At 71.5% G+C, this 42,562-nt stretch carries 40 protein-coding genes and 1 riboswitch; of the genes, 29 read left to right on the top strand and 11 right to left on the bottom strand.

All coding sequences use genetic code 11. From position 1 onward, the window contains the following. The 3 genes from AC4IJH_RS34580 to AC4IJH_RS34570 all read left to right on the top strand — a co-directional run. The coding region (locus AC4IJH_RS34580) for a cytochrome c oxidase subunit I (protein ID WP_490855913.1) at positions 1-933 on the top strand (933 nt) is incomplete at its 5' end. Continuing rightward, complete coding sequence (locus AC4IJH_RS34575; protein ID WP_490855912.1) at positions 930-1,328, top strand: cytochrome c oxidase subunit 4; 399 nt, start codon at positions 930-932, stop codon at positions 1,326-1,328. The genes AC4IJH_RS34580 and AC4IJH_RS34575, both read left to right, overlap by 4 nt. Before the next feature lie 109 nt (positions 1,329-1,437). Beyond that, a complete protein-coding gene (locus AC4IJH_RS34570) occupies positions 1,438-2,721 on the top strand; it encodes a L,D-transpeptidase (protein ID WP_490855911.1) in 1,284 nt (427 codons plus the stop codon). Between the two features lie 31 nt (positions 2,722-2,752). On the opposite strand, the gene AC4IJH_RS34565 is transcribed toward AC4IJH_RS34570, so the two are convergent. Continuing rightward, the gene (locus AC4IJH_RS34565; RefSeq protein ID WP_490855917.1) at positions 2,753-3,154 is read right to left on the bottom strand and encodes a hypothetical protein; all 402 of its coding nucleotides are present in this window, start codon (positions 3,152-3,154) and stop codon (positions 2,753-2,755) included. A 271-nt stretch (positions 3,155-3,425) separates the two neighbouring features. Between AC4IJH_RS34565 and ctaE the strand changes: the two genes are divergently transcribed. The 6 genes from ctaE to AC4IJH_RS34535 all read left to right on the top strand — a co-directional run bounded on the left by ctaE (position 3,426) and on the right by AC4IJH_RS34535 (position 9,549). Beyond that, entirely contained in the window at positions 3,426-4,046 is a 621-nt protein-coding gene (gene ctaE, locus AC4IJH_RS34560; protein WP_490855910.1) for an aa3-type cytochrome oxidase subunit III, read from the top strand. Positions 4,047-4,125: 79 nt separating this feature from the next. Then, positions 4,126-4,935, top strand: coding sequence for a cytochrome bc1 complex diheme cytochrome c subunit (gene qcrC, locus AC4IJH_RS34555; RefSeq protein ID WP_490855909.1), 810 nt, complete (start codon positions 4,126-4,128; stop codon positions 4,933-4,935). Continuing rightward, the gene (gene qcrA, locus AC4IJH_RS34550; RefSeq protein WP_490855908.1) at positions 4,932-5,999 is read left to right on the top strand and encodes a cytochrome bc1 complex Rieske iron-sulfur subunit; all 1,068 of its coding nucleotides are present in this window, start codon (positions 4,932-4,934) and stop codon (positions 5,997-5,999) included. Before qcrC ends, qcrA begins: the two co-directional genes overlap by 4 nt. Continuing rightward, positions 5,996-7,633: a cytochrome bc1 complex cytochrome b subunit gene (gene qcrB / locus AC4IJH_RS34545; protein WP_490855907.1), complete on the top strand. Its 1,638-nt coding sequence runs from the start codon at positions 5,996-5,998 to the stop codon at positions 7,631-7,633. The genes qcrA and qcrB overlap by 4 nt, the downstream gene beginning before the upstream one ends. 149 nt (positions 7,634-7,782) lie before the next feature. Next, on the top strand, positions 7,783-8,847 hold the full coding sequence (trpD, locus tag AC4IJH_RS34540; protein WP_490855906.1) for an anthranilate phosphoribosyltransferase: 1,065 nt from the start codon (positions 7,783-7,785) through the stop codon (positions 8,845-8,847). Positions 8,848-8,925: 78 nt separating this feature from the next. Then, a complete protein-coding gene (locus AC4IJH_RS34535; RefSeq protein WP_490855905.1) occupies positions 8,926-9,549 on the top strand; it encodes a TetR/AcrR family transcriptional regulator in 624 nt (207 codons plus the stop codon). A 30-nt stretch (positions 9,550-9,579) separates the two neighbouring features. On the opposite strand, the gene AC4IJH_RS34530 is transcribed toward AC4IJH_RS34535, so the two are convergent. Continuing rightward, entirely contained in the window at positions 9,580-10,806 is a 1,227-nt protein-coding gene (locus tag AC4IJH_RS34530) for an FAD-dependent oxidoreductase (RefSeq protein WP_490855904.1), read from the bottom strand. A 157-nt stretch (positions 10,807-10,963) separates the two neighbouring features. Beyond that, positions 10,964-11,081: riboswitch (SAM riboswitch) on the top strand. Between the two features lie 157 nt (positions 11,082-11,238). Between AC4IJH_RS34530 and AC4IJH_RS34525 the strand changes: the two genes are divergently transcribed. Next, a complete protein-coding gene (locus tag AC4IJH_RS34525) occupies positions 11,239-12,624 on the top strand; it encodes an aminotransferase class V-fold PLP-dependent enzyme (protein WP_490855903.1) in 1,386 nt (461 codons plus the stop codon). A 93-nt stretch (positions 12,625-12,717) separates the two neighbouring features. On the opposite strand, the gene AC4IJH_RS34520 is transcribed toward AC4IJH_RS34525, so the two are convergent. Both AC4IJH_RS34520 and AC4IJH_RS34515 read right to left on the bottom strand, forming a co-directional pair. Further along, positions 12,718-12,999 (bottom strand): Lrp/AsnC family transcriptional regulator, encoded by a 282-nt coding sequence (locus AC4IJH_RS34520; RefSeq protein WP_490855902.1) that lies wholly within the window; start codon positions 12,997-12,999, stop codon positions 12,718-12,720. Continuing rightward, entirely contained in the window at positions 12,996-13,775 is a 780-nt protein-coding gene (locus AC4IJH_RS34515) for a rhomboid family intramembrane serine protease (protein ID WP_490855901.1), read from the bottom strand. The genes AC4IJH_RS34520 and AC4IJH_RS34515 overlap by 4 nt, the downstream gene beginning before the upstream one ends. 206 nt (positions 13,776-13,981) lie before the next feature. On the opposite strand from AC4IJH_RS34515, the gene AC4IJH_RS34510 reads away from it, so the two are divergent. The 5 genes from AC4IJH_RS34510 to AC4IJH_RS34490 all read left to right on the top strand — a co-directional run bounded on the left by AC4IJH_RS34510 (position 13,982) and on the right by AC4IJH_RS34490 (position 19,636). Beyond that, the gene (locus AC4IJH_RS34510) at positions 13,982-14,221 is read left to right on the top strand and encodes a hypothetical protein (RefSeq protein ID WP_490855900.1); all 240 of its coding nucleotides are present in this window, start codon (positions 13,982-13,984) and stop codon (positions 14,219-14,221) included. An 18-nt stretch (positions 14,222-14,239) separates the two neighbouring features. Next, a complete protein-coding gene (locus AC4IJH_RS34505; RefSeq protein WP_490855899.1) occupies positions 14,240-15,610 on the top strand; it encodes an NYN domain-containing protein in 1,371 nt (456 codons plus the stop codon). A 352-nt stretch (positions 15,611-15,962) separates the two neighbouring features. Then, positions 15,963-16,994, top strand: coding sequence for a C40 family peptidase (locus AC4IJH_RS34500; RefSeq protein WP_490855898.1), 1,032 nt, complete (start codon positions 15,963-15,965; stop codon positions 16,992-16,994). Between the two features lie 291 nt (positions 16,995-17,285). Continuing rightward, positions 17,286-18,320 (top strand): C40 family peptidase, encoded by a 1,035-nt coding sequence (locus tag AC4IJH_RS34495; protein ID WP_490855897.1) that lies wholly within the window; start codon positions 17,286-17,288, stop codon positions 18,318-18,320. A gap of 41 nt (positions 18,321-18,361) precedes the next feature. After that, positions 18,362-19,636: a hypothetical protein gene (locus AC4IJH_RS34490; RefSeq protein ID WP_490855896.1), complete on the top strand. Its 1,275-nt coding sequence runs from the start codon at positions 18,362-18,364 to the stop codon at positions 19,634-19,636. A gap of 66 nt (positions 19,637-19,702) precedes the next feature. Here the strand turns inward: AC4IJH_RS34490 and AC4IJH_RS34485 are convergent, their stop codons facing one another. Beyond that, entirely contained in the window at positions 19,703-20,995 is a 1,293-nt protein-coding gene (locus AC4IJH_RS34485) for a glycosyltransferase 87 family protein (protein WP_490855895.1), read from the bottom strand. Between the two features lie 137 nt (positions 20,996-21,132). Here AC4IJH_RS34485 and AC4IJH_RS34480 point away from each other — a divergent pair, with 137 nt between their 5' ends. After that, a complete protein-coding gene (locus AC4IJH_RS34480) occupies positions 21,133-22,275 on the top strand; it encodes a glycosyltransferase family 4 protein (RefSeq protein WP_490855894.1) in 1,143 nt (380 codons plus the stop codon). A gap of 190 nt (positions 22,276-22,465) precedes the next feature. Here the strand turns inward: AC4IJH_RS34480 and AC4IJH_RS34475 are convergent, their stop codons facing one another. Continuing rightward, positions 22,466-24,262 carry an AMP-dependent synthetase/ligase gene (locus AC4IJH_RS34475; protein ID WP_490855893.1) on the bottom strand — a complete coding sequence of 599 codons (1,797 nt, stop codon included), beginning with the start codon at positions 24,260-24,262 and terminating at the stop codon, positions 22,466-22,468. 283 nt (positions 24,263-24,545) lie between these two features. Between AC4IJH_RS34475 and AC4IJH_RS34470 the strand changes: the two genes are divergently transcribed. The 6 genes from AC4IJH_RS34470 to AC4IJH_RS34445 all read left to right on the top strand — a co-directional run bounded on the left by AC4IJH_RS34470 (position 24,546) and on the right by AC4IJH_RS34445 (position 29,813). Then, entirely contained in the window at positions 24,546-25,307 is a 762-nt protein-coding gene (locus AC4IJH_RS34470; RefSeq protein ID WP_490855892.1) for a metallophosphoesterase family protein, read from the top strand. A 323-nt stretch (positions 25,308-25,630) separates the two neighbouring features. Next, on the top strand, positions 25,631-26,080 hold the full coding sequence (locus tag AC4IJH_RS34465) for an SRPBCC family protein (protein ID WP_490855891.1): 450 nt from the start codon (positions 25,631-25,633) through the stop codon (positions 26,078-26,080). A 2-nt stretch (positions 26,081-26,082) separates the two neighbouring features. Next, positions 26,083-27,279, top strand: a complete 1,197-nt coding sequence (locus AC4IJH_RS34460; protein ID WP_490855890.1) for an ArsA family ATPase — start codon at positions 26,083-26,085, stop codon at positions 27,277-27,279. 140 nt (positions 27,280-27,419) lie between these two features. After that, positions 27,420-27,953 carry a DUF5304 domain-containing protein gene (locus tag AC4IJH_RS34455; protein WP_490855889.1) on the top strand — a complete coding sequence of 178 codons (534 nt, stop codon included), beginning with the start codon at positions 27,420-27,422 and terminating at the stop codon, positions 27,951-27,953. Between the two features lie 137 nt (positions 27,954-28,090). Beyond that, on the top strand, positions 28,091-29,032 hold the full coding sequence (locus AC4IJH_RS34450) for an ROK family glucokinase (protein ID WP_490855888.1): 942 nt from the start codon (positions 28,091-28,093) through the stop codon (positions 29,030-29,032). A gap of 28 nt (positions 29,033-29,060) precedes the next feature. Further along, positions 29,061-29,813, top strand: coding sequence for an endonuclease/exonuclease/phosphatase family protein (locus AC4IJH_RS34445; RefSeq protein WP_490855887.1), 753 nt, complete (start codon positions 29,061-29,063; stop codon positions 29,811-29,813). A 58-nt stretch (positions 29,814-29,871) separates the two neighbouring features. Here AC4IJH_RS34445 and AC4IJH_RS34440 read toward each other — a convergent pair whose 3' ends face one another. Both AC4IJH_RS34440 and AC4IJH_RS34435 read right to left on the bottom strand, forming a co-directional pair. Then, a complete protein-coding gene (locus AC4IJH_RS34440; RefSeq protein WP_490855886.1) occupies positions 29,872-30,465 on the bottom strand; it encodes a hypothetical protein in 594 nt (197 codons plus the stop codon). Next, positions 30,452-31,237, bottom strand: a complete 786-nt coding sequence (locus AC4IJH_RS34435; protein ID WP_490855885.1) for an alpha/beta hydrolase — start codon at positions 31,235-31,237, stop codon at positions 30,452-30,454. Before AC4IJH_RS34435 ends, AC4IJH_RS34440 begins: the two co-directional genes overlap by 14 nt. Before the next feature lie 208 nt (positions 31,238-31,445). Here AC4IJH_RS34435 and AC4IJH_RS34430 point away from each other — a divergent pair, with 208 nt between their 5' ends. The 5 genes from AC4IJH_RS34430 to AC4IJH_RS34410 all read left to right on the top strand — a co-directional run bounded on the left by AC4IJH_RS34430 (position 31,446) and on the right by AC4IJH_RS34410 (position 36,627). Continuing rightward, on the top strand, positions 31,446-32,204 hold the full coding sequence (locus AC4IJH_RS34430) for a lysophospholipid acyltransferase family protein (protein ID WP_490855884.1): 759 nt from the start codon (positions 31,446-31,448) through the stop codon (positions 32,202-32,204). Between the two features lie 120 nt (positions 32,205-32,324). Continuing rightward, positions 32,325-33,629 (top strand): MacS family sensor histidine kinase, encoded by a 1,305-nt coding sequence (macS, locus tag AC4IJH_RS34425; RefSeq protein ID WP_490855916.1) that lies wholly within the window; start codon positions 32,325-32,327, stop codon positions 33,627-33,629. Between the two features lie 38 nt (positions 33,630-33,667). After that, the gene (locus tag AC4IJH_RS34420; RefSeq protein WP_490855915.1) at positions 33,668-34,312 is read left to right on the top strand and encodes a response regulator; all 645 of its coding nucleotides are present in this window, start codon (positions 33,668-33,670) and stop codon (positions 34,310-34,312) included. 151 nt (positions 34,313-34,463) lie between these two features. After that, positions 34,464-35,492 (top strand): 6-phosphofructokinase, encoded by a 1,029-nt coding sequence (locus tag AC4IJH_RS34415; protein ID WP_490855883.1) that lies wholly within the window; start codon positions 34,464-34,466, stop codon positions 35,490-35,492. Between the two features lie 118 nt (positions 35,493-35,610). Next, on the top strand, positions 35,611-36,627 hold the full coding sequence (locus AC4IJH_RS34410) for a 2-hydroxyacid dehydrogenase (protein WP_490855882.1): 1,017 nt from the start codon (positions 35,611-35,613) through the stop codon (positions 36,625-36,627). On the opposite strand, the gene AC4IJH_RS34405 is transcribed toward AC4IJH_RS34410, so the two are convergent. From AC4IJH_RS34405 to AC4IJH_RS34395, 3 genes are all read right to left on the bottom strand, one after another. Beyond that, positions 36,593-38,527 (bottom strand): anthranilate synthase family protein, encoded by a 1,935-nt coding sequence (locus tag AC4IJH_RS34405; RefSeq protein WP_490855881.1) that lies wholly within the window; start codon positions 38,525-38,527, stop codon positions 36,593-36,595. The two genes, AC4IJH_RS34410 and AC4IJH_RS34405, sit on opposite strands and share 35 nt — an antisense overlap. 92 nt (positions 38,528-38,619) lie before the next feature. Then, entirely contained in the window at positions 38,620-38,676 is a 57-nt protein-coding gene (locus AC4IJH_RS34400; protein ID WP_490855914.1) for a trp operon leader peptide, read from the bottom strand. Between the two features lie 10 nt (positions 38,677-38,686). Further along, positions 38,687-39,493 (bottom strand): alpha/beta fold hydrolase, encoded by an 807-nt coding sequence (locus tag AC4IJH_RS34395; RefSeq protein WP_490855880.1) that lies wholly within the window; start codon positions 39,491-39,493, stop codon positions 38,687-38,689. Positions 39,494-39,589: 96 nt separating this feature from the next. On the opposite strand from AC4IJH_RS34395, the gene AC4IJH_RS34390 reads away from it, so the two are divergent. Both AC4IJH_RS34390 and AC4IJH_RS34385 read left to right on the top strand, forming a co-directional pair. After that, complete coding sequence (locus tag AC4IJH_RS34390; RefSeq protein WP_490855879.1) at positions 39,590-40,987, top strand: aminotransferase-like domain-containing protein; 1,398 nt, start codon at positions 39,590-39,592, stop codon at positions 40,985-40,987. Positions 40,988-41,141: 154 nt separating this feature from the next. Further along, the gene (locus tag AC4IJH_RS34385; RefSeq protein WP_490855878.1) at positions 41,142-42,491 is read left to right on the top strand and encodes a class II 3-deoxy-7-phosphoheptulonate synthase; all 1,350 of its coding nucleotides are present in this window, start codon (positions 41,142-41,144) and stop codon (positions 42,489-42,491) included. Positions 42,492-42,562 lie beyond the last annotated feature (71 nt).

The following is a 42,562-nucleotide window of genomic DNA, read 5'->3' as shown; positions in this document are numbered from 1 at the left end:
GTCTACATCATCGCGCTGCCGTTCTTCGGCATCATTTCCGAGGTCATTCCGGTCTTCTCCCGGAAGCCGATGTTCGGATACATGGGCCTGATCGCGGCGACGATCTCGATCGCGGGTCTGTCGGTGACGGTGTGGGCGCACCACATGTACGTCACCGGCGGCGTGCTGTTGCCGTTCTTCTCGTTCATGACGTTCCTCATCGCGGTCCCCACCGGTGTGAAGTTCTTCAACTGGCTGGGCACGATGTGGAAGGGCTCGCTGTCCTTCGAGACACCGATGCTCTGGGCGGTCGGCTTCCTGATCACCTTCACCTTCGGTGGTCTGACCGGCGTCATCCTGGCCTCGCCGCCGATCGACTTCCACGTCTCGGACTCGTACTTCGTGGTGGCGCACTTCCACTACGTCATCTTCGGCACGGTCGTCTTCGCGATGTTCTCCGGCTTCCACTTCTGGTGGCCGAAGTTCACCGGCAAGATGCTGGACGAGCGGCTCGGCAAGATCACGTTCTGGACGCTGTTCGTGGGCTTCCACGGCACGTTCCTGGTGCAGCACTGGCTCGGCGCCGAAGGCATGCCGCGCCGGTACGCGGACTACCTGAACGCGGACGGCTTCACCACGCTGAACACCATCTCGACCATCGCGTCCTTCCTGCTGGGCCTGTCGATCCTGCCGTTCTTCTACAACGTCTGGAAGACCGCCAAGTACGGCAAGAAGGTCGAGGTCGACGACCCGTGGGGCTATGGCCGCTCGCTGGAGTGGGCGACCTCCTGCCCGCCGCCGCGGCACAACTTCACCACGCTGCCGCGTATCCGTTCCGAATCCCCGGCGTTCGACCTGCACCACCCCGAGATCGCCGCGCTCGACGCACTCGAGAACGGCCACGGCTCGGCGGATGACAAGGCCCTCGCCGGTGGCAAGGAGGCTGGCAAGTGAAGATCCAGGGCAAGATGTTCATCTGGCTCTCCGTCTTCGTCCTCGCCATGGCGATCGTCTATGGCGTCTGGTCGAAGGAGCCGGCGGGCACCACCGCGCTGTTCCTCGCCTTCGGTCTGTGCATCATGATCGGCTACTACCTGGCCTTCACGGCCCGGCGAGTGGACGCCGGAGCACAGGACCGCAAGGACGCCGAGGTCTCCGACGACGCCGGTGAGCTGGGCTTCTTCAGCCCGCACAGCTGGCAGCCGCTCTCCCTGGCCGTCGGTGGCGCGCTGGCCTTCAGCGCCGTCGTCTTCGGCTGGTGGCTGCTGTACTTCTCGGCTCCGGTGATCTTCGTAGGCCTGTTCGGCTGGGTCTTCGAGTACTACCGCGGCGAGAACCGCACGCAGTAAGCGCCGTACGCACACGGGGCGGGCCCGGACACCACATCAGGTGTCCGGGCCCGCCCCGTTTGCAGTCCTTCAGCGCGCCCCTTCTGACGATTCTTCATATTTTTGGGGCATGAGTCACAGACCACGGTCCCGGACGGTGCTGAACTGCGCCCTCCTGCTGGTGCCCCTGGTGGTGGGTGCCACCGCCTGCGCGGGCTCGTCGGCCGACCCGCTCTCCGCCAAGCCCTATGACGCCGCCGACCAGATCGCGGCCAATGCCCCGTCCGGCAAGCGGAAGGCGGACCCGGAGAAGCCGCTGGAGATCTCCGCCAAGGGTGACCAGGCGCGGATCACCGACGTCACCGCCACCGACGCCGCGGGCCGCTACATCCGCGGTGAGCTGACCGCGGACGGCAAGCGGTGGCGCACCACGGTGCCGCTGGCCGCCGGCACGCGCTACACGGTGCGGGTCAGCACCGAGGACCAGGACGGCGCGCCGGGCCGCAGGACCGTGGTGGTGGACACCGCGGACTCCGACAACCGACTGCGCGTCACCTTCGGGCCGCAGAGTGGCACCTACGGGGTGGGGCAGCCGGTCACCGCCGAGCTGAGCAAGCCGGTCAAGGACCCGTCGGCCCGAGCGATCGTCGAGGGCGCCTTGAAGGTGGAGACCACGCCCCGCGTGGAGGGCTCCTGGCACTGGGTCGACGACAAGATCCTGCATTACCGCCCGCGCGAGTACTGGCCCGCACACGCCGCCATCGACGTCCGCAGCAACCTGGAGGGCCTGAAGGTCTCCGAGGGGCTGTACGGGGGCCCTGCGGCGCCTGTGAAGCTGCGTACGGGCGACCGCATCGAGGCCATCACGGACGCCTCGTCGCACTACATGACGGTCAAGCGCAACGGCGAGGAGATCAACACCATCCCCGTCACCACCGGCAAGCCCGGCTACTCCACCCGCAACGGCGTCAAGGTCATCCTGGGCAAGGAGGGCTTCGTACGGATGCGGGGCACCAGCATCGGCATCCCGCGGGGCAGTTCGGACTCCTACGACCTGCCGGTCTACTGGGCGACCCGGGTCACCTGGAGCGGCGAGTACGTGCACGCCGCGCCCTGGTCGGTGGGGTCGCAGGGCGCGGCCAACGTCAGCCACGGGTGCACCGGCATGTCCACCGGCAACGCCCGCTGGTTCTTCAACACCGTCAACGTCGGCGACATCGTCAAGGTCGTGGGCAGCTACGGCGACACCATGACGCCCTTCGACAACGGCTTCGGCGACTGGAACATGTCCTGGAAGGACTGGCGCGCGGGCAGCGCACTGAAGGGCGGCCGGGCCCCGGCCGGACACGGCGCCCAGGACGAGCGGCAGCGGCCCGCACCCGCCGATGCGGCCCGGCTGCGCCCGCAGGTCTGAGGGCCCCTCGCACAGGCCCTCAGACAGCCGCTCAGGCCTGCGTGAGAAGCCTCTGGCGCAGCAGGGCGGCAAGGGAGTCCGCGAACGCCACCGGGTCGACGGGGTGCGTCACGGCGGCGTCCGCGCGGCTCCAGGTGGCGAGCCAGGCGTCCTGCGGGCGGCCGATGATCAGCAGCACCGGCGGGCAGCGGAAGATCTCGTCCTTGATCTGCCGGCACACGCCCATGCCGCCGGCCGGCGCCGTCTCGCCGTCCAGCACGCACACATCGATCCCGCCCTGGTCCAGGGCCTCCAGCACGGCGGGCAGGGTCGCGCACTCCAGGATCTCCACCGGTGGCACATCGGCGGCGGGCCGGCGGCCCACCGCGAGCCGGACCTGCTCGCGGGTGTTGGCGTCGTCGCTGTAGACCAGCACCGTCGCGGTCGGCTGCATCATTCCTCCATGCGTCTGGCGAGCACACTTACGGGCGGGACCGTTGCGCGGATGCTACTCCGCGACCCTGGCCGCGCAGGAGGGTTCGGACGGATCCAAGATCTGCCCGACAGGCCGTCAGGACTGGTCGGACCGGCGGCGTCAGGCGCGTGCGCGCGGCTCGCTTCCCTCCTTCGAGCGACCGTCGGAGTGGGCCGTTGGAGCAGGGCATACGGCCTTGACACACCGAACGGCACCCCCCGTAGTGAGCGCCAGATAAGCGACCGACATAATGTCGGTCGTGGCGACAGCAACAGCAGTAGAAACCGGGCACGCGCACCCGTCGGTCAACCGGCCGAACCTCACCAGCGTCGGAACCATCATCTGGCTGAGTTCCGAGCTGATGTTCTTCGCGGCCCTCTTCGCGATGTACTTCACCCTCCGATCGGTGACCGGAGCCGAGTATTGGAAGGAATCCGCCGATGCGCTGAATCTTCCGTTCTCCGCGACGAACACGACGATTCTGGTGCTCAGCTCTGTGACGTGCCAGCTCGGTGTCTTCGCGGCCGAGCGTGGCGACGTCAAGAAGCTGCGGGCCTGGTTCGTGGTGACCTTCGTGATGGGTGCGATCTTCATCGGCGGTCAGGTCTTCGAGTACACGGAGCTGGTCAAGCACGAGGGCCTCTCGCTCTCGTCCAGCCCCTACGGCTCGGTGTTCTACCTGACCACCGGCTTCCACGGACTGCATGTGACGGGCGGTCTGATCGCCTTCCTGCTGGTCCTGGGCAGGACGTACGCGGCCAAGAGGTTCACCCACGAACAGGCCACCGCAGCCATCGTCGTGTCCTACTACTGGCACTTCGTCGATGTCGTCTGGATCGGCCTCTTCGCCACGATCTACCTGATCAAGTAGCCGGCCCCGCCCGGATACGCATTTCAGACAGACATAGCCAGAAGTATCGACGCAGAAGATCCTGACACCGGGGTAATCCGTGAAAAAGCTCTCCGCACGACGGCGCCATCCGCTGGCGGCGCTCGTCGTCCTACTCTTCGCGCTGGCGGTCACTGGGGGGCTGTACGCCGCGTTCGCGCCTGCGGACAAGGCCCAGGCCGATGACACCGCCCAGTCTCTTGCCATCAAGGAGGGCAAGAAGCTCTACGCCGTGGGCTGCTCCAGCTGCCACGGCACCGGCGGTCAGGGCTCCTCCGACGGCCCGCCCCTGGTGGGCGTCGGCGCCGCAGCCGTCGACTTCCAGGTTGCCACCGGCCGTATGCCGGCCCAGCAGCCCGGCGCCCAGGTGCCGCGGAAGAAGAACATCTACAGCCAGGCCGAGATCGACCAGCTCGCGGCGTACATCGCGTCGCTGGGCCCCGGGCCGAACGTGCCGTCCAAGGACCAGTACAGCCCCGAGGGTGCCGACATCGGCAAGGGCGGCGAGCTGTTCCGTACGAACTGCGCGCAGTGCCACAACTTCACCGGCAAGGGCGGCGCCCTGACCAACGGGAAGTACGCACCGACCCTTGAGGGCGTGGACCCGAAGCACATCTACGAGGCCATGGAAACCGGCCCGCAGAACATGCCTTCCTTCGGTGACGGGACCCTGTCCCAGCAGAACAAGAAGGACATCGTCGCCTACCTCGGCGCGGTCAACGGCGATGACACCCCGAGCCCCGGCGGCCTGAGCCTGGGTGGTCTGGGTCCGGTCAGCGAGGGCCTCTTCGCTTGGATCGCCGGCCTGGGCGCGCTGGTCGCGACCGCCATCTGGGTCGCAGCCCGGACTACGAAGGCCAAGAAGTCATGAGTGAGACTGGACGACACGAAGACGTGCCAGAAGAAAACCTCCCCAGTGAGCGGGAATCGGCTCACGCGGGCGCGGTGGCGAAGGGCGGGGACAACCCCTTCGCCGACCCGGGGCTGCCGCCCCACGAGCACCGCGTCCAGGACATCGACGAGAAGGCCGCCCGGCGCTCCGAGCGCACGGTTGCCCTGCTCTTCGTCGTGTCCATGCTCGCGACGGTCGGCTTCATCGCCTCGTACGTGATCTTCCCGATCGACAAGATCGTCTACATCTGGCCGTTCGGCCACGTCAGCGCCCTGAACTTCTCCCTGGGTCTGACGCTCGGTGTGGCGCTCTTCTGCATCGGCGCCGGCGCGGTCCACTGGGCCCGCACGCTGATGTCGGACGAGGAGGTCGCCGACGAGCGGCACCCGATCGAGGCCGCCCCCGAGGTCAAGGCCAAGGTCATGGAGGACTTCGCGGCGGGTGCCAAGGAGTCCGGCATCGGCCGCCGCAAGCTGATCCGCAACACCATGTTCGGCGCGCTGACCCTGGTGCCGCTCTCCGGTGTGGTGCTGCTGCGCGACCTGGGCCCGCTGCCCGAGAAGAAGCTGCGGACCACGAGCTGGAAGAAGGGCGTCCGGCTCGTCAACCAGTCCACCAACCTCCCGCTGCGTCCCGAGGACATCGCGGTCGGCTCGCTCACCTTCGCCAAGCCCGAGGGCCTGGAGGAGGACGACCACGAGTTCAACCAGAAGATCGCCAAGGACGCCCTGATGCTCGTGCGGCTCCAGCCGCAGAACATCAAGGACAAGCAGGAACTGGAGTGGTCGCACGAGGGCATCGTCGCCTACTCGAAGATCTGCACCCACGTGGGCTGCCCGATCTCCCTGTACGAGCAGCAGACGCACCACGTGCTGTGCCCCTGCCACCAGTCGACCTTCGACCTCGCCGACGGTGGTCGCGTGATCTTCGGCCCGGCCGGCCACGCACTGCCGCAGCTGCACATCACGGTCAAGGACGGCTACCTTGAGGCCGTGAGCGACTTCGCGGAGCCCGTAGGACCGAGCTTCTGGGAGCGCGGATGAGTAACGAAAAGAGCGCGACCACCACGCGCCGCGGCCCGGCGCCGCGGGGCGAGAGGATCGCCGACTGGGCGGACGGCCGGCTGGGCATCTACAGCCTCGCCAAGGCCAACATGCGCAAGATCTTCCCGGACCACTGGTCCTTCATGCTGGGTGAGATCTGCCTCTACAGCTTCATCATCATCATCCTGACCGGTGTCTACCTGACGCTGTTCTTCCACCCGAGCATGGCCGAGGTCGTCTACCACGGCTCGTACGTGCCCATGCACGGTGTGCGGATGACCCAGGCCTTCGAGTCGACGCTGAACATCAGCTTCGACGTCCGTGGCGGTCTGCTGATCCGGCAGATCCACCACTGGGCCGCCCTCGTCTTCGTGGCCGCGATGATGGTCCACATGATGCGGGTGTTCTTCACCGGCGCCTTCCGCAAGCCGCGTGAGGTCAACTGGCTGTTCGGCTTCCTGCTGCTGGTGCTCGGCCTGTTCACGGGCTTCACCGGCTACTCGCTGCCGGACGACCTGCTCTCCGGTACGGGCGTGCGCTTCATCGAGGGCGTCATCCTGGCGATGCCGCTGGTCGGTTCGTACCTGCAGATGTTCATCTTCGGCGGGGAATTCCCGGGGCACGACATCATCCCGAGGTTCTTCACCGTCCACGTCCTGCTGCTGCCCGGCATCATGCTGGGTCTGCTGGTGGCGCACCTGATCCTGGTCGTCTACCACAAGCACACGCAGTACCCGGGCGCGGGCAAGACCGAGAAGAACGTCGTCGGCATGCCGCTGCTGCCGGTCTACATGGCCAAGGCCGGAGGCTTCTTCTTCCTGGTCTTCGGTGTCATCGCGGTGATCGCCGCGGTCGCCAGCATCAACCCGGTCTGGGCCATCGGCCCCTACCGGCCCGATCAGGTCTCCACCGGCGCCCAGCCCGACTGGTACATGGGCTTCGCCGAGGGTCTGGTGCGTGTCATGCCGGGCTGGGAGTGGGACTTCTGGGGTCACACCATCAACTTCGGTGTGCTGATCCCGATCCTGATCTTCCCGCTGGTGCTGGTCGCGATCGCGGTCTACCCGTTCATCGAGTCCTGGGTCACCGGTGACAAGCGCGAGCACCACCTGCTGGACCGTCCGCGCAACGCCCCGACCCGCACCGGCTTCGGTGTGGCCTGGCTGACCGCGTACTTCATCATGCTCGTCGGTGGCGGCAACGACCTGTGGGCGACGCACTTCCACCTGTCGATCAACGCCATCACCTGGTTCGTGCGGATCGCGTTCTTCGTCGGTCCGGTCGTGGCCTTCATCGTCACCAAGCGGATCTGCATGGGTCTGCAGCGGCGCGACAAGGACAAGGTGCTGCACGGCCGCGAGTCGGGCATCATCAAGCGCCTGCCGCACGGTGAGTTCATCGAGGTCCACGAGCCGCTCAACCAGGAGCAGCTGCACACCCTCACGCAGCACGAGCAGCCCAAGCCGCTCGAGATCGGCCCCGAGGTCGACGAGAACGGCGTGGAGCGCAAGATCAAGCGTTCGCAGAAGCTGCGGGCCAAGCTCTCCAAGGGCTACTACGGGGAGGACAACTTCGTCCCCAAGCCCACGGTCGAGGAGTACAAGGAGATCACCAGCGGCCACGGTCACCACTGAGGTCACTGATCCCCTGATCAACGATCGCTGATCGCCACAGCGCGGGCCCCGTTCAGGTACTGGACGGGGCCCTTCGCTGTCCCCAAGGCTGGATAGGCTTGGGCCCTTCCTCTTTTTTGTTCTTTTTCGATGGACCCCAGGAGCGGACCATGAACGTTGTGACCCCGGTTGGCGGCGACAGCGTGGCGGCCCGCACCTGGCCGGGTGTCCTCAACGCCCTGCTGGAAGGCCGTGACCTGGCGGCGGACGACACCGCCTGGGCCATGGACCGCATCATGCGCGGCCAGGCCACCGACGCGCAGATCGCCGGCTTCGCGGTGGCGCTGCGGGCCAAGGGCGAGACCGTCGCCGAGATCTCGGGGCTGGTACGGGCGATGTACGCGCACGCCCGGCTCATCGAGGTGCCGGGGCCCAGCGTCGACATCGTCGGCACCGGCGGGGACGGCGCCAAGACCGTGAACATCTCCACGATGTCCTCGATCGTGGTGGCCGGCGCCGGGGCGAAGGTGGTCAAGCACGGCAACCGCGCCGCCTCCTCCGCCAGCGGCGCCTCGGACGTACTGGAGAAGCTGGGCGTCAATCTGGACCTGTCGCCGCAGCGGGTGGTCCAGGTCGCCGAGGAGGCGGGCATCACCTTCTGCTTCGCGGTGAAGTTCCACCCCTCGCTGCGCCATGTGGCGCCCGCCCGGCGCGAGTTGGGCATCCGCACCACCTTCAACTTCCTGGGCCCGCTGACCAACCCCGCCAAGGTGCGGGCGCAGGCCACCGGGGTCGCCGACGCCCGGATGGCGCCGATCGTGGCCGGAGTGCTGGCCGAACGCGGCTCCTCGGCCCTGGTCTTCCGCGGTGAGGACGGGCTGGACGAGCTGACCACGACCGCCACCTCGCGGGTGTGGGTGGTGCGCGAGGGGACCGTACGCGAAGAGGTCTTCGACCCGCGGGAGGTGGGGATCGAGCTGGTCCCCGTGGAGGCGCTGCGCGGCGCGGACGCCTCCTACAACGCCGATGTGGCGCGGCGGCTGCTGGCCGGTGAGAGCGGTCCGGTGCGGGACGCGGTGCTGCTCAACTCCGCCGCGGCGCTGGTCGCCCTGGAGCCCTCGGACGCGCCGCTGGCCGAGCAGATCGCGGACGGCATCCAGAAGGCGGCCCGCTCCATCGACTCCGGCGCCGCGGCCCGGGTCCTTCAGCGCTGGGTGGCGGCCAGCAACGCGTAGACAGCCGCGGTCGGCAGTTCGTCCTTTCGTGGGAGAAGGGGCGGTTCACCAGGAGGTACGAGGCGAAGTGGTGGCGGGATGAGCGGGCGTCGGGGAGCCGGAGCCGGGGAGCAGACGTTCACCGAGCGGGCCCGGCGCCAGCAGATCGTGGAGTGCACGATCGATGTGATCTCCACCCGCGGCTACCCGGCCACCTCGCTCTCGGCGGTCGCCGAGGAGGCGGGGATCTCCAAGGCCGCGGTGCTCTACCACTTCTCCTCCAAGGACAACCTGACCCGGGTGACGCTGGCGCAGGTGCTGGAGAAGTTCACGGCCTACGTCGGCGCGCGGGTGGAGCGCGAGACCGACGCGCGGGCCGCGGTCCTCGCGTACGTACGGGCGATGATCGGCTATCAGCAGGCCAACCGCCGCCACGTACGGGTGATCACCGAGATGCTGCTGGACGACAAGGGCGGCACCGAGCTCAAGACGCCCGGCTCGCACGACACGGCCGGCCGGTGGCAGTTCCTGGCCGGACTCCTGGCCCGTGGGCAGGAGGCCGGTCTGCTGCGCGCGTTCGACACGCGGACCGTGGCGCTGGCGATCGGCGGGGCGATCGACAGCGTGATCTCGCACTGGCTCGTGCACCCCGAGTACGACCTGGACGCCGCGGCCGAGGAGCTGGTGGAGTTCACGCTGAACGCCGTCGACCGCCGGGGGTGAGCCGGGGCCGGCGCCTGGCCCCGGCCCTGGTCAGCGCCGGGCGAAGCCGGGCGCGTGCTCGGGCCGTATCCCGACCCCGCCCAGACAGCCGGTGACGGTGGGCAGGAACGGCAGCCGCCGCAGCATCCGCAACGGCACCGGCAGGCGCGCGGGGTCGAGCGTGCCGTCCAGGGCGGGGCGCAGCAGCGTCTCGTGCTCGGCCCGCTGGGTCCGCTGGACGGCGGCCGTCGCCGGCATGCGGCGCCGCTGCACCCGCGCGAGGTCGTGCTCGCACACCGAGCCGCGGCGCAGCGGCCCGGCCAGGAGGCGGGCCGCCGCGACGGCGTCCTGGACGGCGAGGTTGACGCCGACGCCGCCGGTGGGCGACATGATGTGCGCCGCGTCGCCGATGCACAGCAGGCCCGGCCGGTGCCAGCGCGGCAGCAGGCCCATCGTCACCTCCAGCAGGGGCACCTCGTCCCAGGAGCGGACCGCGCGGGTCACTTCCTCGCCCCAGCCGAAGAGTTCGGCCAGCCGTCCGCGGAACCACGCGATGCCCTTGGCCCGGAGGTCGGCGTCCGTGCCTTTCTTGATCAGGTAGGAGGTCTGGTAGTAGTCGCCGCGGTCCACGGTGACCGCGAACTGGCCCGTGCTCTGGCGCATGAACACCCGGCCGTCCTTGGAGCTGTCGTCCTGGGCGGGTACCCGCAGGTTCCAGATGTCCATGGGGACGTCGACGTAGTCGGGGCGCAGCCCGGACGCCTCGCGCACCAGGGAGTCCCGGCCGTCGCAGGCCACGACCAGGTCGGCGGCCAGCTCCCGGCCGGTGCCCCCGGCGTCGCGGTAGTGCACGCCGGTCACCCGGCCGCCCTCGGTGCGCAGGCCGGTGACGGGGGCGGACATCCGCAGGGTGAAGGAGGGCTCCTCGGCGGCGGCCGCGGCGAGCAGGTCGAGGAAGTCCCACTGCGGGACCATCGCGATGTATTTGTGCCGGCCCGGGATGCGCCGCAGGTCGGAGAGGGTGAGGGCGCTGCCGTCACCGAGGTGCAGCCGTACGGTCTCCAGCCGGCGGGCCGGGAGCTTCGCGAACCGTTCGCCCAGGCCGAGTTCGTCCAGCAGTCGTAGCGTGGAGGGGTGGACGGTGTCCCCGCGGAAGTCGCGCAGGAAGTCCCGGTGCTTTTCCAGGACGGTCACCTCGATACCGGCCCTGGCCAGCAGCAGCCCGAGCATCATCCCGGCCGGTCCGCCGCCCACCACGCAGCACGTCGTGCGTTCCATCTGTCCTGTCCCCTCGTCGCGTTGCCGCTTCTGACCGATCGGTTAGCAACCTAACCGATCGGTCAGATGGGTGTGTATGTGGGGCAGGTACGGGTGGGCGTACCGGAATGCGGACCGGGGTACCGCCCGCAGATCACCTGTGCCATACTCACCGGCAGGTCACGAGTGACAGCGACATAGGCCCCGGCCCGCTGTCCGGCAACCCTCCGTCCGTGGCGGGGTGCCCCGGGTGATGACCAGGCCGTAGGCAGCGAGGTCTGCGGCAAGCGCGGATCCCTCGCCAGGGATCCTGGTCCTCGAGGGAGATCTCCCGTGAATCAGCGAATGCGATAGGGCCTTCCGGCCCCTTTCCCGCACCCCTTTCGCCTTTCTTCATCACTGGCCGCGCATCTGACGCGCCGTGAATTCGCTTGCCTCTTACGGGAGTTCGCCATGTCTGTTTCCGCCGTTGCCGCCGATCCGTCCGTGTGCGCCCCGCTGCCGGTCCTGGGCAGCGACGTCCTGGTTCCGCTGGTCACCGGCGGCGAGGTCACCTACGCGGCGCTGGACTACGCGGCCAGCGCGCCGGCGCTGCAGCGGGTCTGGGAGGACGTCGCCGCGTACGCGCCGTACTACGGCAGCGTGCACCGCGGCGCCGGCTACCTCTCGCAGCTGTCCACCGACCTGTTCGAGAACAGCCGCGCGACGGTGGCGGAATTCCTCGGCTGCAGAGAGGGCGACCAGGTCGTCTTCACCCGCTCCACCACCGACTCGCTCAACCTGCTGGCGGCCGTACTCCCCACCGGCACCCGGGTGTTCGTCTTCGAGACCGAGCACCACGCCTCGCTGCTGCCCTGGGAGCAGCGCGCCGATCTGGTGGTGACCTATCTCAACGCGCCGCGTACGCCGCAGGAGGCGGTGCGCACGCTGGAGCAGGCGCTGGCGGACCGCGAGCCCTACGGACCCGCGCTGGTGTGCGTGACCGGCGCGTCCAACGTGACCGGAGAGCTGTGGCCCGTACGGGAGTTGGCGGCCGCGGCGCATGCGCACGGGGCGAGGATCGTGCTGGACGCCGCGCAGCTGGCGCCCCATCACCCGGTGGACATCGCGGAGTTGGACGTGGACTGGCTGGCCTTCTCCGGGCACAAGCTGTACGCGCCCTTCGGCGCGGGGGTGCTGGCGGGCCGCGCGGACTGGCTGCAGGGGGCCGAGCCCTACCTCGCGGGCGGGGGCGCCAGTCGTAAGGTCTCGCGGCGTACCGACGGCGGCGTGGACGTCCAGTGGCACACCACCGCGGCCCGGCACGAGGCCGGTTCGCCCAATGTCATCGGCGTCTACGCCATCGCCGCGGCCTGCAAGGCGCTGTCCGAGGCGGGCTTCGACTCCCTGGTGGCGCGCGAGCGGGAGCTGATCGCCACGGTGCGCGCCGGGCTCGCCGAGGTGCCCGAGGTGCGGGTGCTCTCGCTGTTCGGTGACGACGCGCCGCGGGTGGGCGTCATCTCCTTCGTCGTACAGGGCTGGAACAGCTCGCACTTCGCGGCGGCGCTGTCGGCGGAGTACGGGATCGGCGTACGCGACGGCCTGTTCTGCGCGCACCCGCTGGTGCGGACCCTGCTGGGCAGCGACCCGCAGGACCCGGGGGAGTGCGGCGCTCCGGATGCGGCGCCGGGGGAGCGGTCGCTGAACGCCATCCGGGTCAGCTTCGGCGCCGGTACGCCCGACGAGCACGTCGAGCGGTTCGTACGGGCGGTCAAGGAGCTCGTACGGGACGGCGCGCGGTGGAACTACCGCACCGAGGACGGGCGTTGCGTGCCGGATACCCTGGCCGACTCTGTCTGACCCCCACAGACCGCCCCGCCGCGGAGCTCCGCTGTCCGGGCTCCGCGGCGCGGGTGTGAAAAGGGCGTGGACTCCGGCGGGAGAGGGCGGCGCTCAGGCGTCCAGGCCGATGGCGAAGGCCGCCTCGAGGTCGTGCTGGGAGTAGGTGCGAAAGGCGATGTGGGTCTCGGTGGAGGCCACGCCCGGCACCTTGCTGATCCGGCCGGGGATGACATCGGCGAGGTCGTCGTGCTCGGCGACCCGCACCATCGCGATCAGGTCGTGCTGGCCGGTGACCGAGTAGACCTCGCTGACGCCCTCCAGCGCGGCGATCTTCTCGGCGATCTCCGGGATCTGGTCCACACTGGTCTTGATGAGCACGATCGACGTGATCACGGCTGACTCTCTCCCTCTCTGGCCCGACTCCCCTGCTTGGCTTCGGTGGTTTCCACCCTACCGGGGGTGGCGGGCCCGTCCCCGGCAGTACGGCGGCGCCCGCGGTAGCGCACCCACGCGTACACGAATCCCAGTGCGAAGCCCACGACATGCGCGAGGTAGGCCACGCCCGGGCCGCTGGGGTCGCGCTGGGCCGCCATCCACTGCAGCAGGAACCAGAAGAGCAGCACGATCCAGGCGGGAAAGCGCAGCGGCAGGAAGAAGAGGAACGGGAAGAGGCTGGTGACCCGGGCTTTGGGGAAGAGGTAGAGAAAGGCCCCCAGGACTCCGGAGATCGAGCCGGAGGCGCCGACCAGGGTCTGGCCGGATCCGGCGTGCGCGGCCGCGTAACCGAGCAGCGCCAGATAGCCGGTGACGATGTAGAAGGCGGCGAAGGGGAGCCGGCCCATCCGGGCCTCGGTCATGCCGCCGAAGACATAGAGAAAGAGCATGTTGCCCAGCAGGTGCAGCCAGCTGCCGTGGACGAAGAGCGCGGTGAGCGGGGTGATCAGGGCGCGCGGTGAGCCGCCCCACAGGTCGCGGGGGATCACGCCCCAGCGCTCGAAGTACGCGGTCTGGGCCTGCATGAGGGCATCGCCGGTGCCGTATATCGCGTTCAGGCCGGAGGCGGGGCCGATGACGAAGACGAGGCAGCAGACGCCGATCAGGACGTTCGTCATCCGGGAGAACACGGTCCTTGGGGACGGGTGCCGGGGCGACAGGGACGAGGCCGTCATGAAGTGATCATGGCCTAATGGGGGCAATCGGGACAGAGTGCCTCGCCGTGTCCTGGTGCCGGGCCACCACCCGCGCGGGGCACCCGCCAGGCCGTAGGGTTGCGGTCAGTACTTTCCGTGTTCCCGCGGTGGCTCGCGCAGTGCGGCCGCAGGCCGCGGGAAGCCCGTTCGACGGCATCATGCGCTCGATGGAAGAGGACGACACAATGGCTGTTCCCCTGCCGACGGCCGGAACGCGGTGGCGCTGCACGCTGTGCGGCAACCTCACGCGTTTCGACGTGACCCGCCAGTCCAAGGTGGTGGAGTACGTCCACCTGGACCTGGCCGGGGACCCGAAGGTGGAGGAGCGCGAGGTGCTCAGTGAGAGCATCGAGTCCGTACGCTGCCGCTGGTGCAACGCGGTCGACCAGATCGAACTGGTGGACCGGCCGGGCGCGGGCACCTGAGATCGGAGCGAAGCAGCAGTGGTGGAACGTCCAGAGGGGACAAAGGGGGCGGAGCGCGATCCGGAGGCCGGCGCGGCCGACGAAGTGCTCGACCATCCGTTGCCCGAGGGCGTCCGGCGCCGGGTGGTGGCGCTGACCGCGGAGTCCTTCGGCGGGCTGACCGTCGCCGAACTCCCCGCGCCGCTGCGGCAGTACGCGCGGTTCACGCCGGGCCGCCGGGCCAAGTTCGCGGGCAACGCCATGGCCGCGGCGCTGGAGAACGACGCGGTCTTCCGCCAGCGGATCGCGGGAAAGGTCCGCGAGGCCCAGCCGGAGCTGGCGGAGGCGCTGGACAGCGGAACCCCGCCCGCCGCCGCCGACCCGCTGGATGTCGCGGCGGCGGCCTATGTGCTGCGCCCCGAGGGCTGGGTCAAGCTCGTGGCCGCGGCCGGCGAGGAGGCCCAGCGGGCCAGAGCCGAGCGGGCGGGCGAGGAGGCCGAGCGCGAGCTGGCCAGGCTCCGCGAGGAGCTGGCCGAGGCCCGCTCGGCGGCCCGCGCGGAGGCCGAACGGGCGCGCGCGGACCTGGAAGCGGTCCGCAAGGAGAACGAGGCGCTGCAGCGCAAGCTGCGCAGTGCGCTCAGCGACGTCAAGCGCGGCGAGGCGGCGCTGCGCAAGGCCGACGCCGAGCTGGAGTCCGTACGCTCCCAGGCCGCGGCCGACAAGGCGACGGCCGACAGCGAGGCGCGCCGGCTCAAGGCCCGTGTCACGGAAGTGGAGTCGGCGCTGGAGTCCGGGCGGCGGGCGGCCCGCGAGGGGCGCAGCGTCGAGGACATGCGGATGCGGCTGCTGCTGGACACGGTGCTGGACGCGGCCCAGGGGCTGCGCCGCGAGCTGGCGCTGCCGCCCGCCAACACCCGCCCCGCCGACACCGTGGACGCCGTCGAGCCGGGCCGGATGACCCCCAAGGACATCGCCACCCGCGCGCTGTCGGAGACCGACCCGGCCCTCCTGGACCAGCTGCTGGCGCTGCCGCAGGCCCACTTGGTCGTGGACGGCTACAACGTCACCAAGACCGGCTATCCCACGATGCCGCTGGAGAAGCAGAGACTGCGGCTGCTGGGCGGGCTCGCGGTGCTCGCCGCGCAGACCGGCGCGGAGATGACCTGTGTCTTCGACGGCGCGGAGCTGGCCGCGCCGGTGCTGCTGGCGCCGCCGCGCGGGGTGCGGGTGCTGTTCAGCAAACCGGGTGTGACGGCCGACGAGTTGATCCGCCAGCTCGTGCGCGCCGAGCCGCCGGGCCGTCCCGTGGTCGTGGTCTCCACCGACCGCGAGGTGGCCGACGGGGTGGCGAAGGCGGGGGCGCGGCCCGTCGCATCGGCCCTGCTGCTCAAGCGACTTGCCCGTACGTGACCTCTCGTACCGCTCGCACCGGCCTCACCTGACACATCCTCGATGTACGGCTTGCCCGTATCTGCACCGTGTCTTAGCGTCAATTGACCGCTACTGCCTGTGCGATGTTGGTAAAGGATGGGCCGGTGGCGCAGATTTTTCCTGTGAGGATTTGAAGCGATCACAACTCGGTTACTAAGGTCGGGCCTCGAACCTTCATGCAGTTGATCATCCAACCGGGATGAACAGTGAAGGAACCGCCGAATCCGCGGTGTTCGCGCGGAAGCCGGGGGCTCGGGGGTCGGGGGATCCTCCGAGCGGGACAGGTCCCCCACGCCCGGCAGGCGGCTGAAGGCAGAAGGAGCTCGCCTCCGTGGCGTCCCACCGTCGTCCCAAGCAGCCGAGCCGTACGCGCGTGACCGTGCTCACCGCGACCGCCGCCGCAGCCGTCGCCCTCTCCTCCCAGGCGGCGCACGCCGACCCCAAGCCTTCCAAGAAGGAAGTCAAGGCCGAGGTCGACAAGCTCTACGAGCAGGCGGAGCAGGCCACCGAGAAGTACAACGGGGCCAAGGAGGACCAGGACAAGCTCCAGAAGGAAGTCGACGCCCTCCAGGACAGGGTCGCCCGCGGCCAGGACGAGCTCAACCAACTGCGCAAGGGCCTGGGCGCGATAGCCTCCGGCCAGTACCGCAGCGGCAGCATCGACCCCTCGGTCCAGCTGTTCCTCTCCGGAGACCCGGACACCTTCCTCGAAAAGGCCGCCACCCTCAACCAGTTGAGCGGCAAGCAGGCCGAGCAGCTGAAGACCATCGCGGACAAGCAGCGCACCCTCGCGCAGCAGCGCGAGGAGGCCGCGGGCAAGATCAAGGACCTCTCCGACACCCGCAAGGCGCTCGGCGAGAAGAAGGACGACATCAAGGGCAAGCTCGCCAAGGCCCAGGAGCTGCTCAACACCCTCACCGCCAAGGAGCGCCAGGCCCTGCAGGCCGAGGAGGAGCGCGCCAACCGCAGCAGCGCCTCCGAGCGGCCGAACCTGGGCGACGCCGCCCCCGACTCGCAGCGGGCCGGCTCCGCGCTCGCCGCCGCGGCGACCAAGATAGGTTCGCCCTACGTCTGGGGCGCCACCGGGCCGTCCTCCTTCGACTGCTCGGGGCTCACCTCCTGGGCGTACCAGCAGGCCGGGCAGACCCTGCCGCGCACCTCCCAGGCGCAGGCCAACGCCGGTACCCGGATATCCAGCCAGAGCGGCCTCAAGCCCGGCGACCTGGTGCTGTTCTACAGCGACCTGCACCACATAGGCCTGTACGCGGGCAACGGCCAGGTGCTGCACGCGCCGAAGCCGGGCGCCAGTGTCCGCTACGAATCGATCAACAACATGCCCTTCATGTTCGGAGTGCGCGTCTGACGCACCCCTCGCGTGCCCCGTGGCACACGGTGACGCCGTGACGCCACGACACGCCTGAAACGTCTCGGCGTGCCGCCCGATCGGGCGAATCACAGAGCCCGCCGCTGACTTACCGCCCCGCCGGTGACCTGCGCAGTCACCGGCGGGGCGGCTTTTTCCCCGTGCGCGAGGGGCCTTGGAGGTCTTTGGACGGTGCGCATGGGCGCCGTTACTGTCTGCCCTCGCAGCCGCCCGTCACGACCGCCCGCCCCGGGCGGCAGGGGCTGCGCACGGAAGGGAGTGCGGCTTCACGTGGCGTCCCATCGCCGTCCCTCGCAGCCCGGTCTGATCTCCACGACCCGGGTCACCGTCCTGTCCGCCGCCGCGGCCACCGCCGCCGCGACGCTCTCCGCCACCCCGGCGGGAGCCGACCCCGGGGCCGGCCCCAGCGACGTCAAGTCGCGCGTCGACAAGCTCTACGAGCAGGCGGAGCAGGCCACCGAGAAGTTCAACGGGGCCGAGGAGCGGGCCAAGGAGCTGCGCAAAGAGGTGACGACGCTTCAGGACCGCACGACGCGCGCCCAGGAGCGCATCAACCGGATGCGCGGCAGGCTCGGCGCGCTGGCCGCCGCCCAGTACCGCTCCGGCGGCATGGACCCGACCGTCAAGCTGGTCTTCTCCGAGCACCCGGAGAGCTACCTGGACAAGGCCGCGGCCCTGGAGCGGGTCAACAGCACCCAGGCGAGCCGGCTGCGTGAACTGCAGGACGCCCAGCGGGTGCTGGAGCAGCAGCGCCGGGAGACCGCCGCGAAGCTGGCGGACCTGGAGGACAGCCGCCGGGCCGTCGCGCTCCACAAGAAGAGGGTCGAGCGCAAGCTCGCCACCGCGCGGCGGCTGCTCAACTCGCTGACCCGGCAGGACCGCGAGGCCTACGACCGCGCCTCGCGCGGGGACGGGCGCTCGGGCGCGCTGCCCAACCTGACCGGCGCGGTGCCCGCCTCGGGGCGCGCGGCCGCGGCCGTGGAAGCCGTACGGGCCGCCGTCGGCCAGCCGTACGCCTGGGGCCAGTCGGGGCCCTCAGCCTTCGACTGCTCCGGCCTGATGCAGTGGTCCTACGGGCGCGCCGGGGTGTCCCTGCCGCGTACCTCTCAGGCCCAGCGCTTCGCGGGCCGCCAGGTCCCCGTGGACCAGGCGCAGCCGGGCGACCTGGTCGTCTACCGCGACGACGCCAGCCACGTGGGGATGTACGTGGGCAACGGCCAGGTGGTGCACGCGCCCTACCCGGGTGCGCCGGTGCGCTACGACCCCGTCGGCATGATGCCGATCTCGTCGGTCACCCGGGTCTGAATCCGCGCGGTCGAGAGCGCCCGGCGCATACGATCTGCCGGATGGCAGGTCACAGGAGAGGGCGCGGGCGCTCCCCGCGCGCGGTGTGGGCGGCGGTGTGCGCCGCCCTGCTGCTCGCGGTGTCCAGCGGCTGCGCGGACCCGGCGGGCGGCGCCGAGGCCGACTCCCCGGGCATCCAGCGGATGCTGGACGGGCGGGCCGCCGCGGTGCGCGCCAGGGACGCGGGGTCCTTCCTGTCCGCCGTCGACCCGCAGGCCGGTGCCTACCGCGCCGAGCAGCGGCGAATGTTCGCCAACCTCGGCGAGGTGCCGCTGGCCTCATGGCGGTACCAGCTGGTGCGTACCGACGCCTTCGGCCTGCCCGCGGTGGCGGGGGCCCACGGCAGACGCATCGCCGCCGAAGTACGGCTGCGCTACCGCCTGGACGGGTACGACACCGCGCCGGTGACCGCCGTGCAGTACCTCACGCTCACCGACCGCGGCGGGCACTGGCGCATCATTTCGGAGACCGACGGCGCGCCGGCCGGCAAGCGCAGCGCCCGGCAGCTGTGGGACCAGGGCCGGGTCGAGGTGGTGCGCGGCAGGCGCAGTCTGGTGCTGGGCGTCGTCGGCGACAGGGCGCGGCTGCGCGAGCTGGCGGACCGCATGGACCGGGCGGTGCCCGCCGTCGAGGCGGCCTGGCCGGACCCGTGGGCGCGGCGGGTGGTGGTCCAGGCCCCGCAGTCCCTGCGGCACATGGCCGAGCTGCTGGGCGCCGCGGACACCGCTCCGTACGCGGGCATCGCGGCGGTGACCACCGGCGAGGTCGGGGGCCGGGCGGCGGCGCCCGCGGACCGGGTGATCGTCAACCCGGAGGCGTACGAGGAGCTCAACGACCTGGGCCGGCAGGTCGTGCTCACCCACGAGGCCACCCACGTGGCGACCCGCGCCGCGACCACCTCCGCCACCCCGCTCTGGCTCTCCGAGGGCTTCGCCGACTGGGTCGCCTACCGCGGCGCCGGCCGCCCGGCCGCGGCCGCCGCCCCCGAACTGACCCGCGCCGTCGGCACGGGCCGGGCGCCGCGCACCCTCCCGGCCGACGGCGACTTCGGCTTCGGCGGGGGAGCGGAGCGGCTCGCGCAGGCCTACGAGGGGGGCTGGCTGGCCTGCCGCATGATCGCCGACAAGTGGGGCGAGGAGAAGCTGGTGGCCTTCTACCGGGCGGCGGGGCAGGGGCGCGGCACGGGGGCGGACCCGGCGATGCGCGCCGAACTGGGCGTATCCGTGCGGGAGTTCACCGAGCGGTGGCGTGCGTACGTGGCGGCGGAGCTGACCTGAGGCGGGTGGGGCCTGACACCCCGGCCTTCCTGGGGCCCGCTGGTCCCGCCTCCGCGGCCCCTCGGCTCACCGGGTCAGCACGCTGGACGCGGCGCCGGATTCCGCGCTCGGCTCGGGCGTCCGGCGGTCGGCGGCGCGGCGCCGTGCGGCCCGTTCGCGCAGCCGGGGTTCGGTGACCGTGGCCAGCCACAGGCGGCGGCAGGAGATCACGGTGGCGGCCACCAGCAGTCCGTTGCGGACGGCCAGCAGCGTGATGCCGAGCCAGTCGCTGGCGACGACATGGGAGAACCAGACGGGGAATTCGAGCAGGGTGACCCCGGTCGCGGCCAGCACCAGGACGGCGGGAAGGCCCTGACGGCAGGCCCGCAGAGTCATGCACACGGCGGCCAGGCCCACCAGCCAGATCATGTACTGCGGGCTGATGACCCGGCTGGTGGTGGTGAACAGCAGGACGGCCGCGAAGGCGGCGTCGAAGAGGGTGGCGGTGGTGAACTCCCGGGCCCGCAGCCGCCACAGCAGCAGCCAGCCGAACGCGGCCAGCGTCAGGCCCAGCGCCAGACCGCTGACCAGCGGCACCTGGGGGCCGAGGAACTCCACCGAGCCGTAATTGAGCAGCACTTCGCCCTGCCAGCCGAAGTGGCGCGCGATGTGGAAGACCAGCGAGCCCAGCGACTCGACCTCGGTGCCGCGGTCGCGCTGGAAGGTCAAAAAGGCCAGGGCACCGGGCATCGCGACGACGAAGCACACCAGCAGGACGCAGGCGGTGAGCAGGGCCGTGCCCCAGGTCGCGCGGGTCCTGCGACCGGGCGCGACACCGGCCAGGACCAGCGCGGGCCACACCTTCAGCAGCGCCCCGAACGCGGCCAGCGCGCCCGCCACCCGCGGATGGCGGCCGGCCGCGAACAGCGCGGCGACGGCGACGGCGGTCACCATCAGGTCGTAGCGCGCGTAGGCGGTCGGGCCGAGCAGCGCGACGCCGGCCACCCACACCCACGCCCCGGCCATCCGTTTGCCGGGCCGCTGCCCCGCGCACAGCAAGAGTGCGAACGCGGCGGCGTCGGCGGCCAGCGCCATGACGAAGAAGGCCGAGGTGTAGTCCAGGAAGGGCAGCAGACCGGGGGAGAGGACGGCGAGCGCGGCGGCCGGCGGGTACTGCCAGGTGACGTCGTCCAGAGGGAACGTTCCGGTGCGCAGGACCTCGTACCAGCCCTGGTAGATCACCGAGACGTCGCTGGTGACATCGGGCCCGGGCAGCACCAGCACCTTGAACACGCACAGCAGGAGCACGGCCCGGGTCGCGGCCCACACCGCCACCGGGGGGCCCAGGGAACTGCTGCGTGCGGTATCGGTGCTGGTCATCGTCACCTCGTCGGGGTCGTTCGGCGCCGGCTGGGTGCCCGCCCCTGCATGATGCCCGGCCCGCCCGCCCCGGGCCGTGGACGCGGCGCGGGCGTGGCGCGGCCCGGCCGGGCCCGACCCGGTACTGTGCGGGGGCAATGGACAAGACCTTGATCGTCACCAACGACTTCCCGCCGCGGCCCGGCGGCATCCAGGCCTTCCTGCACAGCATGGCGCTGCGCCTGGACCCGGATCGGGTCGTGGTCTACGCCTCCACCTGGAAGCGCAGCCGGGACGGCGTCGAGGCCACCGCCCGGTTCGACGCCGAGCAGCCCTACCGGGTCGTGCGGGACCGTACGACGATGCTGCTGCCCACCCCGCGCGTCACCCGGCGCGCGGTGGGGCTGCTGCGCGAACACGGCTGCTCCTCGGTGTGGTTCGGCGCGGCCGCGCCGCTCGGGCTGATGGCGCCCGCGCTGCGCCGGGCGGGCGCCCGGCGGATCGTGGCCACCACCCACGGCCACGAGGCGGGCTGGGCACAGCTGCCCGCCTCCCGGCAGCTGCTGCGCCGCATCGGCGAGGGTACGGACACCATCACCTATCTCGGCGAGTACACCCGCTCCCGGATCGCCGCCGCGCTGACCCCGGCCGCGGCCGCCCGGATGGTCCAACTCCCGCCCGGCGTGGACGAGAAGACCTTCCACCCGGGGTCGGGGGGCGAGAAGGTACGGGCCCGGCTGGGGCTGACGGACCGCCCGGTGGTGGTGTGCGTCTCCCGGCTCGTAGCGCGCAAGGGCCAGGACACGCTGATCGAGGCCATGCCGCGGATCCTGGAGCGGGTGCCGGACGCGGTGCTCTTGATCGTCGGCGGCGGGCCGTACGAGAAGGACCTGCACGCGCTCGCCGAACAGCGGGGCGTGGCCGCCTCCGTGCGCTTCACCGGCGCGGTCCCCTGGGAGGAGCTGCCCGCCCACTACGGCGCGGGCGACGTCTTCGCGATGCCCTGCCGCACCCGCCGCGGCGGGCTGGACGTGGAGGGCCTGGGCATCGTCTACCTGGAGGCCTCGGCGACCGGGCTGCCGGTCGTGGCGGGCGACTCCGGCGGCGCGCCGGACGCGGTCCTGCACGGCGAGACGGGCTATGTCGTCCCCGGCGGTTCCCCCACCTCGGCCGCCGAGCGCATCGTCGAACTCCTCGGCGACCCCGCCCTGCGCCACCGCATGGGCACCCGAGGCCGCGCCTGGGTCGAGGAGAAGTGGCGCTGGGACCTGCTCGCCGGCCGCCTGCGCGAACTCCTGTGACCTGCGGCGGGCCCGGCACCGCCGACCACCGTCGGCGCGGCGGACACACGGCGGCGGTCCGGCCGCCCGCCGGCAGGGCCCGGGCAGCGGGAAAAAGAACCGCCGCCGCGGTGAGTGACCACCACGGCGGCGTTCAGCGGTGCCGAGCGGGCCGCAGCCACCGCGTGCGACCCGCACGACGCGGCGGACCCTATCCGCCGTAGATGGCCTCGATCTCGTGCGCGAAGTCCTTCGCCACCACATTCCGCTTGAGCTTGAGCGACGGCGTGACGTGCCCGGACTCCTCGGTGAACTGGGTGGGGAGGATACGGAACTTGCGCACCGACTCGGCCTTGGAGACCGCGGCGTTGCCGTCGTCCACCGCCCGCTGCACCGTGGCCAGCAGCTCGGGGTCGTGGCTGAGCTCGGCCACGCTCTGGCCCGCGGGGCGCCCGTGCTCGGCGGCCCAGCGCGGCAGGAACTCCTCGTCCAGGGTGATCAGCGCGCCCACGAAGGGGCGGCCGTCGCCCACGACCATGCACTCGGCGATCAGCGCGTGGGCCCGGATGCGGTCCTCGATCACGGCCGGGGCGACGTTCTTGCCGCCCGCCGTCACCAGGATCTCCTTCTTGCGCCCGGTGATCGTCAAGTAGCCCTCTTCGTCGAGGGTGCCCAGGTCACCGGTGTGGAACCAGCCGTCCGAGAGGGCTTCCTTGGTCGCCGCCTCGTTGTTCCAGTACTGCGTGAACAGGTGCTCGCCGTGCAGCAGCACCTCGCCGTCGTCGGCGATGCGTACCACCGAGCCCGGCAGCGGCTGCCCGACCGTACCGATCTTCTGCCGGTCCCACGGGTTGAAGGCGGTGGCCGCGCAGGACTCGGTGAGGCCGTACCCCTCCAGGGCCATGAAGCCGATGCCCCGGTAGAAGTGGCCCAGGCGCTCGCCCAGCGGCGCGCCGCCGGAGATGGCGTGGGTGGCCCGGCCGCCCAGTACCGCGCGCAGCTTGCTGTAGACCAGCTTGTCGAAGACCTTGTGCTTGATCTTGAGGCCGAAGGACGCGCCCGCTGCGGTGTCCTGCGCGCGGCTGTAGGCGATCGCGGTGTCGGCGGCCTTGTCGAAGATCTTGCCCTTGCCGTCGGCCTGCGCCTTGGCGCGCGCCCCGTTGTAGACCTTCTCGAAGACCCGCGGCACCCCCAGGATCAGCGTGGGCCTGAAGGAGGCGAGGTCGTCGGTGAGGTTCTTGATGTCGGGGGCCAGGCCCAGCTTGATGGGGGCCATCACCGAGGCCACCTGCACCAGCCGGCCGAAGACGTGCGCGGTGGGCAGGAAGAGGAGGACGGAGGAGTCACCCGTACGGAAGAGCGGCTTGAGGCGCTCGACGACATTGCCGCACTCCGCGAAGAAGCTGCGGTGGGTGAGCACACAGCCCTTGGGGCGCCCGGTGGTGCCGGAGGTGTAGACGATCGTGGCGGGCGCGTCCGCGTCGGCGACCGCGCTACGCGCGTCCACGTCCTCGTCGCAGATGTCCTCCCCGGCCGCCCGCAGCCGCGCGATGGCGTCCCGCTCGATCTGCCAGATGTTCTCCAGCTGCGGCAGCCGGTCGCGTACGGACTCCACGGCCGCCTCGTGCGCGGGCGACTCCACCACGCACGCCACCGCGCCCGAGTCGCCGAGGATCCACTGGATCTGCTCGGCCGAGCTGGTCTCGTACACGGGCACGGTGACCGCGCCCGCGCTCCAGATCGCGAAGTCCAGCAGCGTCCACTCGTACCGGGTGCGCGACATCAGACCGATGCGGTCGCCGGGCTGTACGCCGGAGGCCATCAGGCCCTTGGCCACGGCCCGCACCTCGGCGAGGAACTGGGTGGCGGTGACGTCCTGCCACTGACCGTCGACCTTGCGCCCCATGACAGCAACGTCCGGATGCTGCGCGGCATTTCGGCGGATGAGATCCGTGAGATTGCCGTCTGCCGGTACCTCGTACAGAGCCGGAAGGCTGAACTCGCGCAAGACTGCTGCTCCTCATTGGCGCCGGCGCCACGACGCTGTGTGTATGCCGGCTGCGGTCCATGATCAGGCAGGGGGGATTGGACTGCCCGGACGTTACCCATCGGTATTGGATTTGGGATAGGGGTCGCGCCCAGATGTTCGATGCGTCACACGCCTCTTTACGTGCCTTGGGACTGCTTCGCGCAGAGTAGACCAGCACTTCGGTGACCCGGAAGTAACCGCAGGTGAGGACCCTGTCCCGGGCGGCTGTTTTCCTCGGGGGTTCCGATCTAGGGTGACGGGCATGCGAGTGCATGTGGTCAGCGACGTACACGGCAACAGCAGGGATCTGGCCAAGGCCAAAGACGGCGCGGACGCTCTGGTCTGCCTGGGTGACCTCGTCCTCTTCCTGGACTACGCCGATCACTCGCGCGGCATCTTCCCCGACCTGTTCGGCGCCGAGAACGCCACCCGCCTCGTCGAGCTGCGCACCGCCCGCCGCTTCGAGGAGGCGCGGGAGCTGGCGCGGGCGCTGTGGGCCGGGACGGATCGTCACGCCGCCATCGAGGGCGCGGTCCGCAGGCAGTACGCCGAGCTCTTCGCCGCTTTCCCCACGCCGACGTACGCCACCTATGGAAACGTCGACATGCCGCAGCTGTGGCCCGAGTTCGCCCGCCCGGGCACCACCGTCCTGGACGGGCAGCGGGCGGAGATCGGCGGCCGGGTCTTCGGCTTCGTGGGCGGCGGGCTGACCACCGCCATGCGCACCCCGTACGAGATCAGCGACGAGGAGTACGCCGCCAAGATCGAGGCGGTGGGCGAGGTGGACGTGCTGTGCACGCACATCCCGCCGGAGGTCCCCGAGCTGTGCTACGACACCGTCGCGCGGCGCTTCGAGCGCGGCAGCGCCGCCCTGCTGCACGCGATCAAGACCACCCGGCCCCGCTACTCCCTCTTCGGGCACGTCCACCAGCCGCTCGCCCGGCGGATGCGCATAGGGGCCACCGAATGCGTCAATGTCGGGCACTTCAACGCGACGGGGCGGCCCTTCGCGCTGGAGTGGTGAAGGCGGCGCGTGCGGTGCGGCGCCGGGGCGCGAGGGGCGTGCGGGGGTGGGGCGGGGGAGGCGCCGGCGCGGGCCCGGCGGCGGGAACCGGCCGCACAGACGTCACTGGTGTCGGGCGCCCTTCCGCCGCGCGGTAGCCTTCAGCAGCAGGGATACGGCGCGTAGCGACGGGCCGTGGAAGTCGGCGGCCCGGCACGCAGCGGCAGGCGTCCGGCAGGCGATCGACCTGCGTCCGGTACGGAATCCGGCGCGCACAACCGGTACGAAGCATCGGCACGAATCCGCATGAAAACGGCATGAATCGGCATGGAGGAGTCACGGCGATGGCCGAACACACCAGCTCTAGCATCACGATCGAGGCGGCACCCGCCGATGTGATGGGCGTGATCGCCGACTTCGACCGCTATGCGGAGTGGACCGGCGAGGTCAAGGAGGCCGAGGTGCTGGCCAAGGACGACCAGGGCCGCGCCGAGCAGGTGCGGCTGGTGCTGGACGCCGGAGCGATCAAGGACGACCACACCCTGGCGTACACCTGGTCCGGCCCCTACGAGGTCAGCTGGAAGCTGGTGAAGTCCCAGATGCTGCGCGAGCTGGACGGCTCCTACCGGCTCGTGGCGCTGGACGGCGGCAAGCGCACCGAAGTGACGTACCGGCTCACCGTCGACGTCAAGATCCCGATGCTCGGAATGATCAAGCGCAAGGCCGAGAAGGTCATCATCGACCGCGCGCTGGCAGGTCTGAAGAAGCGCGTCGAGAGCGGCGCCGAGGCCTGAGCATGCGCACCGTTCTCGTCACCGGCCCCGGCGGCGCGGGCCGCACTACCATCGCCTGTGCCACCGCGCTGGCCGGAGCCCGACGGGGGCGGCGCACCCTGCTGCTCACCACCGAGAGCGGCGCCCCGGACGCGGTACTGGGCAGCGGCCTCGGCTCCGCGCCCGAGCAGATCGCACCCGGCCTCACCGCCCGGCGCATCGACTCCGGCGAGCACTTCCGCCGCGAGTTCCTGGCCTTCCAGGAGCGGGCGGGCGCCGCGCTGGACCTGCTCGGCGCCAGCGCGCTGGAGGAGGACGAACTCACCGAACTCCCGGGCGCCGAGGCCTTCGCACTGCTGCACGCCCTGCGCGCCGCGCACGAGTTCGGTGCCTGGGACCTGGTCGTCGTCGACATGCCACCCGCTGCCGAAACGATCCGCCTGCTCGCCCTGCCCGAGCAGGCCCGCCGCTACCTGCGCCGCCTGCTGCCGCCCGAGCGCCAGGCGGCCCGCGCGCTGCGCCCGGTGCTCGCCCAGCTCGCGGGCGTACCGATGCCGGCCCAGAAGCTGTACGAGAGCGCGGAGCGCTGGGAGCACGAACTGGCCGCCGTACAGCGGGTGATCGAGGACCCCGGCACAAGCGTGCGGGTGGTCACCGAGGCCGGGCCCGTCGCCGCGGCGGGCCTGCGCACCGTACGCGCCGGACTGGCCCTGCACGGCCACCGCACCGACGCCGTCGTCGTCAACCGGCTGCTGCCCACCGGCTCGGCCGAGCCCTTCCTCGCCGCGCTCTCGGGACAGCAGCAGACCGCGCTCAAGGCGGTGCGCGAGGAGTTCCCCGAAACCCCCGTCCACGAAGTGCCGCACCTGGGCCGCGACCCGCAAGGGCCGGAGGACCTCGGGGAGTTGACGCACCACGTGCCGCCGCAGGACGCGGAGGAGGGCGGGCACACCGCCTCTCCCGACACCTGGACCGTCGAGGACCGCCTCGCCGAGGACGGCCTGCTCATATGGCGGGTGCCGCTGCCCGGCGCCGAGCGCGACGGGCTCACCCTGGTCCGCCGCGGCGACGAACTCATCGTCGGCGTCGGCCCGTTCCGGCGGATCCGCCGCCTGCCCTCGGCGCTGCGCCGCTGCTCGGTCTCCGGCGCCGCGCTGCGCGAGGGCGCGCTGCACATCCGCTTCACTCCCAACCCGGACCTGTGGCCCAAGAGCCCCTGAACGGCAATCCACCGTTCAGGTAACGTCGAAGGGACGCGGCACCGCCCGGCCGTGCGGTGGGCGACCGGAGCGGCCGGGCAGCCGCGGCAGCGATGCGCCCGCCCGCCGCGGGAGCCCCCACAGTTCACGGAGTGTCCAACATGAGCGATGCCACCGAGCGCCCCGCCGACCGCAGGGCCGAGCCCGACCCCGACGCGTGGGGCGCGGCGTGCGCCGAGGACCTCGCGGCGGAGAAGGCCCGCCGCCGCGCCCAGTACGGCCCGCCCCCGGGCAGCGCCGCCGAGGAACTGCGCAAGCTCGCCGAGGCCGTCACCGAGAAGCTCGCCGGCATCCAGCTGCCCGGCGCGCTCGCGGGCAAGGCCGCCCAGGGCACGGTCAACCACTTCATCCGCCGGGCCAAGAACGCCGTCGAGCCGGTCATCGAGCGCAACTCCGACGTCTTCGACCACCTCGCCTCCGCCGGCTCCGAGCTGCTGGCCGCCTACCGCTCGGCCGTCGAGGGCAGCGAGCGCCGCTGGACCCGCCAGGATTCCCGGGCCCCCGAGGACACGGACCCCCGCGGCGCGGACGGCGGCACCCGCACCGGTTCCACCCCTTCGGGTACCACCGGTCCCAAGGACACCCCCCGCGACGACGAGGGCCCCGCGGGCACCGAGCGCATCGACCTCGACTGACCTCCCCCGCCGCCCCGCCACCGGCGGTAGCCCATTGCTGTGCCGCCCCCGTTGTGTCGCCGTCATGGGGGAGGGAGGCGCACCACCCTCCGGTACGGTTGGTCGCGGCGGGGTTCGAGCGAATAACTGAGGGACACATGGGACTCACCATCGGCGTCGACATCGGCGGCACGAAGATCGCGGCCGGCGTGGTCGACGAAGAGGGCAAGATCCTCGAAACGTGCAAGGTGCCGACTCCGCAGGCCACCGACGAGCTGACCGAGGCGATCGCGGACGCGGTCAAGACCGTCGGAGCCGACCACGCGGTCGAGGCCGTGGGCATCGGGGCCGCCGGCTACGTGGACGAGAAGCGGGCCACCGTCCTGTTCGCGCCCAACATCGACTGGCGCCACGAGCCGCTCAAGGACAAGGTCGAGCAGCGCGTCGGCCTCCCCGTGGTCGTCGAGAACGACGCGAACGCCGCGGCCTGGGGCGAGTACCGCTTCGGCGCGGGCCAGGGCCACAGCGACGTCATCTGCATCACGCTCGGCACGGGCCTGGGCGGCGGCATCATCATCGGCAACAAGCTGCGCCGCGGCCGCTTCGGCGTCGCCGCCGAGTTCGGCCACATCCGGGTCGTCCCCGACGGCCTGATGTGCGGCTGCGGCAGCCAGGGCTGCTGGGAGCAGTACGCCTCCGGGCGCGCCCTGCTGCGCTACGCCCGCCAGCGCGCCTTCGCCACCCCCGAGAACGCCCAGATCCTGCTCAGCCTGGGCGACGGCACCTCCGAGGGAATACAGGGCAAGCACATCAGCGAGGCCGCCCGCCAGGGCGACCCGGTCGCCATCGACTCCTTCCGCGAACTGGCCCGCTGGGCCGGCGCGGGCCTCGCCGACCTCGCCTCGCTCTTCGACCCCTCCGCCTTCATCGTCGGCGGCGGCGTCTCGGACGAGGGCGAACTGGTCCTGGACCCGATCCGCAAGTCCTTCCGCCGCTGGCTGGTGGGCAACCAGTGGCGGCCGCACGCCCAGGTGCTCGCCGCCCAACTCGGCGGCAAGGCAGGGCTGGTGGGCGCCGCCGACCTGGCGCGCCAGGGCTGATCCGAGCTGATCTGAGAGGACGCACACGATGGCAGTCGAGCTTCCGGTGCCGGTGACCGAGCCCGATGGCTCGGCTGTGCTGCGCGTCCTCAGCTACAACATCCGCTCGCTGCGCGACGACCGGGCGGCGCTGGTCCGGGTCATCCGGGCCTGCGCCCCCGACGTCGTGCTCATCCAGGAGGCGCCGCGCTTCTTCCGCTGGCGCAAGGCGGCCGCGTATCTGGCCCGCGACTGCGACCTGGTGTACGTCACCGGCGGCGCCACCGCTGCCGGGCCGATGATCCTGTCCTCGCTGCGCGCCCATGTGGAACGTACCGAGGATGTGCTGCTGCCCCGCACCCCCGGCCTGCACCAGCGCGGTTTCGCGACCGCGGTGCTGCGGATCGGGGGCGCCAGGCTGGGAGTGCTCAGCGCCCACCTCAGCCTCAACGCCGAGGAGCGGTACGCGCAGGCGGGCCTGCTGCTGGAGCGCCTCGCGGCGCTGGGGGTGCCGTACACGGTCGCGGGCGGGGACCTCAACGACCGGCCCGACGGGCGGGCGTTCGGACGGCTGGCGGGGCAGGTGCGGGATGCGTACGCCTCCAAGCCGTGGGGCGGGGAGTTCACCTCCACGCCCCGTACTCCGCATCAGCGCATCGATGCCGTGTTCGCCACGGAGGGCGTGGAGATCCTGGGGTGCGGGGTGCCGCACGGGCTTCCCGGTGTCTGCGAGGACGATCTCCGGGCCGCCACGGATCACCTGCCGGTGCTGGCGGCTCTGCGGGTGCCCGTCGGTTCCTAGTGGTACGCCGCCTGCGGCCGCGTGTCCTCAAGCGCCGGACGGGCTGGATGCGCTGGACCTACACCACCGCTCCGCCGCCCGGCAGGCCGCCGTCGTCCTCGTCGTCGTGTTTCATGCGGGCGATCAGGGTGGCGAAGCCGCCGAGGAAGCCGCCGATGCCCAGGAGGGTGATCCACCAGGTGATGGGCTGGCGGAGGATGATCATCAGGACGAGCAGCAGCGGGCCGCCGAGCACCGCGATCCAGGCGAACTTGGTGGTGGTGTCGGCCTTGGGCAGCGGCGGGTCGGGCGGGGAGAAATGGCCCTCGTCGCTCTCGTCGAAGTCGTCGTCCGAGGCCTCTGCGGCCTGCCAGTCGCGCGGGCCGACCCCGGGTGCGTACACCACGAAGCTGCCCACCGACGGCTCGCTCCTGGGCCGGTCGTCGGCGCCCGGCTTCTCCAGCGGGTCGACGGCGTCCTGCTCGCCCGGCTTGCCCTTGGCGCCCGGGTCCGCCTCGGGGGCCTTGGCACCGGGGGCCTCGGCGGTGTTGGCCACCGGCTCGTCGTCCGGGGTCGGGAAGGCCGGCTCCGCGCCGTAGCCCGCCACGATCTCGGCCCAGGCCGCTTCCTCGTCCAGGGGGTCGCGAGGATCGCGCGGGCTACGCTCCACCACCGGTCGCCGCCCCTTCCTTGCGGACGCCCGGCGCCAGGCGGGCGATGAAGTCGAAGGTGTCCCGGAAGATCTGCTCGGCGTCGTGGTCGAGGGTCGCCACGTGGTAGCTCTGCTCCAGCAGGCGGTGGCGTACGTCCTTGGAGGAGACCCGGCTCAGGACGCGCTCGGAGTCGACCGGCGGCACGGTGTGGTCCTGGGGGCTGGTCATCACCAGCAACGGCTGGGTGACCCGAGGGAGTTCGGAGTCGACCTGGCGAAAGAGCTTGCGCACCGAGTTCGCGGCGTGCAGCGGCACCCGCTCGTATCCGACCTCCACCGCGCCCGGCTTGGCGATGTCGCTGGCCAGGCCCTTGGTCGTACGGATGACGTGGCGCAGCACCGGCAGCAGCGGAGCCACGGTGTCGTGCACCTTGTTGGCGGGGTTGACCACCACCACGCCGCTGATCGCGTCGCCGTGCAGCGCCGCCAGCCGCAGGGACAGCGCGCCGCCCATCGACAGACCGCAGATGAAGACCTGGGAGCACCGCTCGGTCAGCGAGCGCAGTTCGCGGTCGACTTCCGCGTACCAGTCCTGCCAGGTCGTGAGCTGCAGGTCCTGCCAGCGGGTGCCGTGGCCGGGCAGCAGCGGGAGCGAGACGGTCAGGCCGCGGTCGGCCAGATACTCGGCCCAGGGGCGTACGGACTGGGGTGAGCCGGTGAAGCCGTGGCATACGAGAACGCCGACCTCTCCGCCGTCGTGGCGGAACGGCTCGGCTCCGGCAAGGAGCGGCACCGGGGAACTCCGATCGGTAAAAGGGGGCTGGCGGGTCAGGGGGGCAGACGCAAACCCTTAGTGAAGCGTACGCGGAGCGCCGCCGGGCGGGTAGGTCCGAAGTCCCTCCGGAGAGCCCCTGCGCAGGCCCGCCGAGGCGAACGGGTGGGCCGGGCAGGTTAAGGTCTTTGCGTCACACACAGGAGGCAGTGGGTTGATCTACGGCGCAATGAAGTTTTCCATCGGTGGGTCGCTGAAGCTTGCCTTCCGGCCGTGGGTGGAAGGCCTGGAGAACATTCCCGCCGAGGGACCGGCGATCCTCGCGAGCAACCACCTGTCCTTCTCGGACTCCTTCTTCCTGCCCGCGGTGCTCGACCGGAAGGTCACCTTCATCGCCAAGGCGGAGTACTTCACCTCTCCGGGGGTGAAGGGGAAGCTGACGGCCGCCTTCTTCAAGGGCGTGGGCCAGCTCCCGGTCGACCGCTCGGGTGCCCGCGGCGCGGGCGAGGCGGCGATCAAGAGCGGCCTGGAGGTGCTGGAGCGCGGTGAGCTGTTCGGCATCTACCCGGAGGGCACCCGCTCGCCCGACGGCCGGCTCTACCGCGGCAAGCCCGGTGGCCTGGCCCGGGTCGCGCTGGCCAGCGGCGCTCCCGTCATCCCCGTAGCGATGATCGACACCGAGAAGGTGCAGCCGCCGGGCAAGGTCGTGCCCAAGATGATCCGGCCGGGCATCCGCATCGGGAAGCCGCTGGACTTCAGCCGGTACCACGGCATGGAGGGCGACCGCTTCATCCTGCGTTCGGTGACCGACGAGGTCATGTACGAGATCATGAAGCTGTCCGGCCAGGAGTACGTCGACATCTACGCGACCGCCGCCAAGCGGCAGCTGGCCGAGCAGGCGAAGGCAGCGGCAGAGGCCAAGAAGAAGGGCGAGGCGGAGCCGTCCGGCGCCGAGCAGCCCGGACACGCTGACAAGGCCGGGGCATAGCAGCGCCCGGCGTGGGGGTCGGACGACATGGCAGAGGCTGAGATACGCACGGTGAGCAGCGGCGAGCCCACGGCGGGAGGCGCCCCCAAGGGCCGCGGACGGCATCCGAAGGTGGTGCGGATGTCGGTCGAGCTGCCCCTGTGGCGGGCGCTGACCAGCTACCGCATCCTCACCCTGATCTACGTCCTGGTCCTGTTCTCCCTCACCTACGACCAGTACGCCCATCCGCTCGGCGCCACCGCCTACTTCGCCGCGCTGACGCTGTGGATGGCCTTCACCTGGCGCCGTACGACCAGCGCGGAACGCTGCACCAAGGGCTTCCTGCTGGCCGACATCAGCTTCGCCCTGGGCGGCATCCTGCTCACCCTTGTGGTGGACACCCACGAGCGCATCATGGACGGCGGCCCCACGCTGCCGTCCATGTGGACCGCGGGCGCCGTGCTCGGCTTCGCGATCAAGGGCGGCTGGCGGTGGGCGGCGCCGGCCTCGGCCGCGGTGGCGGTGGTCAACCTCGTCGAGCGCCAGGCGCTGGCCCGCGACACCATCCACAACGTCGTCCTGCTGTGGGTGGCCAGCGTCGCCATCGGCTACGTCATCGAGGTCGCCCGCGCCAGTGAGCGCACCCTGGCCCGAGCGCTGCAGATCGAGGCCGCCACCCGCGAGCGCGAGCGGCTGGCCCGCGACATCCACGACAGCGTGCTGCAGGTCCTGGCGATGGTGCAGCGGCGCGGCGCCGCGATCGGCGGCGAGGCGGCCGAGCTGGGCCGGATGGCGGGCGAGCAGGAGATCGCGCTGCGCACCCTGGTCTCCAGCGGGCTGGTGCCGCCGCAGCGCGCGCCACGCCCTGCCGAGGACGCCGCCCCACCTGCCTCCGGGGACCGTTCCGCGGAGCTGGAGGGCGCCGCCGACCTGGAGGACTCCTCGTGGTCGGAGCGGGCGGTGCGCGCGGTCAAGAGCGCGGGGGCCGGGCGCGGCGCCGGGGCGCGCGCGGACGGCGGGCCGTGCGACGTACGGACCCTGCTCGCCCCGTACGCGGGCGCGCGGGTGACCTTCTCCGAGCCCGGCGCGCCGGTCGTGCTCCAAGCCGCCGCGGCCGGGGAGCTTGCCGCGGCGGTCGGCGCCGCATTGGACAATGTGAGGGCGCACGCGGGCGAGACGGCCCGCGCGTGGATCCTGGTGGAGGACGAGCCGGACATGGTCATCGTGACCGTCCGGGACGACGGGCCCGGCATCCCCGAGGGGCGCCTGGCGGACGCCGAACGCGAGGGCCGGCTCGGCGCCGCCCTCTCGATCCGCGGCCGTCTGCGGGACCTGGGGGGCAGCGCAGAGTGGGTCTCGGTCCCGGGCCAGGGCACCGAAGTGGAGTTGAAGGTTCCCAAGGGCAGTGGTCCCGAGGGCGGAAGGCGGGGGAAGGCGCGAGCGTGAGCGAGCAGTCGATTCTTGAGCAGCAGGCCGTGAAGGTCATGGTGGTCGACGACCACCCGATGTGGCGGGACGCGGTCGCCCGTGACCTGGCGGCGGCCGGGTTCGAGGTCGTGGCCACGGCCGGGGACGGGCCGCAGGCGGTGCGCAGGGCCCAGGCCGTCTCGCCCGACGTCCTCGTACTCGACCTGAACCTCCCCGGGCTGCCCGGCGTCCAGGTGTGCAAGGAACTGGTCGGCTCCAACCCCGCGCTGCGGGTGCTGGTGCTCTCCGCCAGCGGTGAGCACGCCGATGTGCTGGAGGCGGTCAAGTCCGGGGCGACCGGCTATCTGCTCAAGTCGGCCAGTACCGAAGAGCTGTTGGACGCGGTACGGCGCACGGCGGTCGGCGACCCGGTGTTCACCCCCGGTCTGGCCGGGCTGGTACTGGGGGAGTACCGCCGCCTGGCCACCGAGCCCGCCCCGGCCGCCGAGGACGAGCCCGGCGCGCCCCAGCTGACCGAGCGCGAGACGGAGGTGCTGCGCCTGGTGGCCAAGGGCCTCTCGTACAAGCAGATCGCCGAACGCCTGGTCATCTCGCACCGCACGGTGCAGAACCACGTCCAGAACACCCTGGGCAAGCTCCAGTTGCACAACCGCGTCGAGCTGGTGCGCTACGCCATCGAGCGGGGCCTGGACGAGGCGTGAGGTCCGCACGCACAGCCCTCGTACGAGTGAACGGCCCGCGCCAACGCCCCGCGTAATCACGGGAATTCACCCTTCGCCCCATCCCGGGGTGACCCAAGTCACCATTAGCGTGACTCGCGTCGGCTCAATCACGGGATGAAGGGAAGAAGCGATGCGGGTCGGAGTACTGACCGGCGGCGGTGACTGCCCCGGTCTGAACGCAGTCATCCGCGGCGTGGTCCGCAAGGGCACCCAGGAGTACGGATACGACTTCGTGGGCTTCAGGGATGGCTGGCGCGGGCCGCTGGAGGGCGACGTGGTGCCGCTGGACATCGCGGCGGTGCGCGGCATCCTGCCCCGCGGCGGAACCATCCTGGGGTCCTCGCGCACCAATCCGTTCAAGGTGGAGGACGGGGTCAGGAGGATCAAGGAGACCCTGGCCAAGCAGGAGGTCCAGGCGCTGATCGCGATCGGCGGCGAGGACACCCTGGGCGTGGCGGCGCGCCTGTCGGGCGAGTACGGCATCAACTGCGTTGGCGTCCCCAAGACCATCGACAACGACCTCTCGGCCACCGACTACACCTTCGGTTTCGACACCGCGGTCGGCGTGGCCACCGAGGCGATCGACCGGCTGCACACCACCGCCGAGTCGCACATGCGGGTCCTGGTCGTGGAGGTCATGGGGCGGCACGCGGGCTGGATCGCGCTGCACTCCGGCCTGGCCGGCGGCGCGAACGTGATCCTCATCCCCGAGCAGCGCTTCGACCTGGACCAGGTCTGCGCGTGGGTGGAGTCCCGCTTCAAGGTCCGCTACGCCCCCATCGTCGTGGTCGCCGAGGGCGCCATGCCCAAGGACGGCGAGATGGTGCTCAAGGACGGCTCCACCGACTCCTTCGGGCATGTGCGGCTCTCGGGTGTGGGGGAGTGGCTGGCCAAGGAGATCGAGGCGCGTACGGGCAAGGAGGCCCGTACCACCGTGCTCGGGCACATCCAGCGCGGCGGCACACCCAGCGCCTTCGACCGCTGGCTGGCCACCCGCTTCGGGCTGCACGCCATCGACGCGGTGCGGGACGGCGACTTCGGCACGATGGTCGCGCTGCGCGGCACCGACATCGTGCGGGTGCCGATCGCGGAGGCCACCGCCAAGCTGAAGACCGTGGACCCCAAGCTGTACGCCGAGGTCGGGGTCTTCTTCGGCTGACCGCCCGGTCCGCCGACCGCGCCCGCTCCCGTCTCCCGGGCGGCACTGCCGAGCGATGGGCCGTATATTCGGCCTATCGCTCACAAGCCGCCCACGGGCCGGTGAAACGGGAGATGTCGTGGAGATCTTGGCATTCGGTGTGCAGGCGGACGAGAAGCCGCTGCTGGAGAAGGCCTTCGCGGGCCGCCACCAGGTCCGCTGCCTGGATGTCTTCCTCAACCACGACACCGCGCCGATCGCGGCCGGCTACGAGGTCGTCAGCGCCAGCGTCAACGCCGACCTGAACGCCGGTGTCCTGCGGGACCTCGCGGCCGGCGGCACGAAGATGATCGCCCAGCGCTCCACCGGCTACAACAACATCGACCTGACGGCCGCGGCCGATCTGGGGCTGACGGTGGGCCGGGTCTCCTACTACTCGCCGTACTCCGTCGCCGAGTTCGCCTGGGCGCTGGCCATGGCCGTCAACCGGCGGATCGTCCGCGCCGCCAACCGCACCCGCAACTTCGACTTCCGCCTGGACGGCCTGATGGGCCGCGACTTCCGCGGCCGTACCGCCGGTGTGCTGGGCACCGGCAAGATCGGCGAGGCGTTCACCCGCATCGCCCACGGCTTCGGCATGAACCTGCTGGGCTGGGACATCGCGGAGAACCCCGCCTGCGTCTCCCTCGGCATGAAGTACGTCGACCAGGAGCGCCTGTTCGCCGAGTCGGACGTGATCACGCTGCATCTCCCGCTGCTGGAGGCGACCCGGCATGTCATCGACGCCCGGGCGCTGGCGGCCATGAAGGACGACGCCATCCTGGTCAACTCCAGCCGCGGCGGGCTGGTGGACACCGCGGCCCTGGTCGAGACGCTCAAGGCGGGACGGCTCTCGGGCGTGGGCCTGGACGTGTACGAGGAGGAGGCCGGGCTCTTCTTCTTCGACCGTTCCCTCGAAGTCATCCACGACGACACCCTCGCCCGCCTGATGACCTTCGGGAACGTCCTGGTCACCTCGCACCAGGCGTACTTCACCCAGGACGCGGTCGGCCAGATCATCGCCACCACCGTGGCCAATGTCGAGGACTACCTGGCCCAACGCGCCAACGAGAACACCCTGGTCACACCAGGACGGCGGCCAGCAGCTGGGCCATGACGGCGGCGCCGTCCAGGGTCAGCACGGACTCCGGGTGGAACTGCACGCCCGCGAAGCCCGGGCCGCGCAGCGCGTGCACCTCGCCGGTCCGTGCGTCCCGGCTCAACTCCACCCGGTGCATGGCCAGTTCGGCCTCGGCGCTGTCCTCGCAGCGGGCGGTGAAGGTGTTGTAGAAGCCGACGGTCTCCGGGCGTCCGAAGAAGTCGATGCGCTCCTGCGCGCCCTGGAGCGGCACCTCCTTGCGGACGATCTCCAACCCCAGCTCGGCGGCGAGCAGTTCATGGCCCAGGCAGACCCCCAGCAGGCCGTGGGGGTGCTCGCGCAGCAGGTCGGCGGCGAGCGGGCGCAGCAGGCGCATCTTGGGGTCGGAGCCGTCGCGCGGATCGCCGGGGCCCGGGCCGAGCACGATGGGGCCCTGGTGCGCGAGGGCGGCCTCCCGCAGCCCCGGCTCGTCGAAGCGGCGGACGGTGACCCGCAGTCCCGAGGTGCGCAGCAGGTGCGCCAGCATCGAGGTGAAGGTGTCCTCGCCGTCGACGACCAGGGCGTGGCCCGTGAGCGCGGCGGTCGGGGCGCCGGTGTGCATCCGCAGCCAGAAGGGGGCCAGGTCGGCGCGGCGGGCGTCCAGGGCGGCCCGTACCCGCGGGTCGTCGGCCAGCAGGGGGCGAGAGGGCTCCTCGGCGCGTACGGGAACCGGGAGCACGCCGAGGGCGGTGAGCACGCCCGCCGCCTTGGCGTGGGTCTCGGCGACCTCGCTCGCGGGGTCGGAGGCCCGTACGAGCGTGGCGCCGACCGGGACCCGTACCGTGCCGTGCGCGTCGATGTCGGCGGTGCGGATGAGGATGGGCGAGTCCAGGGTCTGGGCGGGGGCGCCGTCATGCGGCCCGCTGCCCGGGTGGTGGCCGATGAGCGCCAGCGCGCCCGCGTAGTAGCCCCGGCCGACCCCGTCCCGCCCGAGGGGCTCGTGGCGCTCGATGACCCGGCAGGCGTTCTGCACGGGCGACCCGGTGACGGTCGCCGCGAACATCGTCTCCCTGAGCACCTCGCGCACGTCCAGGGTGGAGCGGCCGCGCAACTCGTACTCGGTGTGCGCCAGATGGGCCATCTCCTTCAGCCGCGGGCCGATGACCACGCCGCCCCGGTCGCCGACGGTGCACATCATCTTCAGCTCCTCGTCGACCACCATGGACAGCTCGTCGGTCTCCTTGCGGTCCGAGAGGAAGGTCAACAGGCCCTCGGCGTCGGGGCCTTGGGCGGGGTAGCGGTACGTCCCGCTGATGGGGTTCATCACGACCGTGCCGCCGGTCATCCGTACGTGCACCTCCGGGCTGGCGCCCACAAGCGTCCGCTCGCCGGTGTGCACCACGAAGGTCCAGTACGCGCCGCGCTCACCGGTCAGCAGGCGGCGGAAGAGCGCCAGCGCGTGGGAGCGGGTGAAGCCGGGGATGCTGCCCGTGAAGGTCCGCCGGATCACGAAGTTGGCGCCCTCGCCGCGGCCGATCTCCTCGTCCACCACGCGCCGCACCGTGCGCGCGTACTCCTCGTCGCTGACGTCGAAGTGGCCCTCCCGTACGTCCACTTCGTGCCGGGGAAGGGCGTCGAGCACCTCGTCCAGGGGCAGCTCGTAGGTCTCCTCGGGCAGCAGGACGGACAGCGGGGTGCCGTCGTCGCGTACGTCGAAGCCGCGCTCGCGGATCTGCCGGAAGGGGACCAGCGCGAGCGCGCCCAGCCGCTGACCGGGGACGACCGGGATGTCGGCGAGGCGCTCGACCTCCTGGACCGGGCCGATCAGGACCTCGATCCTGTCGTGGTCCCGGCCGGGGGTGCGGCGGCGCAGCAGGGCGAACGGTGGGCAGTCGGCGCCGGTGAGGCGGTCGAGCAGGGCGGCGGTGTCGCGGTGCATGGGGGTTCCTTCCGTAAGGGGGAGGAACGACCCGCGGATACGCCGAAGGCCGCCCCTCGGGCGGCCTTCGCGATGTCTGTGGTGCGCGCGAATCAGTGGGCCGCCGGATGAGCGGTCCACCACCAGGACATGGTTGCGTGCGCGTACATGCCGTGCACCCTACCCGATCGAGCGGCGGAGGAAGTCCGTGAGCGCGGTATCGAAGCGCTCGCGCTGCTCCAGGTTCGGCAGGTGGGCGGCGCTCTCGATGACGGCGAGGGTGGAGTCCTGAATGAGGAGGTGCATCGTCTCGGCGTCGGCGACCGGGGTGAACTCGTCGTCGCGGCCGACCACTATCAGGGCGGGGACGGCCAGGTCGCGCAACACCTCGGTGCAGTCGGGGCGTTCGGCCCTGCCGCGGAGCGCGGCCGCCGCGCCCTCCGGCGGAGCGCCCAGCATCATACGGCGTACGTGGGCGGCCACCTCGGGCTGCGCGCGCAGGTTGTACGGCGCGACCATCTTGTCCAGCACCTCCGCGGTGTAGCCGCCCATGCCCTCGCGCAGCAGCCGGTCGGCCGCCTCGTTGCGGGCCCGCTTGCCCTGCGGCGTCTCGGCGCTCGCGACGGTGTCGGCCAGGACCAGGCCGCGCAGCCGCTCGGGGAAGAGGCGGGCGAACTCCATGACGATCTGGCCGCCCATGGACAGCCCGGCGATCACGACGCGCTCCTGGCCCAGGCCCAACTCGTCCAGCAGGGCGGCGATGTCCCGGGCGAAGGTCTCCAGGGGGGTGATGCCGGGTACGACGGTGGTCTGCCCGTAGCCGCGCAGGTCGGGTGCGATCACCCGCCACCCGGCCGCCGCGAAGGTCTCGGTCTGCGGGTCCCACATGGTGCGGTCGAAGGGGTGCCCGTGCACGAGTACCAGGGGCGCACCGCTTCCCCGGTCCTCGTAGCCGACGGTGATGCCGTTGACGGCGGCCGTGCTCACTGCAACTCGCCCCTCTCGATTGCCTGTTGACGTCTCGATGCTATGGCCATCACAATCTCGGTGCAATAAAAACATTGCTCTCGGTGCAATCGAGGATTGAGGTACGCCGTGGCCGTCGAGGACTACCAGCGCATCGCCAACGCCGTCGCCGCCGACATCGCCGCCGGGCGCCTTCGCCCCGGCGACCGGCTCCCCGCCCAGCGCGCCTTCGCCCGCGCCCACCGCATCGCCAACTCCACCGCCACCCGCGTCTATCGCGAACTGGCCCGCCGCGGCCTGACCGTCGGCGAGGTCGGCCGCGGCACTTACGTACGCGCCGCCCAGCACGCCCCGGGCCCCGCCCTCGCCGAACCGGCCGGGCCCGACGCCGGCACCCGCGTCAACCTCGAACTCAACTACCCCGTCGTCCCAGAGCAGTCCGCCCTGCTCGCCCACGGCCTCGCCCCCCTGCTGCGCCCCGACGCCCTGGACGCGGCAATGCGCCCCAACGCCCCCACGGGCAGCGCCGCGGCGCGCGAGGCAGCGGCGGCGCTGCTCGCCCACCCGCGGCTGGACCCCGACCCGGGCCGGGTGCTCTTCGCTGGCAACGGCCGGCACGCGGTGGCCGCCGCGATCGCGGCGCTGGTGCCGCCCGGCGGCCGCCTGGGCGTCGAGGCGTTCACCTACCCCCTGGTCAAAGCCATCGCGGCGCGCATCGGCGTCACCCTCGTCCCGCTGGCCACCGACGCCCGCGGGCTGCGCCCCGAGGCCGTACGGGCCGCCCACCGCGCCGCCCCCCTGCGCGCCCTCTACCTCCAGCCCACCCTGCACAACCCGCTCGGCGTCACCATGCCCGCCGACCGCCGCGAGGAACTGGCCGCCACCCTGGACGGCCTGGACCTGTGGGCCGTCGAGGACGCCGTCTGGGCCTTCCTCGACGCGGACGCCGCCGGGGAGCGCCCGCCGCTGGCGGCCCTGGCCCCCGGCCGTACGGTCCTCGTCGACAGCCTCTCCAAGCGCCTGGCCCCCGGCCTGACCGTCGGCCTCGTCCTGGCCCCCGCATCCCTCACCGACCGCGTCGCCGCCGCCCTGCGCTCGGGCGGCTGGAGCGCCACCGGCTTCGCGCTGGAGGCCGCCACCCGCTGGATGGCCGACGGGACGGTGGACCGCATCGTGGCGATCAAGCGCAAGGACGCGGCCGAGCGCCAGGCCCTGGTCCGCGGCCACCTGGAGGGCTTCGCCCTGCGGACCGACCCGCGCTCCTACTTCGCCTGGTGGGAGCTGCCCGAACCCTGGCGCGCCGAGACCTTCCTGGCGGCCGCGGCCCGCCGCGGCATCGCCGTCACCCCGGCCGCCGCCTTCGCCGTGGCCCCCGAAGGACCCCAGGGCACCCGCCCCGCACCCAACGCCGTCCGCCTCGCCCTGGCTTCTCCCGCACCCGAACTCCTCTCCCGCGCCCTGACCACCCTCGCCGCCATCGCCCACGGCTCCCCGGAGGACACCGGCCCCGACTGAGGGGCCGGGCCCGCCCCTCACCCCGCGCGCCGGCCCGCGCAAGGCAACGAACAGGCCAACGGCGGCCGACATCGCACCGCACAAGTGTGTGGGTCATGTCTCATATCGCGGGCGGCGAAATGGACGCCCGTCAGGAACCCGTAATGTTGACGGGGTGACCGTGAACGCTGAAACCCACGCCGGTGGCCACACCTGGCGAGACCTGCCCGCGGCGCAGCAGCCTGACTGGCCGGACCAAGAGGCTCTGCGCGATGTGATCGCGGAGCTCGAGTCCTATCCGCCGCTCGTCTTCGCCGGTGAGTGCGACCAGCTGCGCGAGCGCCTGGGCGCCGTCGCCCGCGGTGAGGCGTTCCTGCTCCAGGGCGGCGACTGCGCCGAGGCCTTCGACGCGGTGTCGGCCGAGCACATCCGCAACAAGCTCAAGACGCTGCTCCAGATGGGCGCCGTCCTCACCTACGCCGGGTCCGTACCGGTGGTCAAGGTCGGACGGATCGCCGGCCAGTACAGCAAGCCGCGCTCCAAGCCGACCGAGACCCGCGACGGCGTGACGCTGCCGACCTACCGCGGCGACTCCGTCAACGGCTTCGAGTTCACCGAGGCGGCCCGCATCCCGGACCCGCAGCGCCTGAAGCGGATGTACCACGCCTCCGCCGCGACGCTGAACCTCGTGCGCGCCTTCACCACCGGCGGCTACGCCGACCTGCGCCAGGTCCACGCCTGGAACCAGGACTTCGTGAAGTCCTCGCCCTCCGGCCAGCGTTACGAGGCCCTGGCCCGCGAGATCGACCGCGCGCTGAACTTCATGAACGCCTGCGGGGTGGACCCGGAGGAGTTCAAGACGGTCGAGTTCTACTCCTCGCACGAGGCGCTGGTCCTGGACTACGAGTCCGCGCTGACCCGTACCGACTCGCGCACCGGCAACCTCTACGACGTCTCGGGCCACATGGTCTGGATCGGCGAGCGCACCCGTCAACTGGACGGCGCGCACATCGAGTTCGCGTCCAAGATCCGCAACCCGATCGGCGTGAAGCTCGGCCCGACCACCACCCCGGAGGACGCGCTCACCCTCATCGAGCGCCTGGACCCGGACCGCGAGCCGGGCCGGCTGACCTTCATCACCCGCATGGGCGCGGACAAGATCCGCGACAAGCTGCCCACGCTGGTCGAGAAGGTCACCGCCTCCGGCGCGCAGGTCGTGTGGATCAGCGACCCGATGCACGGCAACACCTTCGAGGCGGCCTCGGGCCACAAGACCCGCCGCTTCGACGACGTGCTGGACGAGGTCAAGGGCTTCTTCGAGGTCCACAAGTCGCTGGGCACCCACCCGGGCGGCATCCACGTCGAGCTGACCGGCGACGATGTCACCGAGTGCGTGGGCGGCGGCGACGAGATCTTCGTCGACGATCTGCACCAGCGCTACGAGACCGCCTGCGACCCGCGCCTGAACCGCAGCCAGTCCCTGGACCTGGCGTTCCTGGTCGCGGAGATGTACCGCGACCAGTAGGCGCGAGCGGCAGACTCCCGCACATACGGCAGTGGGGGGGGGGGGGGGGGGGGGGGGGGGGGGGGGGGGGG

The organism is Streptomyces sp. UF-297 (assembly GCF_058245575.1).
The sequence above is the reverse complement of the archived record's forward strand: the minus strand, read 5'-3'. Positions and strand labels throughout refer to the sequence as shown.

Excerpts from the sequence above, each read along its gene's own strand:
- qcrB (WP_490855907.1), top strand. The coding sequence starts at position 5,996 with ATGAGTAACGAAAAGAGCGCGACCACCACGCGCCGCGGCCCGGCGCCG.
- AC4IJH_RS34470 (WP_490855892.1), top strand. The coding sequence starts at position 24,546 with ATGCGAGTGCATGTGGTCAGCGACGTACACGGCAACAGCAGGGATCTG.
- AC4IJH_RS34510 (WP_490855900.1), top strand. The coding sequence starts at position 13,982 with ATGGCTGTTCCCCTGCCGACGGCCGGAACGCGGTGGCGCTGCACGCTG.
- AC4IJH_RS34530 (WP_490855904.1), bottom strand. The coding sequence starts at position 10,806 with ATGGAACGCACGACGTGCTGCGTGGTGGGCGGCGGACCGGCCGGGATG.
- AC4IJH_RS34430 (WP_490855884.1), top strand. The coding sequence starts at position 31,446 with ATGAAGTTTTCCATCGGTGGGTCGCTGAAGCTTGCCTTCCGGCCGTGG.
- AC4IJH_RS34490 (WP_490855896.1), top strand. The coding sequence starts at position 18,362 with ATGGCAGGTCACAGGAGAGGGCGCGGGCGCTCCCCGCGCGCGGTGTGG.
- macS (WP_490855916.1), top strand. The coding sequence starts at position 32,325 with ATGTCGGTCGAGCTGCCCCTGTGGCGGGCGCTGACCAGCTACCGCATC.
- AC4IJH_RS34525 (WP_490855903.1), top strand. The coding sequence starts at position 11,239 with ATGTCTGTTTCCGCCGTTGCCGCCGATCCGTCCGTGTGCGCCCCGCTG.
- AC4IJH_RS34465 (WP_490855891.1), top strand. The coding sequence starts at position 25,631 with ATGGCCGAACACACCAGCTCTAGCATCACGATCGAGGCGGCACCCGCC.
- AC4IJH_RS34420 (WP_490855915.1), top strand. The coding sequence starts at position 33,668 with ATGGTGGTCGACGACCACCCGATGTGGCGGGACGCGGTCGCCCGTGAC.
- ctaE (WP_490855910.1), top strand. The coding sequence starts at position 3,426 with ATGTCGGTCGTGGCGACAGCAACAGCAGTAGAAACCGGGCACGCGCAC.
- AC4IJH_RS34460 (WP_490855890.1), top strand. The coding sequence starts at position 26,083 with ATGCGCACCGTTCTCGTCACCGGCCCCGGCGGCGCGGGCCGCACTACC.
- AC4IJH_RS34535 (WP_490855905.1), top strand. The coding sequence starts at position 8,926 with ATGAGCGGGCGTCGGGGAGCCGGAGCCGGGGAGCAGACGTTCACCGAG.
- AC4IJH_RS34455 (WP_490855889.1), top strand. The coding sequence starts at position 27,420 with ATGAGCGATGCCACCGAGCGCCCCGCCGACCGCAGGGCCGAGCCCGAC.
- AC4IJH_RS34565 (WP_490855917.1), bottom strand. The coding sequence starts at position 3,154 with ATGCAGCCGACCGCGACGGTGCTGGTCTACAGCGACGACGCCAACACC.
- AC4IJH_RS34480 (WP_490855894.1), top strand. The coding sequence starts at position 21,133 with ATGGACAAGACCTTGATCGTCACCAACGACTTCCCGCCGCGGCCCGGC.
- AC4IJH_RS34485 (WP_490855895.1), bottom strand. The coding sequence starts at position 20,995 with ATGACCAGCACCGATACCGCACGCAGCAGTTCCCTGGGCCCCCCGGTG.
- AC4IJH_RS34570 (WP_490855911.1), top strand. The coding sequence starts at position 1,438 with ATGAGTCACAGACCACGGTCCCGGACGGTGCTGAACTGCGCCCTCCTG.
- qcrA (WP_490855908.1), top strand. The coding sequence starts at position 4,932 with ATGAGTGAGACTGGACGACACGAAGACGTGCCAGAAGAAAACCTCCCC.
- AC4IJH_RS34450 (WP_490855888.1), top strand. The coding sequence starts at position 28,091 with ATGGGACTCACCATCGGCGTCGACATCGGCGGCACGAAGATCGCGGCC.
- AC4IJH_RS34515 (WP_490855901.1), bottom strand. The coding sequence starts at position 13,775 with ATGACGGCCTCGTCCCTGTCGCCCCGGCACCCGTCCCCAAGGACCGTG.
- AC4IJH_RS34415 (WP_490855883.1), top strand. The coding sequence starts at position 34,464 with ATGCGGGTCGGAGTACTGACCGGCGGCGGTGACTGCCCCGGTCTGAAC.
- AC4IJH_RS34405 (WP_490855881.1), bottom strand. The coding sequence starts at position 38,527 with ATGCACCGCGACACCGCCGCCCTGCTCGACCGCCTCACCGGCGCCGAC.
- AC4IJH_RS34445 (WP_490855887.1), top strand. The coding sequence starts at position 29,061 with ATGGCAGTCGAGCTTCCGGTGCCGGTGACCGAGCCCGATGGCTCGGCT.
- trpD (WP_490855906.1), top strand. The coding sequence starts at position 7,783 with ATGAACGTTGTGACCCCGGTTGGCGGCGACAGCGTGGCGGCCCGCACC.